Genomic DNA, 54,805 nt, shown 5'->3' with positions numbered 1-54,805 from the left:
ACAGTTACGGAGATCTGGCAAAGGAGTTGACTGTAATAAGCCGAAAAAAGCTTATCGTATACATTCATGGCAGATTTACCCCGAAATCCACCTTTTATGAGAACATTTTTGGTCTCGACATCATGCCCACAAGGATAGTCATCCACAACGGACACGAATACTGGACCGTTCTAGTCTACGAAGAAAAACTTGGAGAGGCTCTCAAAAAGTTGGAGGGGGTCGAAAACATAGATCTCGAAGTTCTTAGCATTGCCAATTTGGGAGATGCGAAGGAAGAGTTTGACGACATCATCGATCAGCTTTTATCTGAGCTATCCATGAAGCAGAAAAAGGTACTGTTTGAAGCTTACAGATCAGGATACTTCGAGTGGCCCAGAAAAGTAAATCTTAAAGAACTCTCCGAAAAATTCGGAATAGCAAAATCAACATGCCTCCACCATATCCGATCAGCAGAGCAGAAGATCTTGAAAAAGTTCCTTGAGGAGCTCTGGGAGAGGGAAAGGTATCTGGAAGACTGAAACATCATTAATCAATACGAAAGAATTATTTAGCCTCCCTGAGCAAAAAGAACATTAAAAATCAGAAGGCTGCAAAGATTTAAATTCAGTGATGTAACGGTGAGAACTACGTTGGGGTGTTGCGGATATGAGCAAAATCAGAAGGTTGCAGAAAAGGAAATCAAATCCAAACCTTGTCACTCTAATTGATGTTCTGCTCAGTGAATCGGCCAAAAATGACGCCGCAATCTGGAAAGACGTAGCAGGGAGACTGGCAAAGCCCAGAAGATTGCAGGCAGAGGTTAACGTGTCGAAGATTGAAAGGTATGCGAGGGAAAATGAGTATGTAATTGTTCCCGGAAAGGTGCTGGGAAGCGGCAGGATCACAAAACCCGTGAAAGTTGCTGCCCTGAGCTTTTCGGAAACAGCAAAGAGGAAGATTATCGAAGCAGGGGGAAGATGCATGGGCATAGAAGAGCTTCTAAGAGAGAATCCGAAAGGCAGTGGAGTGAAATTGATGGTGTGAGGTGGACAGTATGGCGGTAAACGTTAGCAGAGTGATAAAAACGTTGGGCGAAGATTTTACGATCATCGACGCTTCGGGACACATTTTGGGAAGGCTTTCAAGCAGGATTGCAAAGAGACTGTTGAAGGGTGAGAGAATCGTTGTGGTAAATGCAGAAAAGGTGGTCATTACAGGAGACAAGCATATGGTGTTCGAGAGGTACAAAGAGAAGTACGACAGGGGAAGCAAGGAAAAAGGCCCCTACTTTCCGAGGCATCCAGAAAAAATATTCAAGAGAACAGTAAGAGGAATGCTTCCCTGGAAGACGTCGAGGGGCAGAGATGCATATAGAAGACTTCGTGTATTTATGGGTGTCCCTGAGGAGCTTAAAGGTATGAACTTTGAAACAATCGATGATGCCATGCTTGAGAAAGTTTCAAAAACAGATAAGTATGTCACCCTTGCAGAGGTAAGCAGATATCTCGGATTCAGAGGTGTCTGAAAATGAAGATTGTTGTAACGAGTGGTAAAAGAAAGACCGCAACTGCCAGAGCGGTTATAAGGCCCGGGATCGGCAGAGTGAGGATAAACAAGGTTCCCGTTGAGATCCATCAGCCAGAAATGGCAAGAATGAAGATACTCGAACCACTCATCATTGCGAAAGAACTGGCCAGCAGGGTTGACATTGACGTCACCACCTGGGGAGGCGGGTTCATGGCCCAGGCTGAAGCTGCGAGAACTGCAATTGCAAGAGCCCTAACAGAGTTTAGCGGAGATGAGGAACTCAGGAAAGCGTATCTCGAGTACGACAGAAGTCTTCTCGTCAACGACGTCAGAAGAAAACTTCCAAAGATCCAGGGTGGCAGGGGAGCTAGAGCGAGAAGACAGACATCGTACAGGTGAGTGCAAAAATGGACGTGCCCAGAGGAGAGAGTGCCAGTGATTTTCCAATAAGATGCTTTTCGTGCGGAGCCATCATCGGGCACCTTTACGAGGAGTACAGGAAAAAGCTTGCCGAAGGCAAAAGTGCCAGGGAGGCGCTGGATGAACTTGGAATCGAAAGGTACTGCTGCAGGAGAATGTTCATAACCCACAAGTCTGTGATTAAGGAGTTGTCCCGCTTTCATGGGGCCGTGGGGTAGCCTGGTGATCCTGCGGCGTTCGGGACGCCGTGACCCGAGTTCAAATCTCGGCGGCCCCATACCCGCTTTGAGGGGTGGTAACTATTAAGGTAAAGTTTCCGTTCAAGTACACGAGATTTGAGAAAGCAAGAATTATAGGAGCACGAGCACTGCAGATAGCCATGGGAGCTCCTGTTTTAATCGAAACAGACAAAACCGAACCTCTCGATATTGCCCTTGAAGAGTTCAGCAGAGGCGTCATTCCCATAACCGTAAAAAGAAGGAGAAACGAGTTTGTGTGGCTCGAAAGATATGATCTTTTCTGAGGTGATAGCTTGATAATAGAGGATGTTCATTACAGGATTGTTTTCGACAGCAGAGGGAATGAAACCATTGAGTGTGAAATTATCGCAGGAGATGTGGTTGCAAAAGCAATGGCTCCAAGCGGAGCATCCACGGGAAGTGAGGAAGCCGTTGTTGTGAGTCCAAGTAAATTTGAGGAAATTGAGGAAGATGTGGCAAAAGGTCTGATTGGCCTGAGTGTTTTTGACCAGAATAGTGTTGACGAAGCCTTAAAGGAGATTGACGGTACCGAGAACTTTTCAAAAATTGGCGGTAACTTTGCAATCGCAGCAAGTCTCGCAACAGCCAAAGCCGCAGCAGAGCTTCTCGGTTTGCCCCTGTACGCCTATATAGGTGGTGCTTTTGCGAATGAGCTGCCCTACCCCCTTGGAAACGTGATTGGGGGTGGTAGGCATGCTGAGGGTTCGACAAGTATTCAGGAGTTTCTCGTAATTCCGGTAGGAGCCAAGAGCTTCTTTGAAGCACAAAGAACCAACGCTGCTGTGCACAAGGAGTTAAAAAAGGAGTTCAAGAGGAGAGGAATCTTTGCAGCCAAGGGAGATGAAGGTGCCTGGGCGGCACAGATCAGCGATGAGATGGCCTTTGAAATCCTCAACGAGGCTGTACAGAATGCCAGAGACCAGACCGGAGTGGAGATAAGAATTGGTATTGATGTGGCAGCAACCGAGCTGTGGGATGGAGAGAGATACGTTTATCCAGATAGAAAGCTCACTGCGGAGGAGCAGATAGCGTACATTGCAGAACTCGCCGACAGGTACAATCTGCTTTACATCGAGGATCCGCTTCATGAAAACGATTTTGAGGGTTTCGCAGAGTTGACGAATCAGGTAAAATGTATGGTCTGCGGGGACGACATTTTTGTAACCAGTCCAAAGAGGATCGCAAAAGGTCTTGAAATTGGCGCTGCCAACACCGTACTGATAAAGCCAAATCAGAATGGTACCATATCAGGGACTGCAATGGCCGTGAAGATGTCGAAGGATGGCGGTTGCAGCATAGTTGTGAGTCACAGAAGCGGAGAAACTGAGGATGAAAGTCTGGCGCACCTTGCCGTTGCTTTCAACGCAAAGTTAATAAAGACGGGTGTGGTTGGTGGAGAAAGAATCTCAAAACTTAATGAGCTCATCAGAATCGAAGAACTGATGGATAAGCCGAGAATGGTGAGAATATGATGGAAAAGGAGAAGGAATACGAATATCTTGTACCACCGGATGATTATCTCGCAGCAGGAGTGCACATTGGAACGCAGATAAAAACCGGCGACATGAAGAAGTTCATCTTCAAGGTAAGGCAGGACGGGCTTTACGTTCTGGATATCAGAAAGCTGGATGAGAGGATCCGGGTTGCAGCAAAATTCCTTTCCAGATATGATCCATCAAAGATTTTGCTTGTTGCAGCAAGGCAGTACGCTCAGAAACCGGTTCAGATGTTCTCGAAGGTTGTGGGCAGCGATTACATTGTCGGCAGGTTCATACCCGGAACCCTCACAAACCCCATGCTCAAGGATTACAGAGAGCCGGACGTTGTTTTCGTTAACGATCCGGCAATAGACAAGCAGGCTGTGAACGAGGCAACGGTCGTGGGCATCCCGGTCGTTGCACTGTGTGATTCAAACAACTCTTCTGCAGACATCGATCTCGTCATACCCACAAACAACAAAGGAAGGAGAGCGCTGGCAATAGTTTACTGGCTTCTCGCAAGAGAGATAGCGAAGATCAGGGGACAGGATTTCACCTATACAATAGAGGACTTCGAAGCTGAACTTTAATCTTTGTAACCATAATAATCATTAATTTTTCGAAACTTTTATAATATTAGGAGTTGCTCACGATTTATGAAAGTAGTTCTTATAGCAACCTTATGCCTTGGTTTAGCTTTAGTGATGTCCAGCAGTGCAGCATTTGAGCATCTCGGAAACGTGTACACTGCCAAAACGGACGATGGAGTTACGATTAAGCTTCTGAGATACCATCCACCTGGAGAGAACGTAAACGATGGGGCGCAACCTGTAGTTCTTTTTCCCGGACTGCTGTGTAACATGAACGAATACCTCACCAACACACCACCCGAACTCAGGGAGCTGTATGACGTCAGGCTACCATCCGACCTTGCTGAGTGGGCTGTTGGAGACGATAGAATACGGCAAGACCCGATGCTCTACCACAGTCTCGCATATTACCTCTGGAAGCAGGGATATGACGTGTGGCTCGTAAACTACAGGGGTACGGGCGATAGGGAGATGAAGAGTCAGGTTGGATCGGCAAAAACGAGTCTTGACACCTGGGCGTTGTACGATGCAAGAGCAGCCATAAGGAAAGTGTATGATGTCACCGGAAAACATCCAATCATTGGTGGACACAGCACGGGAGGGCTTGTGAGCTACGTGTATCTACAGGGAACGAGGTTCAAGTGGACCTACCACTGCCTCTTTGGCGAACCCTGGTGCAGAAAGGTTGTGTCAGACGACATCCTTGTCAGGGAAAGAAACGGAGAAATCGATGGATCGGAAACGGTCATTGGTGTCATAGCTCTCGATCCTGCAATGATACCACCTCTGCCAAGAGTTACAGATGCAGACCTCGCATGGCTGCTGCTCGACGCACCACTCTACATAGACCTTAGGGGAGTTGTTGAGGATATTGCGAAGAATAACAAGCTATGGCACAAAACCATGCTGACGGTGGACAGAGTTTTCAAGCTAATCTTCGAGATGAACGAGAAATGCGGAGAGTATAGCGAGATCATCAGAGACCTCACCTTTACAAACCCGAACGATCTCAATCCAGCCTTGGAGGACTTCATGGCAAGATACATCGTTGACAGCCTTTACACCCCAACTGTCGCCCAGTACAATGACTTCGGAACCCACAAAACTGTTAGAGAGTACTTTGAAAATGGGGGGAGGTGGTGGCTTGTTGAAGCACCAACTCCAAAACCGGGCAGGGATGGATATTACTACTACATCTACAACATGAAAAAGGTAAAGGTGCCCTTCATAACCCTGCTTTCGGAGTACGATGGTCTAGTCGAGGCAGATGAGGTAATCAGAAACCTCATGGAGGCCAAGACGCTGCACAAATACGACGAATACTACATAATAGAGGGAACAGGTCATGTGGACCTGCCCTTCGGGCTGAAAGTACCATCCGAGGTGTTTCCGAAGATTGGGGCGTGGCTCGAGAAAGTTAGGGCTTACGGAATAACACCCCACTGATCTTTAAAACTTTTTTAATTGCGGATCATACCATCGGGAATCGTCAGGGTGGAGAGGTAACTCCACGTCGAGGTCTGCACTGATAGCAAAAGGGTAAAAAGAAGGTGTCGTTGAATTCGATGAAGAGGCTGGAGCAGAGCTGAAATTGAATGTACCCGAAAATTCTGTCCAACTTTAACTGTTCTGATCCGGCTTGAATCGCAGGATTGCTGCAATTCCACCAAATGCTCTGTAAAGCATTTCTCCCTCTTCACTCTCAGTTGAAAGGAACTCAACCTTCGAACCCATGCTCTCAGCAAGCTCTGAAAGCTCAAGAACTATATCTTTTCTTTCAGCCTCCTCCATCTGGACGCTGTCTTCATCGCAGAAGGGTGGTTTTTCCTGCCCCTCCCTAACAGTTACAATTACCTCCTTCCCACATTTGGGGCATCTGTACGTAACTCTCTCGTATCGCAGACCCTCAGAGAGAAGCAGGGTTTCAACAGCCCCAAGTTCGATGTACCTCCTGACTTCTTCCTCACCATACGCCGCTAGTCCATCCCTTGCAACCTCCTTGAGAAATCTCTGCATGAGGTTTTTCTCCCTGATCATATCAACTTCCTGGAGCAGGTCCTTAGCTTTCTCCACAAGTTCATAAAGACCGCTTTCATCTGTGTAACCCACATCAAACAGGCCTAGAACCTTTTTCTGGAGTTCATGGTGGAGATACTCACCCTCGTAAAACTCTTCTTTTGTTGGAGATGGTCCCCCAATTATAATTCCAACCAGCCTGTCATTGTAGGGCAGAAGGGCCTCACTTGCCATCTCCCCGACCTTCTTGTAAAACTCGTGGATGGCGATTTCCCTGAGCCTTTCAAATCTGACGCTACTCTGGCCTCCCTGCCTGTGCTTTCCCGGTACCATCGATGTGTCCCAGTCAAGAACCTCAATTCGCTTTCCTTTGAGCAGTCCAACCGTTGCTTCTCTTCTATCAATTACAATGAGCCCGTACAGCTTCTTATCCACGAGCATTTCCTTGAGGGGATCAAGGTAAAATTTTGAGTCGCAGTGATATTTGTAGAGTGGTACAGGTTCAGGAGGCTCTATTATCTCCGTTATGTGTTTTTCCTTGCCGTTAATATTTACAACACCACTGATAATTACCATACCGTTTTCAGGGGGTTTTCTGAAGTGCTTTAGTCTGTTTAAAATTGCTTCTATACCGGCTATTACGTTCGTTCTTGTCTGTTTTGACTTTATGTTTGAAGCCTGACTCAGTTCACTTCTAAGCTGGTTGGAAATATCGGCTATATTTTTATCTGGAGGAATATACAGTGTAATGAGCTCGGTTCCTCTACCCTTATACCTGTCAAGTTCCTCAATCTTCCTCTTGAATTCATACATCATTTTCTGAGACATTCATACCCCCTCCTGCCTTTTCCTGTACTGCCAGGCCCTTATTGCCCTCAGCAGATCGATTTTTCTAAACTCAGGCCAGTAAACATCGCAGAAGTATGCCACGCTGTTTGCAGTCTGCCAGGGCAGGAAGTTCGATAACCTCTGCTCACCTCCAGTTCTGATTACGAGGTCAACCTGAGAATACTTTCCATCGCCATATAAATGTTCCTCAAAGACTTTCCTGTCTATACTTTCAGGCCGCAGTTTTCCGGCCTTTACCTTGTGCAGAATTTTTCTAACAGCATCAAGAATTTCCTGTCTTCCACCGTAAGCAATAGCAATGTTTAAAAAGTGTCTACCATGTCTTTTCGTTGCGTTCTCAACCTCTTCAATCGTTTTCAGCAGATTGTCGGGGAGAAGTTCTCTCCTGCCCACAACTCTTACCTTCATTTCTCTTTCATAAGTCCTTCTATCGTTAAGGATTCTCCTCAACTCCTTTTCCAACAGGACAAATATATTCTGCTTTTCCCTTTCACTTCTTCTAAAATTTTCAGTCGAGAAGGCGTAAAGAGTCAGCATCCTCACCCCGAGCTCCCAGCACCATTCGAGAACCTCTTCAGCTTTTTTGGAGCCGAAAAAATGTCCCTGATGCGGCTCCAACCCCATTTTTCTTGCAAATCTCCTGTTTCCATCCATTATTATGGCTATATGCTCGGGAATCGAGCCATTCTTTACCTTCCTCAGCAATCTGCTCTCATAAATTCTGTAAACAAGTCTATCAATCATACTCCTCAACTATTCTCCTCACGAGTTCAGCATACTCCGGTTTGAGATAGTATCTATTCTTCTCACCAAGTTCTGTTTTTAAAATCCCCAGTCTGGCAGAGATCAAACCAACCATCGCTGAGATTCCCCTTGAACTTATTGAGTAACCTCGCTCACTCAGAATCTGGTGGATTTCGGCAGTTGTGAACTTCTTTCCGTCGAGGAGTACTCTGAGCAATTCTTTTCTCAACCCATTTTTGTCCCTTTCCAGATACTTTCTGACCCTTGACTCAACCTCTCCGTTCATAATCAAACCTCAGATTTCTATCCGATCTACGACCATTCTGTTGAAAGTCGGATACCTCTCCACCAAACTCAGTTTCAACCCTTCAGATTTTAAAGCTTCTCTAATCTCTTCGTCCAGTTCAGGTGAAGTTTCAATGCAATCCTCAAATCTGACATATTTGATTCCTTTCCGGCTTAAAATGTACTCGGCCACATCCAGATTTCCGTCAATCCGGCAGCACACCACCGTACCATCTCCGGTTATCTCATAAAATTCGGGGTGATTCATGGCCATTCTGATCAGTCTCCTTCTGAACTGTGCCACATCCTTGAATCTTGCACTGCAGTAGTGAAACTTGCTGGCCTTTTCGTAGGCCTTTATGACCTCCGGTGTTTCAACGTAGTAGTCTTTGACCGCATAACCTCTACCCACTATCTCCCGCCAGTTCGTCTCACTTACCTCAAGCTGGTTAACGTTGAGGAAAGCATCCAGGTCGTTGGCAATCTCAACAATCCTCTCATCAAATCTTAAAGCAGGGATTTCGAACCCGGCATCCATTCCAAGCTTTTTTGCAGCTCTTATGGAGTCAGCATAAGCTTCAGGTTTCAGAAGCTCGGGTGGATGAAATCTGATTTCATCCAGCTTTCTGAGTTTCCTGAGTTTCTCCTCACCCGCAGGAAGTGACGTGTAAAGATGCACGTGCATATCCAATTCCTTGGCTATTTTAAGAAACTCGGCAACTCTCTCAATTTTCAGGAGTGGTTCACCACCCGTTATTGCCACTCCATCCGCTCCCATGAGCTCTGCCTCCTCAAGAAAGTCCTCGATGCTTCTTACTTTTCGCTCATTGGCATATATCACATCTCTGCCCGATCTCTCTTTCGAGATGGGGCAGTAAAAACATGAGTGCATGCATTTACCGGTCACAAAAAGCACGAGTTTGGATCCCCTTCTGCAGAGCCTGCACCCCTCGGGCAGATAGCTGTAGTAGCTTCCTGCCTCTATTCTCCTGAACTTTCTCATATTACTGCTTCTATTCTATCCTTCACCCATCCAATCCCTAGAGACTTGATAAAGTATCCCACTCTAGGGCCGTAGGTTTTATCCAGTATTACCTTGTAAATAGCGCTGAAGGCCTTTGAGGGTTTGATGCCAATCTCTTTTGCCACGTCGTAGACGAGAGTATGTATCTCCTCGGGTTTCATGTCCTCTTTTAGCCTTTCTGCATAATTTTTCAGAAACTCCCTCTCCTTATCGCTGAACTCCGATTTTATTTCATCTGGTATCTCAAACTTTATCCTCTCCGGAGCATACTTTTCAAGCCACTTTCTGGCATAAACAAGCCTTCTCTCAACATCCCTGATCACTTCCTCGTCAATACTGTAGCCTGTTCTCTTTAAAATTTCGAGAACCTTTCTGACATCCCATTTTGCTATCTGTCCCACAACCACCAGATGGCGGAACGGGACTTCTGAGTACCGAACATCGCTGACGAGACTGATTTCGACACTCCTGTCTCCTTCCCTGAATTTTTCTTCAAATTCCTCGATTAGGTCAAGCAGTCCGATGCCCGGATCGAACTCTATGTGTCTCTCGGGCTTCACCCTGATGGTAAAGTATCTGACAATCTCGGGTGGAATTATCTCTATCATCTCTCTCACGGGGATTACAATCCCCTTCGAGCTTTTCATCGCCCCAACGCCTTTCAGGTGAATCCATTCGTAAGGCACGGGATACGGAGGTTCGTAATTGAAGATTTCGCTGGATATCCTCTTTCCAGTGTCATAACTTCCTCCAGCAGCGGCATGATCCTTTCCAAATGGCTCGCAGGTAATTTTCAGAATCTGCCATCTTGCCGCCCAGTCAACCCTCCAGGTAAGCTTGCCTCCCCCTCTGTATGAAGCTTTGCCGGCGTAGCCGCAACTGCATGTGTAGTATATCCATCTGTCATCAAAACCCGTTACCCTTGCAGAGTTGATCCTTCCACATTTTTCACAGAGGGGCATGAATGGATACCAGTCAACTTCAAGCTCCCTCCCCGTTACCTCACTTATTATCCCTGCAATTTCATCTCTTTTTCCCAGAGCCTCCCTTATTTTATCCTCATAAAGACCATCTTCATACATCCTGTAAGCCCTTCTAACCTCTACCGGAATTCCAAGAACTTCAAGAGACTCAAGAAAAGGTTGCAGAAAATGCTCCGAATACGATTCGTGACATCCTTCAGGGTCAGGAATCTTGCATAGCGGCATTCCAACGTAACTTTCGTACTCTTCTGGCAAAAATGGATATTTTCTTCTCAAAGGATCAAAGTCGTCTGCTATGTAAACGATGTCTGCATCCCCACCAGCATCTATCAGGGCTCTTCTGATTGCATCTGCCGTTACCATTTCTCTTAAATTGCCAAGGTGTATGTGCCCTGATGGAGATATACCGGTCGCTATTCTATGCCTGCTTCCTTTTTTCAGAAGTTTCGCTGCAATTACATCTGCCCAGTGCATCGCTCTGCTTTTGCCAATGCTGTTTTTAAACTTGCCCTTGATTGCCTCACAAGATAACTTCACAGACCCCAACACTTCTGTTTGATTGCTGAAGCCAGACTAACCGTCCTAAAAGTATTCAGTTGTTTTTCTCAAATCCATTTCAAATTGTGAAACGTTTTGTGGAGTTTAAAACATTTCTGAACGTTCTGACAGCTCCAAATCTTAACGTTTTAACCTGCAAAGTATAATGCTCTTGAGGTTAACAGTGTTTTGAGGTGATGTGAATGAATGTGAAAGCGGGAATTGCTGCAGGAATTGTGAGCCTCCTGTTCGTAACCACCCTTGCATCTGCTATGGGCATGGGGGGTATGGGATACGGAGGATACGGCATGCCCATGATGGGATACGGGTCAGGGTATGGCGGATACGGAATGGGAATGGGTTATGGAATGGGAAATATGGGATACGGAATGCCGGCAAATAATGGCATGAACTATCCGGGTACGATGGACAATGTAACAATGTATGGGGGAATCATGAACTCGCAGTATGGGCCACAGAACGGGCCTGCCCAGAACGGATACATGCACAGCCAGGGAATCATGGATCAGATGGTCGGCATAATGAAAAAAATGTTCGGATACATGCAGTCAATGATGCTGAAATTCATGGGATGGAATCCATAATCTAAATTATTTTAATTAAAAAACAGCATATATGCAACCCATCCCGTAATGAGAAAGTAGGGTACAGAGTACTTGTGGAATCTTCTCCACCTTTTCTCGCTTTGAACCATCCTCAACGCAATGATGTTCGCAAAGGAGGCCGTTATTAGGCCGTTTCCTCCAATATTAACCCCATACACTATGGCAGGCCAGTTGTGGCTGAAATTCGAAACGAATATGGCCGCTGGAACATTGCTGATCAACTGAGAAGTGACTGCCGAGAATATGAAGATGTTGCCTGAGGATTTTATGTCTAAAGTGCCCACCAACTCAATCAATGGAGGAACTGAAGAAAGGACACGGAAATCAATCAGAACAACAATAAAAAGCAAAATCAGAAGCCAATCAGTATTTATTAAAACTCTACGATACAGCAAAGCGTAGAGTAGGACGACTAAAGGCAGCAGCATTTGACTCTGCCTCAATTCAAGGAAGGCTAGATAAGCTGCTAACATTACTGTGGATAAAACAAACAGGGTGGTATCCTTCTTTGGATCCTCTATATTTTTTGAAAAGTCCAGTTCTATGGCTGGAAAGGAAAGATATGTGAACAGCAGGAGAAGCACGAGCAAAACGATGAAGAGCGGAAGGGTTTGCAGTAAGAAAGTTATGAACGATACACCCCATTCATGCCATAGAAAGATATTTTGTGGATTGCCGATCGGAGTTAGGGCTGAACCTGCGTTGACGGCCATTGCTTCAAATACTACCAGCTTCAGAGCATCAATTTCCACCATTTTTCGAATTCCAAGCGTGATTGGTACAACCACAAAAAGCGTAACATCATTTGTCAGAAATGTTGATAAAAACACTGCCAGCAAAACCAGGATGATGGACAGACCTCTCTCGGTTTTACACCACCCCAACACTCTCCTCGAAAGAATATCAAAATAGCCGCTCTCCTTCAGCCCCGTGGCAATCAAAATCAGTCCAGCAAGAGCAACTATCGGTCTCCAGTCGATGATGGAAATGTAACTCGCCATCTTATCCGGATACACAATTGCCAGAATGACCAGAAGAAAAAGAAAGAAGGTTAGAATGGTATCCTTTTCAGCAATTTCAATGCCCCTCGCCACAACCCATCTGATTTTCCTCATCAAAACACCATGCCGGACAGTTATCGATCCCTGAATATTCAGACTTAATAAAATTTTTCGAACTTCGCCATTTCATCCCATGTGCAGCCAGGTAAACAGGCCAATCATTTTCAAGGCCATGTAAACCATCACAGCAATGAAGATGTGCTTCAGATACCCTGCTGGCAATCTGTGAGCAGTCTTCACCCCAATCTGAGCCGCAAGAACGCTTGTTACCGCCAGAGCAAGCCATGATTCGAGATTGAAGTAACCGATAAGCTGACCTGCTGGATAACTGCCAAACACTCCAGCCTTCAATCCGTTGACAATGTATCCCGCCAATCCTCCGAGCGACGTAAAGATCATAACGGCAGTTGAGGTTCCCACAGCCCTGTGCATCCCGAATCTGAGCAGTGCAACCATTACCGGAACCATCAGCACTCCACCTCCAATACCGATGATGCCTGTTACTATCCCCAGCACGATTCCACAGGCTGCCAGTACTGCTGCATTCTCATTTGGCCCCTCTTCCACCTTGGGCAGTCCTGCAACCAGCATCCTTACAGCTCCAGCAAGAATTGCCAGGCCAAAGACCGTCTTTAAGACCTGAACCGGCAGATGAGCTGCTATTGCAGATCCGGCAAATGCCCCAACGGCTCCGGTTATCCCCATCACAGCGGCAGCTCTCCACAGCACAGCTCCACGTTTGCTGTGACCATAAGCTCCGCTTATCGCTGTCGGGAACACAACAGCAAGATTCGTTCCGAATGCTGTCAGGATGGCAAGTCTTGCATCCATACCCATGCTCGTGTACACCCAGTACTGCACGGGAATCATTATGAAACATCCACCCACACCGAGCAAACCACTTGCAAACCCCACAGCTATTCCGGTTATTACGAGGACGGCCATGGAAACCGCAAAGATCGATACCTCAACCACGCCTACCATAGTTGTTATGGTTATTAAACAATATTTAGTTTTTTGGTTTAAAAAACAAACTAAAAGGGAAAAATTAAAAGCCGTTGCAGATTTTAGACAGACAAGGGTGAAGGCGTCCACCCCATAACCGCCGTACGGCTGATGACGCCTGTTCTCAATAGCGGTGGTAGGGTGGTAGCTTTGAATCTATCTCTGGAAAGGCTGAAGGGCTACGTGCTGTCCAGACAGAACGAGGATGGTGGTTTCGCGATGTGCAGGCCTCTGCCATCATCTCTCGCCGAAACCTTCTACGCAGTTCAGATTTTGAAGACTCTGAAGGAAGAGGTTCCGGGTAAAGAAGTGGTGGTCGAGTTTCTAATGTCCAATCTGAGAAAGGAAGTGTACTCCATTTTCTACATTTTCAGCTCTCTTGAGGCCCTTGACCATAAACTTCCAGAGGAGTACTGTGACTTCCTTCTCGAAAAGCTCGATGACGTCTTAATGAGGAGTCACAGCAGAGATCTGGGCAGTGAAAGAGGAATTACAGCCACCTACTCCTTTGAGTCCCCAAACATCCTGAGAGAGATTTACTGCATCTCCACATCCCTCGAAATGTGCGGGATGAGGGTACCTGAGAAGGTGAAAGATTTCATCGAAAGGTTCAGAAGAAACGGTGGATATGGAGTTAGGAAAGCGAATCTACGGGACACCTTCTACTGTACTTCAGTGGTTAAGCCGGATAACCGTACTGTGAGCTTTGCCAGAAAATTTCGATGTCCTGACGGTGGTTTCGCCAAGAAACCCAACAGCTTCCCGTCCTATATCGAGGAAACTTACTATGCCCTTTCCATCTTTAACAAAGCAGGATACGAATACAGGGATGAAGAGACTGCAAGATACCTGATCTCCCTCCAGAACCCGGATGGCGGGTTCAGAAGAAGCCCGTATCTCGGAATTTCAAGCCTTGAAAACACTTTTTATGCTGTCAAAAGTCTGGAAATGCTGGGTAGTATCGACACCGGTATCAGCAGCTCAGGGCAGGTCTTCTTACCTTAATTCTGGTATACATGTGGTCTCGTATCAGTCGGTAACAGGCAGCATATCATTAACCACTACCGGACAGGGTCGGTGCCTGGCAGAGTTTTGGGACAAGCTCGTTTGGATTTATAAATTGCAAAAATTCAAAGTTTCCCCCTGTAATACACCGTTGCAGGACAGGCGAGACACTTTCCGGTTCTGTACCTGCTGCAGCTACCGCAGTCCACACCACACGGAGCTGATGAGACCTTATCTGCCACCACCCTGATCTCCAGAAAGGGATCGTAGTGGATCCCCTGTACCGGGTAGACCTCATATCTTCTTATTCCCGGCTGTGCTCTCAGTGAACACTTTTCGAGTGTAACGCTCTCCAGAGAATGCAGATCCTCAGCCCAGATGAGAGCAAAAAGGTTGTAACCTCCCGTTGTCACGAAAAACTTGATGATACGGGGGCAGTTCTCAAACTTCTTCAGCAGCCTTTCCAGTGCTGCAGAGCTCTCCACTTCCATCGCCAGAATTGCAGTAAGGACCCCTAACTTTTCAGTGTTCAGAAGAGTTGTCAACCTAACCATATTTTTACTTTCAAGCCTGTGTATTCTCTTCTTTGCCCCCATTGCAGACATGCCGATTGCTTCCCCTATTTCAGATAGTGTCGGACGACCTGAACGCTGTAGAATCGAAATAATCTTCCTGTCCCTTTCATCCATGCAATTTTTTAAAATAAACTTCCACATAAAGTTTATTGTCTAAACTTCCAATCCAAAGATTTTAGTAGACCAGACATACGTACTCTGTGAATCCACCAGATGATAAGGAGCTTGAACTGACCGAACACATTGAAGAGTTGAGAAAAAGACTGTTGAGAATTTGCCTTGCATTTATAATTTCCATTTCTGTTGTTTTTTACATCTCCTACAATTTTATGATGAGTTTCTGGGAAACCCTTGTAGGTAAGAATCCAATTTACGTCTTTTCCCCACTCGAATGGGTTGTAATTAGACTCACGTTCTCAGCCATACTTTCTCTGGTATTTCTGTACCCTTACATAATGTATGAACTCTATCTGTTTGCAAAACCTGGACTTTACGAACACGAAAGGAAGTTCCTGAAAACGATACTTATACCGAGCTACTTTATATTTCTCTTCGGCCTTATTTTTGCCTACAGGTTTGTAGTGCCTTTCCTCTACGGTATTGCCCTTACAGGATCCATGGAACCATATCTTTCAGCAGGAAGGACAATCTCCAACGCAATAAAGCTGCTTCTGTCATTCGGAATCTTTTTTCAGATTCCACTTGTTATGGTGCTCGCAGAACACTTTAATATTGTAAGCTACAAGACTTTCCGAGACCTGAGAATTCCGATTTACATCGTTGTTTTGCTATTCATCACAAATCTGAGCATGGATTTTACCGGTCTGACACAGATGGCCATTCTCGTATTGTTCGTCGTCATGTACGAAACAGGACTGGCGTTTCTCAGGATCATTCAAAAGAAACGGTGATATTAAGTTCGTGTTACACGACAATATTTTTGACATCAATTAGTAGAAGTTGCAGTTTATCTTTCAAATGCAAGTTGAAAATACGAAATGCAAAAGAAATGATTAAATATATTAAAGATAACTACCATCATGGAAAGACCATGGTTTCGAAACTGGCCAAAACTGCTGACGAAAACCCTCGACTACCCGAAAGTTCCGCTTTTTGAATTTCTGGAGACCTCTGCAAGAAGATACGGAGAGAAACCATCAATCATCTACTATGGTAAAAAAATAAGCTACGGGGAACTTCTTGACAGTGTTGAGAGATTCGCCACGTATCTGGCTTCAACCGGTATCGAGAAAGGAGACAGGGTTGCGATATATGCCCAGAACTCTCCACAGTTTATAATAGCATTTTTCGGAATAATGAGGGCGAATGCGATAACAGTCCCACTGAACCCGATGCTGGTGGAAAGAGAGCTCGAGTACGTTCTGAAGGATTCCGGGAGCAAAATGGTCGTTACAACGTCCGAACTGGCATCGAGAATAGTTCCGGTGGCAAAGAAGCTTGGAATTGACGTGATAAGCGGCAATCTATCGGACTATATTCCCGAGCAACCTGAACTGCCCGTCCCGGATTTTGCAAAACTCAAACTTGACGTGGAGAACACCATAAGCTGGAACGAGGTTATGGCCGAAAGGAATCCGCCAGATGTCAGAGTCAGCAGTGACGATCTGGCGTTAATTCCTTACACTGCCGGCACGACGGGAATGCCTAAGGGATGCATGCACACACATTCCACTGCAGTTGCCAACATACTGAGTTCGGTGCACTGGTTCAACATGACACCTGCCTCGGTCATTCTCGCTACATTGCCGTTCTTCCACGTTACGGGCATGGTGCATTCGATGTTTGCTCCAATTTATGCGGGGGCCACCATGGTGCTGATAACCAGGTGGGACAGGGAAACGGCAATACAGGCCATTGAAAAGTACCGCTGCACCCACTGGGTTAACATTACAACGATGGTTGTTGATATGCTGAGTGATCCGGAAATCGGCAAAAGAGATCTCAGTTCACTGCTCGTTGTTGGCGGTGGTGGAGCACCAATGCCGAAGGCTGTTGCTGAAAAACTGTATCAGCTCACCGGCATAAGGTACATGGAGGGATACGGACTGACGGAAACGATTTCACAGACTCATCTAAACCCTCCCCACAATCCAAAACTGCAATGTCTTGGAATTCCGGATTTCGGTGTTGATGCGCTGGTAATTGACGTTGAAACTGGAAAACCTCTGCCTCCAAACGAGCAGGGAGAGATAGTTATTTCAGGACCGGAGGTGTTTAAAGGATACTGGAACAAGCCAGAGGAGACAGAAAAAGCTTTCATTGAGATCGAAGGCAGAAAGTACCTGAGAACAGGAGATCTTGGGTATATGGATGAGGACGGCTATTTCTTCATTGTTGACAGAATAAAGAGAATGATAAACAGATCAGGATTTAAGGTGTGGCCAACCGAGGTTGAGGCTGTTCTGTACAGACATCCGGCGGTAAAGGAGGTATGCGTGATCGGAGTTCCAGATGAGAGGGTTGTTGAGGAAGTCAAGGCTTTCATTGTTCTGAAACCTGAATATGAGGGGAAGGTCAGAGAAAGCGACATAATCGAGTGGGCCAAAAAGGAGATGGCTGCCTACAAGTATCCGAGAATAGTTGAATTCGTCAAGGAGTTGCCGAAGAGTGGAGCAGGCAAGATTTTGTGGAGATTGCTGCAGGAAAGGGAAAGAAAAAAAATGGGAGGTGGTTGAATGTACAGGATTACACCCTTGAAAATGGCGGAAATTAGCGTCCCAATTGGGGTCGTTCAGATGATGGGAGATATGCGTGCCCTTGTAACAGGGCCTGTTTTTGTTTGGGTAATTGATGGTGGGGATGAAAAAATAGTTGTGGATGCCGGGGTTGAGGAGGCCAAAAACGGTCTTGTTCATGGATTTCCGGGCAAAGGTGGCGGCGAAAAGAGTCTGAGGGAGGCGCTGGAAAGAGCCAATATGAAACCGGAGGATGTGGACAAGCTGATTATAACACATCTCCACTTTGATCATGTTGCCAACGCAAAGCTTTTCCACAATGCCAGGATCTACGTCCAGAAAAGAGAGTGGGAGTCAGCACTTAACCCGCCCATGCACTATCGCCAGACCTACGATGAGAACATGATTCTCCCCCTTGAGGAGATGGACCTCTGCCTGGTTTGTGGTGATGCTGAGGTGGCCGAGGGGATCAGAGTCGTTTTGCTGCCGGGTCACACAAAGGGTTTGCAGGGGGTGAGCGTGAGAACCGAAAAGGGAGATTATCTGATAGCCGGCGATCACTTCTACACGTACTTCAACTTCTTCCCGCCAAAACAGCAGGTCGAATTTACGGACGCTGCAGGTAACAAGGTTCAATTTCCACCGGCCACGACACCCTTTGTACCACCAGGACTGCATGTAGATCTTTCTGAATGGTATGAAAGCTGCTTCAAAGCGCTCAGCACGGTGAGAAAGCAGAATATACTTCCCGGACACGATCCCAGTCTGGACGGGAGATCTTTTCCATAATTTTTTATGGCGAAAAAGAAAAATAGCTGCGGATTACTTTTAGCATGGATCCCGTTGAATTGCTCAGGAAGTACATAACGGATGACAAGCTGATAAAGCACTGCATCGCAACCGCAGCGGTAATGAGGGAACTTGCAAGAGAACTCGGACAGGATGAAGAGCAATGGTGGACAATTGGTATACTGCACGACATCGACTATGAACAGACACAGGGAGACATGGAAAGGCACGGACTGGTGGGGGCAGAGATTCTGCTGAAAGAGGGTGTGGATAAGGAGATTGCTGAGGTTGTGAAGAGACACAACCACATTCTCTTTGGAGATTACGAAAAACCTGTTGAAATAGCCCTGCAGGCGGCAGACAGCGTTTCGGGGCTGATCATTGCATGCGCTCTCGTAAAGAGTGGGAAGATAACGGAGGTTACACCAAAAACCGTCAGGAAAAAGTTCAAAGAAAAGAGCTTTGCGGCTGGCTGTGACAGGAACAGAATAAGAATGATAGAAAAGCTAGACATACCGCTGGAAAAACTTTACGAAATTGCCATACGTGGACTGGTTTCTGTGAAAGAGGATCTTGGACTAAAATAAAAATTTAAGAAGTTATCTGCTCTGGAGCAAGTCTCGTAAGGATCTTCTGATCAGTTATGACTCCGATTGGCTCTCCCTTGTCTGTAACAAGAAGAATCCTGACCTTCTCATCCCTCATCAGCCTGATTGCCTCTCTGATCTTTGTGTCCTTCTCAACCATGACGAGCTTCGGCCTCATTACCTCCTCAACCTTCGCTTCAAGCTTGTTCTCGGCAACTGCCTTGGCGACATGATCGAGGGTGAAGATACCAACAAACTTGCCATCCTTTTTTACAGGGGTGCAGTAAATTCCGTTTTCAGCCAGAATTTTTGCTGCTGTGATTGCCTTTTCTTCAGCGTCAACGGCTATTATCGGAGAGGACATGTGCTCCCCAACAGTATCTTTGGGAAGGGCAACAATTTTCTCAATGTCTATCACAATTGTGTTTTCGGTGTCATCCCTTCCAACAACCTTTCCGTAGACCATCATCTCGTTCACAGGTGTTGGGCCTACTACAACGCTGTCTCCGGGGTTAATTTTCTTGATATCCCCGATAAGTCTGATTCTTGCCTGACACACGTTTGGATTTGAAATCGATGGCAGAGATATCTCCTCGGCAGAGATTTCCTCCATTTCGTTTCCATTTACAACCACATTAACCTTTACAGATTCTTCAGGCCTCGTGACTGACAGGAGTTCGTAGGCCTTTGATGTTGGTCTGTATCCTCCCTTTGGACCGGGAACACCCTCTACAAGCCCCAAAGCTCTCAAAGCCTGCATCTGGTTTCTTACCGTTCCAGGATTTCTGTTAATCAGCTCTGCAATCTCCTCACCTTTAACCGACCCGCCGGCCTTTTTCTTGTAGAGAGTTATCAACGCATACAGTATGTCCTTCTGGATCTGGGTCAGATCAAGCTCAACCATTTGCATCACCTCCAATTTTAAATTTAAATATTAGTTAATGGCCGTGAAGGATATTTATAATTTTCCAAGTCATGGCGTTCTGCTGGAAAAATTAAATGATTTTAGCGCATCTTTTTGACTTCATCCACGATTCTGGGCAGGATCTCCCCAGCCTTCCCGATGATTCTGACATCAAAAATCGAGTCGGCTACCGTCGGCTCAGCATTTATTATAATCATCTTTGCTCCCGAACTTTTCGCCATGTAGGGAAGTTCCGCTGCGGGGTAAACCACAAGGCTCGAACCTACGACGATAAAGGCATCACACTTTTTGGACTCCTCCATTGCCTCAAACAGCACCCTCTGGGGCAGAGGCTCGCCAAAAAGCACGACTCTTGGCTTTATATACCAGCTTCCACATTTCCTGCAGCGGGGTATCTCTCCCCTGTTAAAGTCCTCCGCAAAATCGTCCCAGTCGTATGTTTCGTGGCAATCAAGACAGTCAAGCTTTTCCATGCTCCCGTGAAGCTCAAGAACTCTTCTACTTCCGGATTTCTGATGCAACATGTCTATGTTCTGAGTGATTACCGCCTTCACAATTCCCATTCTTTCCAGCTCAGCTATTGCGTAGTGGGCAGGGTTCGGGTCGGCGAAAAGCTTGTCCTTCATTTCCATCGAAAACTCCCAGAATGCCTTTGGATTTCGCTTGAATCCCTGTATTGAAGCTACTTCTTCTGGATCGTACCTTCTCCACAGCCCATCTTCCCCTCTGAATGTCGGAATACCACTCTCAGCCGAAATACCCGCACCTGTGAAAACAACCACATGCTTTGATTTCGCTATGATTTCTGCTGCTTTTTTAATCTCCTCCATGTTTATTTATTACCTTGCTATCAGTTATATTTTTTGTCAGTAGATCAGTTCTCCAAGCATATCCTTCTCGACTGCCAGTTTCAGCTCTCTCGCAATCCTCCTGCCCATGTACATGTTCTCCCCGAAAAGTATGTAAGAATATGGAGATGAGGGTATTCCGACATTCGTCCCGGCCACAATTCTTGCTGAAATTTCGAACACATACATCTGCGCATTTTCATCGAAAATTGACTCTATGCAGAAAGCCCCAACCATCCCGGGATATGCTATTTCCTTTGAGACTTTAACGACGTTCTCGGCTGCTTCAAAGGCCTGAACAAGAAGACTCTCTCTCAAGACGACCGGGAAATTTCCAATCACGGTGTATGTGGGATCAATTTCCCCTTTTATCTGCTCCTTCGCCGGAACCTTTCCAAGAGCATCGGCTGTTGACTCATATCGCCTGTCAACGGCTATAAGTTCGATTCTTCCATAGACCGGTGAGTAGAAGAAGGAAAAGTATATGTTCGTTCCGAGAATGTACTCCTGAATCTCGGCTTTCATAACGTCCTCTCTAGTTATCAACCCGGTTTTCACCATTCTTTCGGATATTCTGTAAAATTCTTCAGCATCTGAAACGATGAAGTATCCCTTCCCCCCTTTTGCCCCTGGGAACTTCACTATGGCCAGACCTTCAATTTCCTCGGGAACCGAGTATTTTTTCGGCATTTTTACCCCGGCCCTAATCAGCCACTCCCTCTGTTTCTCTCTATCAGTCTCCCACACCATAAGCTCTCTGTTCCCAAAAATTGGAACGAGCAGCTCGTTGAACTTGCCTATATATGCATTGAATGACCCGTGAGGGATCAAAATTGTGTTCATTTCCCTCAGCTTGCCCTGTATTCTTTCCTCCAGCAGATCTCTGTAATCTTTTACAATGATAAACCTGTCAGCAACACCGAAGCTCTCATAAACTTTCCTCTCCCTTTCTCTGCAGATGCAAACCGTTCCAAAACCCTCATCCTTGGCACCTTTCAGAATATTCAAGGCCGAATGACTGCCGATCGTTCCGATATGAATGTTTTGAGTGTCGTAACTCTCAAGCACCCTCAGCAGTTCATCTCTCATATTTTCCAACCACCTGCTGAATATAAATAAAAATCGGAAAAGCCCGGAAAAAAGTTAAAAATCAAAAATTTCAATATTCTGGCAATGGCAAAATGGAGTGAATTCAGCGACAGTATTGAGAAAAGCAGAATCTATCACGAGAGGTACCACAAGGCAGTTTCAAATCCTGTGAGGAAAAACATACTTAAGCTGATTGCACATGGGAAATCTGAGGATGAGATTATGGAGGAACTAAAAATATCCAGAAAAGAGCTCGAATATCATATTCAAATTCTTGAATGGGGATTCTGCATAGAAAAAACCGATGAGGGGTGGAGGATAACAAAGGAGGGTGAGATAGTTGACTACCTCTGAGAGAATTCGAGTTGCGCTTGCTCAGCAGAGGATTCTGCCCGATAGAGAAGTTAACATAATGAAGGGGCTGAGTTTGATTAAGAGAGCTCTGCAGGTGAGGGCCGATCTGGTCATTTTGCCGGAGGTGTTCAACACCGGCTTCTACCCCCATAACTACAAAAACGTTGAACCGCTGGAAGAGGAGCTTGAGCTTCTACTAAAGCTCTCATCCACCCGGGACATAGTGATCATTGCCGGTGTGGCGGAGAAAGAAGGTGAGTACCTTTACAACTCTGCAGTTATAATTCACAAGGGAGAGATAATAGGAAAATACAGAAAGACCCACATGTTTCCCCTCACATCGGAGAAAAAGTACTTTAAACCGGGCAACAGGCTGGAGGTCTTTGAAACTCCACTTGGAAAGATAGGCTTGCTCATATGTTACGAGCTCCGATTTCCCGAACTATTCAGAAAGCTTGTAAAAATGGGGGCGGAGCTCATTGCTGTTCCTGCTGAGTTTCCCAAAGAAAGAATCGAACACTGGAAGGTTTTGCTTCAGGCAAGGGCGATAGACTATCAGATTTTTGTTGCCGGAGTAAACTGCGTTGAGGGAGACCTGAACTACGGTGGCCATTCAATGCTAATCGATCCACTGGGAACGATTTTGATAGAGGGGGGAGATTACCAGGAAGTTATGATGAGTGATATCAGACTCCCTGAGATTTATGAGGTAAGGAAAAAGTATCCATTTCTTAACGACCTCAGAACTGATATTCTATGAGAGTACTGATTCTGAGACCATCCGAGGTACTTGAAGAAACGATTAAAAAGCTCAGAGATGCAGGTTTTGATGCTTACGGCTGTCCTTTTGTAAAACTGACCTACACAAATTTTGATATCCCGGAGCACGACTTTGCAATCGTTACAAGCCAGAACGCTGCGAAGGTACTGGTAAGCAGAAAAGCCAATCTCAGGAAGGTTATTGCAATAGGTAAAAAGACTGCTGAGGTTCTGAAAGACTATGACGTAATGGTTCCATCAAAATTTGACTCTGAAACACTGTTCAGGGAGTACTCAGAAATACTGAGAGACAAGAGGGTAATCGCTTTAAGGAGCAATGCCGGAAGTGAAATACTCAATAAGCTTGATGAAATCTGTGATTTCTCCGATATTGTCGTCTATCGAATCGAGAAGCTGCACGGAGAAAAGCAGAGGAGAGAAATCGAGAGGGTGAGGGATGGATTTTACGATGCAATAGTGTTTTCAAGCAGTATGATAGCCAGAAGCTTTCTTGAACTGTGCGATGGGGAGTGTATAGAAAAACTGAAAGAGCTGATCGTCATCGCCATTGGCCCCCCCACAGCAAGAGTGCTTGAAGAATACGGTCTGAAACCTCTCCTGCCCGAAGAATATACATTTGACGGTGTTATCAGCCTGCTAAAAAGAATGACCAAGTAAATTCAGGTTTCCAATATTCACATTATTGAGATGTGCTCTGGCCGCATTGTAACACTTTTTAACCTGCTCCAAAGGTGTGATGGGTAAATCGCTCAATTTGTAATCGGGATGGAATACCAGAAGACTGTACGGGATGTTCTCATCCAGGTCCGCTATGAACCTTGCAATCTCAGCCACTTCATTTTCATCAATGTAGTAAGGTACTAACAGCGTTGTGGCCGAAACTATGTCGGGAAATCTCTCCGCAATCCTCTCGAAGTTTCTCCTGACCCGTTCGTTATCCCTGCCGGTTAAAAGAAGGTGCAGGTTCGGATTCCACGCCTTGAGATCAAACTTAACGGTTCCATTAGACCTGTAGCTGAGCTCTGCCGCTTTCATCGCCAGAATGGCGTTTCCAGCACCGTTCCACTCCCAGCAGATCATCAGGTCTTCCCGAGCTTCGAGAGCTTTTCTGCTGAACCTTATCGCAAAGGGTAGTTGCGGTTCGGGTGAACCGCCAAAGTGACAGATGCATTTTACTCTGTCATTCTCCACCACCCTCAAAAGTTCATCGATTTCAACCCTTTCCGCCTCTTCGATGAATTTGTGAGTCCAGTTCTGGCAGAACAGACAATCAAAATTACATCCGTAGTAAAAAACAGCCAGATTAGTACCTGACAACCTGCTTCCATTGCAGAACCATGCATTGCAGCAATTTGTGGGGAGAGGATCTTCATAATAGCTGATCTTTCCGTACTCTGGCTTCCCGCAAAGGGCAACACCCGAACACTCGTTGCTGCATAGCTTGCATTTCTCAACCCTCCTGCCTGAAACGGGAGGATGCAGCCTCCGGGCAAATTCTCTTGCCTCCTCCTTTTTTGAACAGGCGGGACAGAGTGGGAGAAACCTTGACGGGGTTTTTCTATCACAGAGCAAACATTTCATACAAAAAAGCTGTTTCTCCTCTCTTCACTTTTCTGGGCCGCTATGATCATTGAAAGCATGTTCTCGGCCACCATGCGAAGCTTTTTAAGATCGGTGCAGAAAATGCTGTATGTCGACATTGCCTCGGTACACGGCAGATCAAATTTTACAAGCGGACATCCATCGCAATCAAAATCTATGTAACGTTCGCAAAGTGGGGTCATCTGCAACGCAACCTCTTCTATTTCCCTTAAAGCTAAAACTATGTATTCCCATTTCTTTACAGCCGCTTCGCCCTCTGTCAGTCCCTCCTCAACGTCCCTGTTCGCATCTTCATACGTGTACAGCTCCACCTTTTTCATCCCGGCACTCTCTGCAATACGGTATTTAAATCTGACATCCGCTATCAGCATGTCACATTTAATCATTTATTTTTAAACAGCAACTTATATAAAGATTCTAAGGTAATAATCCACTATCTGAGTACTGAACCGGGGTAGCGGGTCTTATGATATCCAAGGACTTTCGGGAAAAGGGAAAGGTTATTCTCGTAATTGACGACTCAGAATGTGGCAGAACCGCTGTTGAGAAGCTCGTTTTTTTGGGAAAAGCTGGATTTAGGGCTGATGTTTTAATGATTTTCTGCTCAGATGCCGGAACTTTTCCTGTTCTCTCGCAAAGAAAAGAAATGAAGATATACACTGATCTAAGAATTAAAGCATCTAAATTCGTTGATTTTTACATAGACAGACTTGAGGAGGCTGGATTTAACGTAACACAGGTGAAAATAATTTTTGGAAGTGTTACTGAGGAGATTTTAAATCTCGAGAAGATTACGGAACCAGACATCATTATTTTTGGAATGGAGAGAGAAGGCTTCATAAAAAGGGTGCTTCGTGGAGATGCCCACAAAGATGTAATATTCCAGACGAAGACTCCTGTTCTGGTGTGCAAGTCGACGTACAGTGGATGGGAGAATAAGGAGGAGTTAAAATGTACAAAATGCGCTTTGGGCTGAGTTAAACTGTATTAGTAAGTTTTATTAACATTATCATACATTTTCTTAAGATGATGACAAGAAAAAAGAAGAGAATATCAGCGGCCGTGAACACTGAACTTTTCAGAAAACTCAAAGAAACATCAAAAAAAGAAGATAAGCCAGTTTCAGAGGTATTGAGAGAAGCGCTGGAGTTATACTTTGCACTCAGCTCATCTGGACTGACTTTGAAGGACGTTGAGGTTTACTGCAACTTTATAAGCGGAGGAGAGAATATCATCCTGGACACAGAAACGTGGATAATGATACTGGCAGAGCTGAACAAATGTGCATCTGAAAGCTTCTGGGAGGAGATAAGGCAGATAGGACGTGAATACGGTGCAGAGTTTAAAGTCAGAGGTGTTGTAGAGCTGAAAGACGTGCTAGAGCACCTGGCAGCAAAAAGACTGTACAATGTAAAGTCAGAGGGAAAGATTCACACACTCATTCTCGCTACCAGACCGGAGCAGAGGTTTTTGAAGGAATTTATACTCGGGATATGTGAGGAACTCGGAATCAGAGTGGATATAATCGAAGGAATAAGAAAACTGATAGTTACCGAACCTTAATACAGTTTATTAAAATTTGAGAAAACAACATATAATTTTGAATCATTAAGAAATTTTTAGTAAAAGTTATAAGTGTTTCAAAAAAGCCGTTGTTATGTACGTGGATGTTTGGTGGATTTGGCCAGTTGCATTATTTGTTTTTACATTTGTAATTGGCGTAATCTCGCCGCTATCCGGCGTTGGAGGGGGCGTTCTGTTTGTACCAATCGCCACAGCTTTTTTCCCCTTCGATATCGATTTCATCCGTGGAGTCGGTCTGGTAATGGCTCTGACCAGCTCACTGTCATCCACGCCACAGCTTATAAAAAGGGGACTGGCAAACCTCAGAATTGCAGCACCGATTGTTGCAGTCTCGTGTGTGATGTCGATAATCGGCAGCATAACAGGGCTCTGGATTTCCGGCGAATTTCCGGAAGGTAAGGACTACATCACAATACTCCTCGGAATCGTTCTTTTCATCATATTCGGAATAATGGCCACATCCAAGAGAGTCGAAATTCCAATCGTGGAGAAGCAGGACAAAATCTCGCAAAAACTTGGAATCTCAGGCAGTTTTTACGAACCCACTTTGGGGCAGGATGTGGAGTACAAAATCAAAAATATGCCAGTGGCAATTCCAATTTTTGCTGCTGTCGGCTTTATTGCGGGTATGTTTGGTCTGGGAGCAGGATGGGCGAACGTACCGGCTTTAAACCTTGTTATGGGTGCACCCATAAAGGTTGCCACCTCGACCAGTATGCTTGTCATAGCAATAAATGATGCAGCAGCCGTGTGGGTGTATCTTGCAAATGGGGCAATATTATCTGTCATTGCCGTTCCATCGGTTCTCGGAATTACGCTGGGGGCCAGAGTGGGTGCAAAACTGGCTGCAAGGGCCAGACCAAAAATCATCCGGTATCTTGTGATGTGCATAATGTTGCTCTCTGCCGTTGTTGACATCTGGAAGGGTTTGCAGGGTTTGGGTTACATAGGAGGTGGGTGAAAATGAAGATTGACCCTCTTAACAAAACCTTCGGGTCTGTGCTGGAACTTGTAACAACCATTGGACTGATCGTCATGCTGATACCGGGGCTGCTATCGGTAACGGGAGAGAATGTTTATGTTGACCCCCAGCACATGGTTCACAACTGGGACAAGCCATCTGAGGAGTTCTGGATGGATGCAAAGGGAATAACAGTCTATGGTTATGGATGGTTCCTGGATCACCCATTTCATTTCGATTGTCTGAGTCTAATTGGAGTTGCGATTCTGGCGTTTGCACCATTACTGGCTGTTATTGCATCCATAGCTTCTGCTCCAAAAATATACAAGGTGATACTGGCAATCATAGCTATTGAACTCCTGTTTGCAATATTCAGACCGCTGGTGCTGGGTGGCGGTGGTCATTAAATTTTTTGTTTAATTTCATGTTCCTCCAGCCATTCTGTAATGCACTCCAGTATGTTTCCTCTGGTTACAATTCCAATTACTCTATCCCGTACCAGCACAGGTATTCTGTCCAGATTGAAGGTGTCCATTTTTAAGATTGCGTCCCTTACGGTTTCGTAGGGGTGAACGCCGATAATCTCCTCCCTCATAACGTCTCTGACCTTTATCTTCATGTACTCATCTCTCCCCCTCGAAATTATATCTGAAATATCCTCAAGCGTGATGATGCCCTTGAATATCCCGTTTTCTATGACCGGATATCCCATAAAACCCGTTTTTTCGGTAAGCTCCAGCAGATCCAGCACGGTGTCTTCGGGGGTAAGAGCAACTACCTTCTCCGAGAACGGGACATCCTTAATCTTTATACGGTCAAGCACGCTTCTCAGAGCGATTGGGAAGTGTGCAGGGCTGTCAATTCTCGTTTCCACCTGTTCGATGTAGATGGTGCGATTTCCGGTTATGGCGTAAGAAACAAACACAGCCGCCATTGCGGGAAATATCATTACATAATTGTCTGTCATTTCACATATCATGATCATATTTGCAAGAGGGGCCTTTGAAATCCCGCCAAAGAGGGAGATCATGCCAACTGCGACAAAGGCGGGCACCACATTCAGAGTTATTATGGATGGAAAAAGGGTGTGCATGGCCATACCGACTGTACCACCTACCATTCCGCCAATCACCAGTCCCGGAGCAAAGACGCCTCCACTCCCCCCAGATCCTATTGTTAAAGATGTGGCAATAATTTTGACTATTGCAATTAGCAGCATTACCTCCAGGGGCAGCATGTTTAACATGGCCATTTGAAGAAACCCATATCCCATCCCCACAGCTCCTAGCCCGGCTCTCGGGTCGAAAAATCTCATGACAAGGAGAATTGTTATTCCTGCCAGAGCGGCACCTATAGCCGGTTTCAGGTGGTCCGGAATCGGAAGGCTTTTGAAAATATCGTGGGTCTTGTAAAACACGTAAACATACAGGATCCCAACAATCCCGCAGATCAGACCAAGAAGGACAAAGAAGGGAAGATGTATCGGATGAATGCTGATTTCAGGGAACCTGAATATGGGCTCATACCCGAAGTACTCGCAGAATATTGCGTAACCTATAGTAGATGCGATCAGACCGGGTATTATTGCCTCTTTCTCTATATCGCGGATATAGAGGATCTCTGCAGCCAGAAGCGCACCTCCCAGTGGAGCTTTAAAAATACTTCCTATCCCGGCACCGATTCCAACCGCCAGAGCGAGTCGCCTGTCTTCGTGACTGAGCCTGAGCAGGTCAGCGACAATTGAACCGAACCCTGCAGAGATCTGAGCTGTAGGTCCCTCTCTTCCAGCACTGCCTCCACTGCCTATGGTAATGGCGGAGGCTATGGTTTTAACGATAGGAATTCTTGCTCTTATTTTTCCGCCTTCTTTGTGAAATGCCCTTATTGCAGCATCTGTTCCATGCCCCTCTGCCTCGGGAGCGGTGGTATAGACTATTAATCCCGTCAGTAAACCTCCAAGTACCATCACAATAAGCAGGCTCATCGGGTTGTGCGGACCGATCCAGTCCAACCTGCCCCCTTCATATCCGGGAGTTGGAGGATAGTACCCGGCGAGGCGGCCCAAAAAAAACGTGCTGCATAAATTAAGCAGAGTGTAGAAAACAATGGCCCCAATACCGGCGATTACGCCCACAGTAACTCCGAGAATCGTCCACTTTTTGAGATACTGCAGGTTGGGGTCCTCTAATGCTTCCTTTATGGACTTTCTCAACCCAAGGTCAGGACTCATTACTGCCCTCCCTCACATTAATGTCTAATTGAGAGGATCCCCAGAGCCGCCAGCGTGAGAATTACTGAGATAACGAAAGCAAGAACGGGATACAGTCCTTTTTTGTAGAGAAGAACCTCTTTACTTCGAAACATTGCCAAGAAGATGCTCCATGCGCCGATTACTCCTCCCCAGCAGGCTATTGCCAGACCCGCCATTGACAGTCCTTCTCCCGTACTCAGATAGCCAAAAAACCAGTATCCATGGGGCTCTGCTTTGAACACGGAATCGGTCTTCCATATTTCATGCGGTGATCTCCCTTCAAGCAGACCCTGGATTAATTTTGAGGTGTCCAGCAGCTCTCCACCTTTCGTCAGATTGATTGCCACCCCAATCAGGGCTATCACAATTCCGACTATGGTTATAAGAGCTGCAATTTCCCCATAAACACGTCCTTCTACAGGGGGGTTTGGAATCTCGTTTCTTTGCATTATATCACCCCCATGAGGGTTAGACCGGTTAGCACGAGCTTTGAACCGGTGAAGAACAGGATCCCTATCAATATGTACCTGACGACAGATGGCCTCACTCTGACAGCGATTCTGGATCCTATCTCAGCTCCTGTAATCAGTCCGGCAACTGCCGGAACGGCAAATATCGGAACAATAGCATTTGCCATCAGGTACGGAAAAATTGCAGCCGTATCCCCAAGACTGATGATGACCGCACTGGTGGTCGTTGCAACCTTGAGCGGGGCCAACATCACGAGATTCAGAACTGGCGTTACCGCCCATCCAGCCCCCAGACCGAACATACCGGACACAAAACCCACTGCACAGAAAGCCAGAATTGCCAGAGGAGCCCGTGTAACCCTGTAGTCCACAACCGATCCTAAGGAATCCTCCCAGTAGGGATACTCCACTCCTAGTTTCCGGGTGAATGAGTCGATCTTCTTAGGCTCGGGATAGTCCGTCTTTTTGGTTATCAGATAAACAACGCCCACAGCCACCACTATAAGTCCGAGCAACAGCTTGATGAGAGCTATTCCATACTCTCCAAGTTCCCGGGTTATCTTCAGGCCAACAATTGCCCCGATAATCGCAAACACCGTATAGGTTACCCCAACAACGAGCACCAACCTTACGTTGGCTATACCTTTTTTCAGGAATCTTCGTGCCCCCATACGCGTTCCTGACATGGCCGCAAGCAATCCAGTTGCCCTGATCACATCGGGATGGATGTTGGTAAATCCCAGAAAGAGTGTTGTGAACAAAACACCTCCTCCCGTTCCGGCAATGATGGCGGTTGTACCCATCGCAACGCAGGCAAAGTATACTTCCAAAAAGAACTGCAGTGCTCCACCCCCATTCCCCTGAGGGCTCGCAAGTGCCACTTCAATACCGCCCGTAAGCAACAGTGCCACTAAAATAAATCTCCAGTATTTTACCAGCTTTGTAATTTGGATCTTCATAGAGGATACCTCCAAAGATGCTTCATACTGGCCATAATCTGGTTCTGAGGAACAATTTAATCACCTTTGATACCAGTATATTTAGTTTTCGAAAATATATAGCATGTTTTAAAATTTTAAAAAATTAAAAGAAATTTTGAGATTTTTTAGTAAATGTTCTCAAATCTTATTAAAAAAGTGAAGATTACTGCACACCCTCCAGATACAGCAGCATCTCCTCATCAGACATCTTGAGCCATCTGTCGTACCACTGCACCAGTGTACCCAGCTTCCCGACTTCGGTGCTGTAAAAGTTCAGCACTCCGAGGAGGTCACCTTCTTTTATCTCCCCATCAGCGATCGGAAGGAAAACCGCCTTTCTGATCTCGCCACCCTCTTCCACCCTCCAGGGCGGGCAGTCGCAGAAAACATCGACCACCGTGCCGTAGGCGTGCCTCATGATGTGAAGAGGGTAGATTATGGTGTTGGGCGGCACCTTAATCTTTTTAACTCTCACGGTTGCAGGTTCGCCATACTTCAGTTCCTTCCTCTCATCAGCAATGAGAACTTCCCACCTTGCAACGGGACTTCTCCTGTATCCAAAGGGCTCAATTGTGACATCTCTCTTTATTATCCCCTCACCACTCCTGTAAACCAGCCTGACCTTTTCCGGTTTTTTATCCTTTATAACGCTTTCAACGTTCTCCATCCCCACATAATAAACGTTTATGACACCTATCAGGTCTCCCTTCTCTATCCTGCCATCCTCAACTGCCAGAAATATTGCCTGCTGTATTCTTTTCACCTCCTCAACCTTCTTCGGTCTTCCCAGCTCCACTACATCCAGTACAGTACCGTAGGCGTTTCTCATGACACTTAGCGGTACAACAACCGTGCTGGGGGGCAACTCGACCTCCCTTATTTTAACCCTGACAATATCTCCCTTTCTAACAGCGATGTCCTCGTCAGCAACCAGAACTTCCCAGACGCCGATGTGACTGCGTATGTAACCAAGAGCTTCCACTTTAGCTTCTTCTCTGTGAATTGTCCCGTTATCCCTCCATGTTATGTTAAGCAGTGTTACCTCTCTTTTTATCTCAACCTTGGGTGGATTTATGTTGAGTAAACGGTTCAGCAGGCCGGTTTTAATATAGTATACCTTCAAAACACCGACGAGGTCACCTTTCTTTATTTCCCCGCTCTCAACCGGTATGAAGAGAACTCTACTTATGCATTTTTCATCTTCAACTTTTTCAGGTATCCCACACTCAACAACATCGTTAACTATTCCGAGCGCATGCCTCATTATGCTGAGCGGCCCAACCATCGTATTTGGAGGGAGGAAAACAGGTTTGATTTTTATAATGATGGGTTCTCCTTTTTCAACTTTGATATCCTCATCCGCTATGAGAAGCTCCCATTGGGTGATGGGTGCCATCCTGTATCCAAAAGGCTTCAATTCCATTTCCATTTCTTCCACCTTCCCGCCTATTTCGTCGGCCCAGTACGTTACCTTAACTTTCAATTTCACCACCTCTTCAATATTTTCAATGATTATCTGTTATTTATCTCTTTCGAATTTTTAATTGACCGTATATTTCCGTTTATTAAGTTTTTTGTTGGACAGTGAAAACTGCAATTTCCTAAAAATCACCAGGACTGTTTCGGTAAAATCGGTATTGAAAAACTTTCAGACAAACAGATTTACCGTAGCCCTCCCATCAAACAATATGGATACGCAGGAGCGTAATGGAGATAAGATTCGAATCCGGTTTAGGATGGGACATGATCGATAAATTTTAAAAATAGTTAAAAGTGAAAAAGTGAGTAACTGCAGTGTGAGGTGGAAAGTTTGAAAAGAGTTCTCATGCTGATTATCGCCATCGCTGCAACACTGAACTGCACTGCCTCTGCCAAACCAATTGAGCGTGTGGGAGACTTTCTTGGCATGATCAAATCATTTGATGTGGCAGAGATCGATGGTAGAACCTATGTGTTCCTTACAACTGGATCCAGCTTTAGAATTCTGGATGCCACGGAAGCTACGAATATGAAAGAGGTCTGGAGATATGAATGTTATAAAGCTGGCTCTCTCACGGTTTACGGAAACTACACATATGTAAACTGCGCGTATGGATTCATAATCTTTGATGTATCAGATCCGTCAAAGCCCGAGATCGTGAGCTGTAGTGAAATAGTGTTGCAAGGCTCATAACCGTGTTCAAAGATCGTGCGTATGTTGGAAGTGAGTTTCGAGGACTTTATGTTCTGGATGTCTCGAACCCGACAAATCCAGAGAAGCTCGGCGAGATACATCTTAATGAACTTGCCCGAAATCTTGTCGCCTACGAAAACTATGTGTACGTTGCCGGTAGCAAGCTCTGGATCGTGGATGTCTCAAATCCAGCTGAGCCAAGAGTTATTAACGAATTTCCACTCAAAAATATTGCAACAGTCTATATCTCAGATGGATATCTCTATGTGGGTGTATCCTGCCTCATAGGATCCGAATATGAGATAGTTAAGTCTGCAGAACTTACAGTGTATGATTTGTCCGATCCGGCAAATCCACGAGAGATAGGCAAATACACGGCTTCGGACTTCTGCTGTGGATCTCTTTATGTTGAGAAAGGTCATGTGTATGCGGTATGGAAAAAGGGTTTGAGTGTACTGGACGCATCAGACCCGGCCAGTATAAGAGAGATTTGGAGTTCTAACACTGGCGGTAAGAAGATAATGGGCACGAACGGTTATGTTTATGTTCTCTCAGGAAGTAACATTACCATTTTGGATGCTTCAGAGCCCGATAGGATAAAGAAGGCAGGAGTGTATTCTAACAAGTTTGAGGACATGTACATCTCAGGTAACTACGGGTACATGGTTGTGCTAAAAAACCTTGAGGTGTTGGACCTATCCAAACCTGCTGATCCCGTGAAAGTTGCAGAGTATACCTCAACAAGCAGACTCGTGGGGGTTTCAGCATCCGGGGAGTATGCGTATGTTATAGGGGAGAACATTGAGGTTTTGAAAGTTAACCTCAGCTCGCAGAACCAGTCAAGTACTCTGCAATCAAACTTTGTTGAGGAGATGTTAAAAACAGTCTTTAAAATATTTAATCTAATTAAAAATTTACTGGGGGATTAGCCGCTCGTCGAACTTGTATACATTCAAACCGAGTCAACCCTGTCCTTCTGGTAAAGCCGAGCCTGCACCTAAAACTTCGAGCCTGTCAGCAGCAGTTTGACCCACGAAGGTCACAAAACTTTTTAAGACATTAAAAACAATTATCTTTATGTTACATGATATTTCGAGAGATGTGTTTAGCGAGATCACCGACGAAAATGTTCGGGAAATCAGGAGAAGGTACAACAAGGTGCGGAGATGGGTGATTGCAGACTTTCTGAAGAGAAGTGCTAGAAGATATCCGAAAAAGGATGCGCTGGTTTTCAACCACCCGAAGGAAGGGGAGATCAGACTGAAATATCCGGAGCTTGATGACGAAGCTAACAGACTCGCAAACGCCCTTCTCGACCTGGACCTCAAAAAATACGACCGCGTGGCGATACTTGCCCACAATACTCTCCACCACGTTCTGACAATTTTCGGTGCAGCCAAGGCCGGTTCAATATACCTCGCTCTGAACTACCTGATGTACGGAAAGGATCTGGCATACTGCATCAACCACGCCGAAGCCAGAGTTCTTATAGTGGAGGATTCCCTTTACGAGAGAATAGAGCCGGTAATTGATGACCTCAAAACTGTGGAAACTTTCGTGTGGTCGGATCAGGGCACAGGAAATGATGCGCCGAACGATGAATGGCTCAGCTTTGACGACTGGTACGGCGGTTACGGTGCGACGGAGCCCGACACAGTTCTGAACATCGAAGATCCGGTTCAGATGACATTCACCAGCGGAACCGAGACTCGGCCGAAAGGCGTCGTCCACACAAACGAATCTCTGATAGCGCAGTACGTGGGTTGCATCATAGATGGGGAGTATTCTACCGATGATATCTGTCTGAACACCATGCCGATCTACCACTGTGCTCAGAGAGACGTTTTCATGATCCCGCTGTTCTACATCGGGGGGACAAATGTAATGATGAGTGATCCGAAACCGGAAACCATTCTGGAGTACGTGGACAGGTACAAACCAACAATGCTGTTTCTTGCACCAACGGTCTGGATTGGGCTGCTAAGACATCCGGATTTTGACAGGTACGACCTGAGCTCGTTAAGAAAGTGTTACTACGGGGCCTCCATATTCCCCGAAGGCCCGCTTAATGAACTGGTCAGCAAACTCCCCCGAGCCAGGTTTTACCAGTATTATGGTCAAACCGAGCTCGCACCGTACCACACTGTGGCGAAGCATGATGAGGTGCTTGCCTATCCAAAAACAGCAGGCAGAGCAGGGCTGAATCTGGAAACCCGGCTTGAAGATGAGAACCACAAAGAAATAAGAGATACGGGAAAACCTGGGGAAATCTGTGCCCGTGGCCCCCACGTAATGCTCATGTACTTCAAAGATCCGGAGAAGACCAAACAGGCGTTTGAATGTGGCTGGTTCCACAGCGGAGATATCGCTGTGATGTACAGGGAAGGATACTTTGAAATTGTCGACAGAAAGAAGGATATGATAAAAACTGGCGGCGAGAACGTCTCGAGCAGGGAGGTTGAAGAGGTCATATACAGGCATCCCGACGTGTGGGAGGTTGCTGTTATTGGCCTGCCCCATGAAAAATGGATTGAGGCTGTGACGGCAATAGTTGTTCCGAAACCCGGAAAAAACGTCAACCCTGAAGAGATAATAGAATTCTGCAAAAGAGAACTATCACCTTTCAAGGTTCCAAAGGCAGTAGTTGTTCTCAAGCCCGAAGAGCTTCCAAAAACACCATCTGGAAAGATAATGAAGAGAGAACTCCGAAAAATGCTTGCAGACTTTTACAGGAAATCGTGAACCATATTGGAATAGTGAGAGTTCATTAATCTGACCGCCAGACTCCATACTGCTGCTCTACCAAAAATTTTGGTCAGCGTCCAGTTCTTTCTCACTGAACCGAAGAAATTGGCTACGAAGTAGTGCATTCTCATGAAACTGAAATACCTTTTTTCGTAGCTTTCAAGTGAGCCGTTGATTATGCAATCCGAAAGTATTCTCGCTGAAATCACAGCTTTGGACATTCCCTCCCCTCCTCCACGGTCAACAAGGCCTGCAGCATCCCCCACAAGAGCCACTGGAGTTCTATGATATCTCACCAGCGGAAGATTTGGGTAGCATCCGATTGGAGAGGCAGTTAGCTTTGACGGTTTTCCGAACCCCATGGTGTCTAAAAATTTTTCCAAGAGTTTTTTCAGTCTTCCGTCGTATCTCGTAAATACCCCAACACCGACCTTACAACCACCATCAGCCATGGGAAATATCCAGAAGTATCCATCCAACCCTTTTTTCAGGAATATGGAGATATAGTCAAAATCCCTCTCATAGAAGGCCTGCATTCCGAAACCGTAGGCTTTTTTACCGCCAAACTCTCTGCACCACTGGGAAGGGTAGCCAGAAGCGTCAATAACAACGTCAAATTTTTCAGTTGCCTCTTTTATCGTCATTTTCCTCCCCGTAACTATTTCAGCCCCGCTGCTTTCAGCAATTTCGGCCATTTTCTGTTCCATCTCAGGTCTGTTTATTATCTGCACGACATTTTCCTCTATTTCAAAGCTGTCTGCAATTCGCAGGTTCTCATCCAGTAGATTGATAACAACCCTTTCGATACTCCTCCCTCTGACGTAGGGCTTCAGCCCGCTGAAATTTATCCATCCTTCGGCGCATTTCAGGGGGTAGCCTATTTCCTGATGCTCCTCAAAAATCGTGACGTCAAGCGAATCTGCCAGGTTTATTCCGCACTCCAAACCTGCTACGCTTCCGCCAATTACACATACCCTCATTTACACTCTGTTGCTTTTTTCAAATATTTTAATTTTTGTGTGCAATCGCAAGAGGTATCAGCAAGACGGTGATAAAAGCCAGATACAGCATCATCTCCCCAAAGCTCATGAATCCCGCCATAAAACCGGCAAGGGTGGAGCCCAGAAATATCCCCGCATTCAAAAAAGAGTTTGCGAGACCCAGTGCAAAACCTCTGTTTTCCAGATCCGAAGCTGCGGCAAAGACGGATGTGTTGAGGATCCCCATTCCAGCCCCGCAGACCGAAGCTGCAAGAAATACCCGAACAGGATTTGTTGTTGAGGCCAGAAAGAGGCCAAGACTGCTAACCACTATACCTGCAGTTGCTCCGGTCCTCCTACCCGCTCTGTCAGCCAGAATGCCGGCAGGAACTCGGGAAACGGAAGAGAAGAGAAAGAGGGCAGATACGATCACACCGGACTGAAACTCTGTTATGCCAATTTCGGCCCTGTAATACGGCAAAGCGAAGATTGCCAGAGCGGATGTCGTCGCTGTTCCAAGGAAAATCAGCAAATAAAATGGGATCATTCCGATGGGAAACCTCAGGCTGATCTTGGATGTCCTTCCTCCATTTTTTCTCACTGAAAGCAGAGCGAAGAAAAGGGACAGAAGGGCAAAAATCAGGGATAAAACAAACACCTTTTCAACACCCCACATTTCTGCAGTAAATCCACCGAGCATGGGTCCAACAAAGAATCCGAACATGAGGGAGGTCTGAATCCACCCTATAGACTCGCCTCTCCTGCCTTCCGCTGATACATCGGCAACGAGAGCGTTTATGGCTGGAATATACATTGCGACTCCCAAACCATGAATGAATCTGGCAGCTATGAGAATGAAGGTCGTGGATGAAAAAAGATACAGGACCGAAGCAAGAATGCTCATCAGAATTCCGGATAAAATAAAGATTCTCCTGCCGTGGATCTCGCTGAAGATGCCAAAAGGCGTCATGGCTATTGCCGGGGAGAGAGCAAATATGCCTGCAGCAATTGCAGAGACGATCTGGGAGGCACCAAGAGTTATGGCGTACGCTGGTATTACAGGAATTACGCAGCTAAGCGCAGCATACATGAAGAAACCTGAAAGTAGTAGCTTTCGCATTGCACACAGATACCGTTTGAACTATTTAAACCTTCAATTAACGATAGAAAGTTATAAATATTTAGTGTAAGAATAATAATGATGAAATCTGGTTTGATTCTTGGCGTGGATGTTGGCACCACATCCATAAAGGCTGCTGTCGTTGACACATCCAGCTTCGAGCCAGTAAAGTTCGAGTCTGTGAAGGCAGTTGTGGAATACCCGAAAAAACACTGGGCTGAGAAGAATCCGGAAACACTGTGGAACAGCATTGCCGAAGTTTGCAGAGCGGTCGCAGACTCCAGCGTGGATGCGGTTGTGTTCGATGCACATATGGCTGGTGTTGTCCCCGTCGATGAGAACGGTAACGCTCTAAGGAACATCATAACATGGCTTGATGAGAGAGCGGGGGGTTTGCCGGACGATGTCTGGAAAGGGCTGATTAAGATTCAGGGGTATTCTCTGAGGAAACTCATTAAATTCCTCAGGATAACAGGTGGTGCACCATCCAGAACAGGAAAGGATCCCATCTCCAAGATAATCTGGATAAGGGATAACGAACCCGATGTTTTCAATAAAACCCACAAAATGCTCGATGTGAGAGGATATCTCGTCGCCAGAGCAACCGGAAACTTTGTAACGAGTCCGGATGAGGCACACCTGACATGGCTTGCCGACACGAGGGGTAGAAGGGCCAGATGGTCAGAATCAATCCTGAAGGACTATAATCTTCCCCTTTCCCTTTTCCCCGAGATAAAAAACTCAACAGAAATTGCAGGATACCTTACTCCGCAGGCCGCCAGCGAACTTGGGCTGAACGAAGGTGTACCAGTAATAGTTGGCTCCGGTGATGTGTGTGCCACCGCTGTGGGATCGGGTGCTGTGAGGGACAACGAGTGCCACATTTACATCGGGACGAGCGACTGGGTTGCAGCGCATATATCCGACCGGAAAACCGACATCTTTCACTTCATAGGTAGTCTACTCAGTGCGATTCCGGAAAAATATCTTCTGATTGCAGAACAGGAGACTGCTGCCGGGGCAATAGAATGGGCGATGAAGCTTGTCGGGATAGAGGGGCAGTACGATCTGGTCGAAAAGCTGGTTAACGAGGCCGAAGGAGGAAAGCTGTTATTCATGCCGTGGTTTTACGGTGAGAGGGCACCGATTGACGATCCGTACGTGAGGGGGGGTCTGATTAACATCAGTCTCGATCACGGCAGGGGAGAGGTGCTGAGGGCTATGATGGAGGGGGTTGCGATGAACATAAAGTGGGTCTACGGCTACGTTGAAAAGATGACGGGGCACCAGAAAGAGGTGAGCATAGTTGGAGGCGGGGCGCTTTTTGATGCATGGTGTCAGATAATTGCCAGCGCAATAAAAAGGCCTGTAAAAAGGATAAAAAGCCCGGAACTGACCGGGTTGAGGGGAATTGCCACCATGGCAGCAGTTGGCCTTGGGATGGAAACTTTCGAGAGTGCCGCAGCAAAGTTCAGGGTTGACAGGGTGTTCAGACCCAATGAAAAGGAGGCGAAAACTTACGACAGGATGTTTGAACACTACAAGTCAGTATATGGAAAGCTGAAAAAGATATACAGGAGTCTGAACTCAGGGTCTGAAGATTGATTCATTGATGAAGTATCTGAAAGTGCTTTCCACAACTTCAGGTGGCATTGAATGTATCAACTCGTTGATGATCTCCATGTTTTCAAGCACGCTCTCATAGTCAATCTTCGAGATATCGAAATTCGAAACGTCCGGATATTCTTTCCTGGCCGCATCAACTGCATGTTTCATGTCCTCAATAAACTCCTCAACCACATCCGCATGACCTGGATTTATCGAAAAGTGCAGACTTTTCGGATATCCGAGCTGCTTTGATCCTGGCTGTGATTGAACGTACCATCCTTTCCCGGCCATTATGCTGCTCACATGAAACAGATTCAGATCGGGAGAAGTGAATGCAACCACAGCACCCTCCGGATCTCCAAGCAGCTCCAGACCTACTTCTGCGAGCCCTTCAATCAGTCTTCTCTTGGCATAAAGCATCCTTTTCGCCAGTTCAAGGTAACCATTCATACCGAGATAGTTTATAACGGCCCAGGTTGCAGCGAGAGTTCCCGCCGATCTTGTTGACAGCACCGCAGTGTTCACAAGGGGATAACCGGGCCATGATGCCATTACAAAAATCTGCCCTTCTCTTAACTTTGCTTCCCTGTATAACACCACGGAAGACCCCCGTGGGGCAAATCCATATTTGTGAAAGTCCGCAGAAATAGAACTCACACCCTCTATGCGGAAGTCAAAGTCGGGAACCCTTTCACCGAGCTTTTTAAAAAATGGCAGGGAGAAACCACCAAGGCATGCATCAACGTGCAACCAGATGTCCCTATCAACTGCAATATCCGAAAGTCCATTTATGTCATCCACGACTCCGAAAGGATAGTTGGGGGCTGAGCCAGCAATCAGGGCAGTTTTTCTTCCAGCAAGCTCGTTCACACTGTCCAGATCTGCTCTGAATCCGTCATCAACTGCCGCACGCCGCACCCTCATCCCGAGATACTCAGCAGACTTCCAGAAGGCAGGATGAGCAGTAGCGGGCAGGACAACCTCAGGAACTGCATCCTTCCCTTTCTCCTTCCTGAATTTTTCCCTTGCAGCCTTCAAGGCAAGCATAATGCTCTCAGTCCCACCATACGTGAAGCAGCCAACCACCCCGTCATCACCGCCCAGCAAGTTTGCTGCCGCTCCAACAACTTCGTTCTCCATTTTCAGCAAACTTGGAAAGGTGGTGAAATCGAGCATGGTTTTATCCATATACATGAGATACGCTCTCCTCACAACCTCAACAAGTTCTTTCAATCCGGCGTAGTAAACGTGACCCCACATTCTTTTACTGTGCGGATCGAAGTCGTTGCGGGCATAACTATCAAGGTCTTCAAGCACCTCTTCCGCCTTTCTGCCAGAGTGCGGAAATTTCATGATTCATATTTATCCGAACAAAATATTAGCTTTGCCATGATTCATCCACAACCTAAAGCTTTTATTGTGCTCTGAACTTTTCTCATTAATGTTCACCTCAATCGTTTACCCAGTGATCGCATTTACAGCTTACTGGGCTCTGGTAGAGATTCTGAGAAGAAGGGGAGTTCTGGAGAAATACAACATGACTGCATACGGACCGGTACTCCTCCTCAGAACCAAAAGGGGCCTCGGTCTGCTTGAGAGGATATCAAGGCCAAAGAAATTCTGGAGAACCATCGCAAACCTTGGTTTACCCGCAGTTTTCGCAGGAATGTGCTTCATGTTCGCCCTTATTCTTGTGGCTGATTACATAATGATTACATCGCCCCCCCAGCCATCGGAGCTGACAAGTCCAAGGGCTGCACTGCTATTACCGGGCGTCAACCCCTTTATCCCGGTGATATGGGGTACAATTGGGCTGATCATAACCCTCCTTGTCCATGAATTCAGCCATGCGATTCTCTGCAGAGTTGAGGGTGTCAAGGTTAAATCTCTGGGCATTATTCTTGCGCTGATCCCAATAGGCGGATTTGCCGAACCGGATGAAGAGGAACTGATGAGCAAGGAAAGGACCAGATCATCTTCAAGGATAAGAATATTTTCCGCTGGGGTCATCAGCAACTTTCTCGTAGCTTTAATCGCATTCACTCTCTTCTTTAACCTTTTAGGAGCTGTAAATCCAACCGTTGTTGCCGTAAATGATACCGGTGGAATTGAGGGTAGGGTTTTGGGTATAAATGGTGTTCCGGTTAAAACTCCCTCTGACGTGGAAATGGCCGTTGGTAACAACACAAAAACTGTTATAACACTTGAAAAAGACGGAAAGTTGAGAAATGTTACTGTTGACGGTATTATGGGTGTCAAGATTATCGGGTTATACAGGGAAGACAATAAAACGTATCCTGCTGAAGCCGCCGGCTTGAAAGCCGGCATGCTCATAGTCAGAATCGATGACAGTGTGATAAGGCACTACGCCGATTTCCAGAAGAAGATGGCGGAGACAGAACCGGGGCAGAAGATAGCAGTTTACATCTATGACAATGGATCGGTGAAGCGGTACAACGTCACCCTCGCAGGGAAAGGAGGTAAGGGTTTTCTCGGTGTTTACGTCCAGACTTTTGACAGCATTGATGGAATAAACATCTTCTATTCCGCTTCACTTCTTAATGAGCTAAAAAGTATCCCCAATCTCATGAAGAGTCTTGGTGGATGGCTTTACCTGATTTCGATGCCATTCAGATTTCAGGGATTTACGGGGGAGATTGAAATGCTTTTCGATGCTCCTCAATGGGTTTTCTGGACACTTAACACACTCTACTGGGTTGGATGGATCAACTTCTACGTCGGTCTTTTCAACTGCCTTCCTGCAGTTCCGCTTGATGGTGGCAGGGTGTTTCATGAGGTTTTTGCGAAAATCCTTTCGAGATGGTACGGAGAGAAGAGGGGAGAGCAATTGTCCATGCAGGTCGTTAAGTTCTTCGCATTCATTGTTTTCTTCTCCATACTGCTGTCGATCCTCATACCCAACATCGAGGGGCTAATATGAAATGCAGAAAATGTGGTAGAAGAGCCGTGGCTATTCTGAAAGCATACGGACTGTCTCTTTGCGAAAGGTGTTACCCTGAATTCTACTTAAACCTCGTGAAAAGAAGCATAAAGAGGTACGGCATTTTGAAGCCGAAAGAAAAAATCCTTGCTGCCGTTTCCGGAGGAAAGGATAGTTCTGCAATGGCCAATGTCCTCAAAAAACTTGGATACGAGTTTGAACTTCTCTACATCGATCTTGGGATTGATCACTACTCATCCGAGTCGGAGAGGGCTGTCATGGAGCTGGCGGAAAGCATTGACGTAAACGTCAATGTGGTCAGGCTGGAAGAGTACGGTTTTACAGTAAGCGATGTGAGGAAAAGGCTAAGAAGGAAAACATGCTCTGCATGTGGTACGGCGAAGAGGTACATAATGAACCGCTTTGCGAGGGAAAACGGCTTCGACATCATTACAACAGGTCACACGGTGGAGGATATCGTTTCCTTCTATCTCAAAAATGTGGCTGGTGGCATGAGACTCTGGGCTGAAAAGCTGCTGCCCAGAAACGAACCATTCGATGAGAAGATTGTGGCAAGGGCCAAACCTCTATTTGAGGTAAGCGAAAAGGAAAATATGCTTTATGTACTGATAGAGTCAATTCCGTTCACACCAATGGAGTGTCCCTATGCCCCGAATCCAGAATGGAAAGAGATCGTTTACGAAATTGAAAGGAGGAAGCCGGGTTTCTCCAAAAACTTTATCAGAGGACTGATCTCTGAAAAGGAAGAGTTTGATCACGTAAAGTACTGCAGGTTGTGTGGAGAGATTACCAACAGAGACATATGCTCTTTCTGCAAGTTGAGAATGAGCTTCTGACTACTTTCTGCAGATTTCAACGAAGTTTCTGTAAATTTCGACCCCATACTGCGAGTGATATACTTCTGGATGCCACTGAACGCCATAGACAGGCTTTTTCTCATGCCTCATGGCTTCAATTTTGCAGATGTCTGACTCCGCAAGAATTTTGAAGTTTTTGGGCAGCTTCTTGACCTCATCCATGTGGCTCGCCCAGACCGTCAGCTCCCGGGGTACTTTCGCAAAGAGCTCATCATCCTCCAGAACGCGAATCTTCACCTCAGAATATCCACCCATGCTTCCTTTTCCAACCTCTCCGCCAAACACCTTTGCCATAAGCTGGTGGCCAAGGCATATTCCGATGATCGGAATGTCAAGCTCCCTGAGGTAAAGTTCGCAGTTTCCAGTTCTTTCCAGTGAGGGGCCACCACCGATAACGAGTCCGTCAACTTCCTTTAAATCTTCGACAGGTGTGGTGTTTTCAATCAGTTTTGTTTCAACTCCAAGATCCCTGAGCGTTCTGTGAATCAGATGGTTGTACTGTCCGTAGTTGTACACAACGTAAATTTTCATGGTCAAAAGTTTATGGGAGGAAAATTAACTTTGCGCCCACTGACACTGACCCTCAAAACAACCGCATGTCATCCCGAATTTTTTGGCATCATAGCAGTCCTTCCAATCGCATGTTGTGACGATGTCCTCCCCGGAACCCATGCAGACCTGTCCGGAGCAACCACCAACAGTGCAGTCAGCATCGCTTTTGCATTCTGCATAGGTCGACCATCCGCAGAATTCATTCTCAAGGTTTTTCAGAACTTTTCTCTCTCCTGTGAAGTCCACAAATACAACTCTCGCATCTTTTTCAACATTTTTTATCTCCACCACGGCCATGCAGTTGCATTTGCAAATCTTCCCGTCCTCATCTATTTCTACAATTCTGTAAGTTTTTCCATCCTTCTCAACTGTAATTTTATCGCTGCAGCAGTTTCTCATGATATATGCCTTTAAATCACCATCCACAACCTCAAAGCCAGAATACTGCTGCATCTTACTTCCCTCGCAGCCCAGTACCTGGTACTCCACTCCTGGAGCTTCCCAGGTCCTTACCGCTATGAAAACAGCAGCCACACAGAGAGCAACCAAACCGGCCAGAAACATTTTCCTCATGTGCGTAATCTCCAATGAAAATTAAAAAAACTAATTTTTTCAAACTAAATTATAAATTGAATTTAAAACTGCCTCCATGCTTGCTTCAACACTCACAGGTTCCCCACAAACCCTGACAACCGTCTCAGGATCCTTAAGCAGGTTTCCGGTTACAACACACACCACAGTTTCATCGGGTGATATGTCACCTCTTTCAGCAAGTTTTCTCAATCCGGCGACACTTGCGGCAGAAGCGGGTTCGACACCTATACCTTCTCTGGCAGCCAGGAATTTCTGTGCAGCAATTATTTCATCATCACTGACGATCTCAACCAGCCCTTTGGTGTCATAGACGGCCTTCAGGGCTTTTCTTGCGTTTACAGGGTTTCCTATCCTTATCGCAGTAGCGATGGTTTCCGGGTTTTTCACGGGAGTCACATCATCCTTCCCTTCAACAAATGCCCTGTATATCGGTGCCGCGCCTTCAGCCTGAATTCCAGTCATCTTGGGCATCGATTCGGTCAAACCAATCTCCACAAGCTCTCTGAAGCCTTTGTAGATTGCGGATATATTCCCGGCATTTCCCACAGGAAGACAGACTCTGTCCGGTACACCAATTTCATCGGCAACCTCATAGGCAATTGTCTTCTGACCTTCCGGCCTGAATGGATTGACAGAGTTCAGAAGATACAGCCCCTCCTTTTCGCAAACCTCCCTGACTATTCTCAGAGCGTCATCGAAATTTCCCTTAATGGCGATGACCTTCGCACCATGCATCAGAGCCTGAGCGACCTTCCCAAGAGCAACCTTCCCGGCAGGGAGCAGAACATAGGCCCTCATCCCTGCTTTAGCCGCATACATGGCCATTGAGGCTGAAGTATTACCCGTTGATGCGCAGGCAACAGCCCTCTTACCTAGCTCCATTGCCTTCGTTACACCCACAGTCATACCCCTGTCCTTGAATGAACCCGAAGGATTCAGACCCTCATGCTTAATATAAATTCTCCTAATTCCCGTTTCCTTTTCAAGTCTCTCTGCCCTGTACAGTGGTGTGCCACCTTCTCCGAGTGAGACAGGATCCATTTTCACCGGCAGTAGGGATTTGTATTTCCAAACGGTGATGTTATTACCATCAAGTTTGAAATCAACTTCAATCTCGTCAAGATTCATCCTGACCTCAAGCAGTCCACCACATTCACATGTGTAGTGATCGTCGCCCCATTCCTTACCACACTCAATGCATTTCAGAGAGTACATGAAAAAAGTGAAATCATGCACTTTATAAATCTTCAAAAAAATCATCTGTATGCTCGAGGGCGTTAAGGTCATTGAGGTTGCGGCCTTTTATCCCGGGCCCTTCTGCTGCCGTTTGCTTTCATTGCTGGGGGCAGAGGTTGTAAAGATTGAACCACCGGGAGGAGAGCCCGGAAGAATGCTTGATGCTGTGTTTGCTGCCATGAATCACGGAAAGAAGACATTGTTTGTTGATCTAAAATCGGACGAGGGGCGTGAACGGTTTTTAGAGCTTGTAAGGGACGCTGATGTGATTGTCGAGGGATTTCGACCCGGTGTTGCAAAAAGGCTGGGTATTGATTACGAAAGTGTAATGAAGGTCAATCCTTCAGTGATCTACTGCTCCATATCCGCCTTCGGTCAGAAGAACAAACTTGCCCGGCTTCCCGCTCACGATCTGAACTGCCTTGGTCTGGGTGGCATTCTTGAAATAGCCGGGATACGGGAACTGAGAGACCCAAATGTCCAGTTGGCGGATTTTTCATCGGCCGTGTATGCAACAATCGCAATTCTGGCAGCCTTATTTGAAAGGGTGAGAACCGGAAAGGGCAGATACATAGACATCAGCATGTTTCACTCAGCTCTTTTCTCGGTTCCGATCCACAGCTCCTCAATACTCAATGGAATGGGCATCCTTCCGGCCTTTTCAAGCAACCCCGTATATGGGATATACAGGACCAGAGACGGATACATAACCATAGGTATAATTGCCGAGGAGCACTTCTGGAGGAGACTTTGCGACATACTGAGATTAGACTTCAGTTTTTCACTGATCGAAAGCTTTTCTAGGTACGATGAAGTAAAAAATGCCATTCAGGATAGGCTACTAACAATGAGCACTGAAGAGGCGATTGAGATTTTTGAGAAGGCGGATATCCCCGCTTTTGAAGTAAGAAGTCTTGGTGAGGTGGAGAAAATCGAGGAAAGAATAGGGGAAAATATTGTCGAAGAGATAGAATGGAACGGGAGAAAAATCAGGCTGATCAGGCCGCCATTCAGGTGATAAAATGGACGTTGTGGTAGGGGGAGGGAGATACGGAGTCGAGGCTGCGAGATATTTGAGGGAGAGAAACAGAGATTTTATCGTAATAGACGTAAGTGAAGATTGCACCGCTGTGAAAGAACTATCCCTCAAAGTCGTCCCCAGTCTCGATGAAGTTGATTATGGAGGAGAATTCTTTCTCAAAGGAGATGTGAGTATTCTGCCCGATCTGGTCAGAAATTTGAGGATAGAATACATATTTCCAACAGCTCCAATTCATGTTGCCGCAGAGGCTGTAAGACGTAAATACGGATTTGAGCCCTGGTACGAAGTGGTTGACTGCATAGCTGCTGGTTTGCCCACAAGGGTTGTCATCTCATCCGGAAGGGGCAGCTTAGTTGTTAGCTACAATCGGGACCACGAGTGCCTTGAGAAATGTCCGGCCCCCGACATCTGTCCCGTAACAAAAATCAGAAAACCCTGCCCCATGCACGAGCTTGTCAGGTATGCGTGGCCTGATGCGTTCGTACTCGTAAGCCATCAGCTAAAACCCGGACTGGGTGGGATAGAGGGCAGAGATTTTATCAACGTGTTGAGGGAAGCAGAAAAAAGAAGGAATATTGTGATAGCTACTGCCTGCAGATGCCACGGAGTTATAACAGCCCTAAAGCGCTAGATCCTCCTGAACTTTTCTGCTGTCTCTCTGTAGTGTTTCGGAAATCTCGGTGTATACATGAGGAACGGAGAGGGTGGATAGCTGATATTCGCCCCTTTGCCAGCGTTTTTAAGACCTTCCAGAATCCTGCCAGTCCAACCGTATGGCATGGCAAATATCATTTCAGTTTCATTTACCGCAGCGAATACTCTGTCTCCAGCACCCGGAACGGCAATTGAGACTTCCCCACTTAGTAATGCGGGAAACAGAGCCTCGGCACAGGACGCAGTTTTTGCAGTAAGCGACGCCTTCACACTTCCACCAAAAAATGTTTTTGCCTGAATCAGCCTCCCAATTTGGGCGGGAGTTCCAAAAATCAGGATGACTTCCGGCTTCTCCTTCATCCCTGTCATGTCCCCAAATACAAACGTTTTGTACTTGCCCGGAGGAAGAGTTCTCTCTACAACCTCGCATTCTGGCTCCCTTATCCACTGAGCTCCAAGCAGTATTTCCTTGAGTCCTCCATCATATGATGCTACACCATAAAGAATTTCAGACGGTGGACACGCAAAGTCCTCAGCCTCCAGAACCACGGTTCTGCCGATATAACGTGCAAAGGCTATTGCCTGGCATACGGCCATTTTTATTCCATACTTGGAGGGTTTGAATACCTTTTCAGGCTCATATTTTTCCTCATAGAACACGACACCGACGGGTGGTATTCTCAGCTTCAAAATTTCTACAATCTCCCTTCCGATATCGTTCCACTCCATGAAATTTTTAATTATTTAAGTTAAAAAAATGACTGAAATCTGCTAGCAAAAGTATTATATAGAGGTGGGATGGCATGTCAGTATGAGACGGCTGCTAGCATGCGTGTTTATCACTCTGCTGGTGCTGGGATGCACACAAACAGGGGTGATGAGTGCGGAGGATATAGCGAAAAAGCTAGAGGAAAAATATGAGAACATCCAGGATTTCAAGGGTACAATGGTCATTTCAGCCGAAGGGAAAGCAGGCAAATTTGAGATGACGTATGAATACGTGTTCAAAAAACCGAACAAGGCGAGAATGTACAGCAAGGAGATGGGGTTGCTGACCATAACCAATGGATCCAAAACGTGGATCTACGACATGAAAAACAACGAGGTCACGGTGCTGGACACTGGCATTCAGCAGGCGGAACCTGATTACGGAAAATACATCAAAAACATGCTCGACCGATATAATGTGGAATTTCTCGGTATTTCGAAAGTTTCCGGCAGGGATTGCTATAAACTCAGGCTTACTCCCAAAAACGGAACAGCTACTCCGACTGTTCTTTACGTTGATAAAGAACACTGGTATCCACTGAGAATCGAAATGGAATTTATGGGCATTAAATCCGTTATCGAATACAGAGATGTTGAGTTTAACACCGGTGTGAACGACAGTCTTTTTGAGTTCACTCCACCCAAAGGAGCCAGGATAAAAACAGGTGAGGACTTTGGCATCAGCTATTTCGATACTGTTGGTGAGGCGCAGAAACACGTTAACTTCACCATCCTCGTTCCGAGCTACACAGCAAGCTTTGAGCTGAAGAAGGTCAGTGTCATTGGAAACAGCACCGTGACTCTGATGTATGGTGATGGGGGACTTGTCCTAACTGAAACCACCCGAAAAATGCCGATTTCCGGAAATTACGAGGAGATAGACATTAACGGAAATAAGGGATACTACACTGAAATTGCCGGTTCCGGTTTGCTCGTGTTTGAAAAAGATGGTTTGACAATAACAATTTCCGGTACAATTACAAAAGAGGAACTCACAAAGGTTGCAGAATCTTTAAAATAATTTTTTATCCTCTTCAGCTTCGTCCTGTCCATCTCTGGCAAATAAATAAAATTAAAAACTGCCCCTCCACTTAAATGCATGCGAGTTCACACCGCAGACATAAAACCCGAGATGGAGGGTAAAAAAGTCACGCTCTATGGATGGGTTCACGAAGTTCGCGATCTCGGCGGGCTGGTTTTTCTGCTGCTGAGAGATAGAGAAGGATTTGCCCAGATCACACTGCCAAAGAAGTTCGTGAGCAAAGAAATCTTCAAACTTGCCAAGAAAATCAGAAGGGAGAGCGTAATCGCTGTGACGGGAGAGGTAAAAAGAGAGGACAAGGCTCCCGGTGGATTTGAGATCATCCCAGAATCAATAGAGGTGCTGAACAGATCCGATGCTCCACTGCCACTGGAGGTGACGGAGAAAGTTCCGGCAGAGCTTGACACACGCCTTGACCACCGCTTTATGGATCTGAGAAGGCCGAGAGTTCAGGCCATTTTCAGGATAAGGCACCAGATGATGCAGAGTGTCAGAGAGTTTTTATCAGAAGAGGGTTTTATAGAAGTGCACACCCCGAAAATTGTCTCAACTGCTACTGAAGGCGGTACGGAGCTATTTCCACTGAGTTATTTTGAAAAGGAGGCGTTCTTGAACCAGAGCCCCCAGCTTTACAAGCAGGTTCTGATGGGGGCCGGCTTCGAGAAGGTGTTCGAGATAGGCCCTATCTTCAGGGCCGAAGAGCACAACACCACGAGGCATTTGAATGAGGCCATCTCGATTGACATTGAGATGAGTTTCACAGACCACAACGGTGTGATGGATGTTCTTGAAAGACTTGTCCACAGAATCTACGTCGATGTTGCGGAAAAATGTGAGAGATATCTTAACTGGCTTGAAGTTTCCATTGAAATTCCGGAACTTCCCTTTGAGAAAATAACCTACGACGAGGCAAGAGAACTTGCAGAGAGAAAAGGTGAGAGCATTCCATGGGGTGAAGACTTGAGCACAAACGCATTGAAGCTTGTTGGGGAAGAACTGGGTGGTCTTTATTTCATCGTGGACTGGCCGACTGAATCAAAACCCTTCTATGCCATGCCATATGAGGACAGGCCGGAGATAACCAAGAGCTTCGACCTCATGCACGGATGGCTTGAGCTTTCGAGCGGGGCTCAGAGAATTCACCTCTATGACATGCTCGTTGAGAGCATAAGGGCGAAGGGTATGGAGCCAGAAAGCTTCGGATTCTACCTTGAAGCTTTCCGCTATGGCATGCCTCCACATGCGGGATGGGGGCTGGGAGCGGAGAGACTGCTGATGTCAATGCTCGGACTGAAGAACGTCAGAGAGGCCGTTCTCTTCCCGAGGGACAGGCATCGACTCGTTCCCTGAGTTTTTACATCTGCTTAACAATTTTCCCCTCTTTGATTACCATCTTTATGTTGTTCTGATTCACAAGTATTTCGGGATTTTCCGTGGGGTCCCCATCGACAACTATGATATCCGCAACCTTTCCAGTCTCCAGAGAACCCGTTATCCTGTCCAAACCAGCGGATACTGCAGCGTTAATGGTTGCGGCCTTCAGAGCGTCCATTGGTTTAACACCCAAATTGACAAGAAGTTTAATTTCAAGACTGTTAAGTCCGTAAAGCTGTACATCCTTCGCACCTATGAAGAAATCCGTACCTGCTGCCAGTCTGACACCTTCTCTGTAAGCTTTTTTGACAGACTCAATGTGCCTTTCATGAACCTCCTGAAGCTTTTCGAGCATCCAGTCGGGAAGGTTGATGGAGGGGCCGAACTTCAGCGTTACATCGACAATCGAGAGTGTTGGAATAAGGGTGACATCTCTCTCGAGAGAGACGTTTACTGCATCCTGATTCAGATCCATCCCGTGAGCAAGAGTCCTCACCCCTTCTTCCACAGCGTTGATGTAGCCTTCAGATGATTCGGCATGGGCGTGCACGAATCTACCGGCTCTTCTCGCCTCTTCAACAACAGCAGCAATCTCTCTTCTTGTCATCTGTGGGTACTCAGGCTTGTCCTTCTGCGAGGCAACACCCCCGGTTACGAAAATCTTGAGAAAGTCCGCACCCTCCCTCAGGGCATAGCGGGCGCCCTTTCTGAACTCGTCCTCTCCATCGCAAAGCAGAGACTGAAAGGGAATTTTTACTGGCGAGGTTCTCGGATCGGCCATCTCCGGAGGAAGGAAATGAATGTCTCCATGGCCAAAGGTCTGGGAGAGGGGATATCCCGAGGCCAGAATTCTCGGCCCTCTTACGACCCCTTCTTCAACCGCATCCCTCAGATGCAGCGCAACAATACTACCAGCATCCACCACCGTGGTGTATCCGGCATCAAGCATGGCTTCGAGATCCTTTATGGCCCTCGCAACAAAAACGCCAAAAGGTGTCAGCAAACTTTCCCGCACATAGTCACCGCTCCTGAACCCCGTTATGTGCATGTGCGCATCGATGAGTCCCGGCATAATCGTTAAACCGCCTGTATCGATGACTGAGGAGCTGTCCGGCACATCTACCTCACTAACTGAGCCAGCATCAACGATTTTTCCAGAGTCAATAATTATCCTCCCTCTGCCTATTACCCTATCCCCTGCAGGATCAATTACTTTTCCACCATCAAGAACTAGCATGGGAACTACATATCCAAAACCAATTTAAAGATTGCTGCTGGAATTTTTCATCCTGAAGACAAACTCGCTGCTGATGAGTGGCATCTGCGATAATCCCATTAAAAGCCGATGTGAGGACAGAATTGACTGATTTCTTCAAAACCTCCCAACATCTATTTTTCGAAATACATTTCAATTATTTATGCCTGCGGTCATCGATGTGGCAAAATGCGACGGATGCGGGTTGTGTTTGGCCGAGTGCAAGGGGAATGCCATACACCTCAACGGCAGCGTTGCTTTCGTTGATGAGGATGCCTGCATGGAGTGTGGAGCATGTGTAAGGGCGTGTCCGAACAGGGCTATCACGGTGGAGTGGTAGACTGCAGAGAGTGAAAATTATTAAAAATTTCATTTCCCTTCAATTTTATGGACGGGTTCGAGAATGTGCTGAATGTGGTCGGTTCTGCACCGTGGTACAGGCTCACAGGAATGGTTCCAAAACTGCAGGGAGACAGAATTATTGTGGAAATGAGAATCGAAAAAAACAAGCATGTTCAGGCTCTGGGAATGGCTCATGGAGGGGCGATAGCAAGCGTGCTTGACTCGGCAATCGGACTGAATGTCAACAGAGAGGTCGTTAAGATTGGCAAAACAGCCGTAACTGCACAGTTGAACATCCACTACATCCGGCCTGTTACCGAAGGCAAGGTGGTTGGAGTTGGCATGCCGATGAATATCGGAGGCAAGGTAGCTGTTGGTTACGGGGAAGTGAGAAACGAAAATGGAGACCTCATAGCAACCGGAACTGCAACATTCTACATCACTGACAGGAAGTTCAACGAGTGATCTCCTCAGCGGTTTTTTCCAGATATCTCTTTATTTCCCTGACAGCTTCTGCGAGAATCTCCGAGTTGTCATATTCCCCGACTATCCTATTCAGTTCCTCCCTGCTCCACTCCCTCATCTTTTCCGCCATCTCTATCATTTTTGAAAAAGCCCTCACGATGTTATCAACAATAGTTATGTCCGCCATTCTTGCAGTTCTCGATAATGGATTAAGATCAATTGCTATAACCCTCTTTCCGTGTTTCTTCAGAATTTCACACCTGTCTCCATCTTCAAGGGGAACGAGAACGACATCGGCAATTAAAATCCCTCTGCTGTCCACAATCCTCCTCGCAGATTCAAGGCCATCGAGAACTGCATCGCAGGCGGCAAGAACCTCAACTCCATACCTTTCAAGGTAACTCTTAATCTTCTCCACTCTCTCAGGACTGTAGTGGAAGACATTTACCTCGACCTTCGCCCCAACAGCGTCTGCAAGCCTTTTAATCTCCTCCGGAACGAGAACTGCAGTGTTGCCGTTCACGGAAATTACGGGATGTTTTGCCAGCAGCATCGAAGCTACAGCAGCCTTCTCAGCCTTCAGCGCAAATTCTCTGGTCTTCTCCCCCAGGATGTAATCGAAAGCCTCGCCTCTGCCGTGAGCGATCAATCCCTGCATCGCAGTAACTCCAAGCTTCACACCCTCCACCAGCCGCTCCCTCGTCATCAGCGAGACGTATCTTGGATGGCTTTTTGGAATCTCGGTCATCCCCTCACCCCGAGAAATTCTGCAAGCTCCTCAAGAGAGTTGAAAACATAGTCTGCGTACTGGATAAAAGACTTTACCATTTCCCTGTTTCTCTCCGTAATGATCAGAGCAGTCCTCACACCGGCAGCCCTTCCCGACAGCAGATCAAAGAGAAAATCGCCGACCATCAACGCATTTGACGGTTCAACGTCGAACATGTCCAGTGCAAGCCTTAGGGGTGCTGGAGAGGGTTTGGGATGGGCGTCTTCTCTTCCGATGATGAAGTCAAAGCTGAACCCGAGCCTCTCAGCAACAATTTCCGCACTCCTCCTGCTGTTCCTCGTAATGATGCCCTTGATCACCCTGCTGTCAAGCCCCTCTATAAGTTTTCTGGCGTAGTAGGCTGGAACGGCATCAAGGGCGCTCTTGATCTCGTATTCCTCCAGAATTCTGAACATCTCACGTCTTCTTTCTAAATCCGTTTCCTCCATGATGGACTCGAGGATAAACCTTTTCTTAATGCCAAGCTTCTCCCTTATTTCGTCAAAGGGTATGTTCAGCTCTATTAGGGTGCCATCCATATCAAAGGCTATCAGCTCAAATTTCGAGGAGTCTTCTGTATCGCTCTGCCGCCTTTCCCGGATCATCTGCTGCATAGATACCCCTACCAACTATTATTGCATCGGCATATTTAACAGCTTCAGTGCTTCCCCCCTGCGCACCGAGTCCGGGACACAGGATTTCCATTTCATCTCCAGCAGCCTTCCTGATCAACATTAACCTCTTCAACCTCGTTGACGGTGCAATCAATCCATGACATCCTGCCCTCTTCGCCTTTTCAACGATTTTCAGGGCGACAGGTGACATAAACTCCTCCCCACCAGGACTGCTCAGTTCGGTGACCGCATAAACCTTTCCGCCGTATCCCTCAGCAACATCCACAACCTCTTTCAACATATCCTCCCCGCAAAAGCCATGGGCTATTACCGAAGAAGAGCCTGCTTCAAAGGCGATCTCTGCAATCAGAGAGGCTGTGTAGGGTATGTCCGCAATCTTAAAATCCGCAATTACCGGTTTGACTTTTGCAAGTTCCGCAATTATCCCGAGCCCTGCTGAGAGGACAAGAGGATAGTTAACCTTTATCCTGTCAACGTAATCTGATGTGCTTTTTGCAACCTCAAGGGCTCTGGCTGAGTCAAGCACATCAAGGGCAAGTACAAGCTCTTTCATCGAATAGGGTAGATCAAAAAAGATATATTATTTTTCCAGCTGGCATGTCTGGGGAAAAAATTCAAAATAGTCTTCTCCCCCCATTTGCCATCATTTCAGCGTAATCCCTTGAAACGTCATTGCCCGTGGAGTCAAATATCTTGAAGTTCTCGATCAGAACCTGGAGGGTCTGGCTGGCTATTGCACTCACCCTCTCCAT

At 46.3% G+C, this 54,805-nt stretch carries 62 protein-coding genes, 1 tRNA gene and 1 riboswitch (1 of these 64 cut by a window edge); of the genes, 35 read left to right on the top strand and 28 right to left on the bottom strand.

What is annotated here, in order from left to right; genetic code table 11:
* The 10 genes from JFQ59_RS10140 to JFQ59_RS10095 form a co-directional block, all read left to right on the top strand.
* Positions 1 to 518 carry the 3' portion of a helix-turn-helix domain-containing protein gene (locus tag JFQ59_RS10140; protein ID WP_202320317.1) on the top strand. It extends 190 nt beyond the left edge of the window, so the window shows 518 of its 708 coding nt (coding positions 191-708); the start codon falls outside the window, past its left edge; its stop codon occupies positions 516 to 518.
* A 127-nt stretch (positions 519 to 645) separates the two neighbouring features.
* Positions 646 to 1,023 (top strand): 50S ribosomal protein L18e, encoded by a 378-nt coding sequence (locus tag JFQ59_RS10135; RefSeq protein ID WP_202320316.1) that lies wholly within the window; start codon positions 646 to 648, stop codon positions 1,021 to 1,023.
* Between the two features lie 10 nt (positions 1,024 to 1,033).
* Complete coding sequence (gene rplM / locus JFQ59_RS10130; RefSeq protein ID WP_202320315.1) at positions 1,034 to 1,504, top strand: 50S ribosomal protein L13; 471 nt, start codon at positions 1,034 to 1,036, stop codon at positions 1,502 to 1,504.
* Between the two features lie 2 nt (positions 1,505 to 1,506).
* A complete protein-coding gene (locus tag JFQ59_RS10125) occupies positions 1,507 to 1,905 on the top strand; it encodes a 30S ribosomal protein S9 (protein WP_202320314.1) in 399 nt (132 codons plus the stop codon).
* Between the two features lie 8 nt (positions 1,906 to 1,913).
* Complete coding sequence (locus JFQ59_RS10120; RefSeq protein ID WP_202320313.1) at positions 1,914 to 2,144, top strand: DNA-directed RNA polymerase subunit N; 231 nt, start codon at positions 1,914 to 1,916, stop codon at positions 2,142 to 2,144.
* A tRNA-Pro gene (locus JFQ59_RS10115) sits at positions 2,130 to 2,203 on the top strand. The genes JFQ59_RS10120 and JFQ59_RS10115 overlap by 15 nt, the downstream gene beginning before the upstream one ends.
* 24 nt (positions 2,204 to 2,227) lie before the next feature.
* On the top strand, positions 2,228 to 2,449 hold the full coding sequence (locus JFQ59_RS12480; protein ID WP_202320344.1) for a DNA-directed RNA polymerase subunit K: 222 nt from the start codon (positions 2,228 to 2,230) through the stop codon (positions 2,447 to 2,449).
* 9 nt (positions 2,450 to 2,458) lie between these two features.
* Entirely contained in the window at positions 2,459 to 3,658 is a 1,200-nt protein-coding gene (eno, locus tag JFQ59_RS10105) for a phosphopyruvate hydratase (RefSeq protein ID WP_202320312.1), read from the top strand.
* Entirely contained in the window at positions 3,655 to 4,254 is a 600-nt protein-coding gene (rpsB, locus tag JFQ59_RS10100) for a 30S ribosomal protein S2 (protein WP_202320311.1), read from the top strand. The genes eno and rpsB overlap by 4 nt, the downstream gene beginning before the upstream one ends.
* Before the next feature lie 66 nt (positions 4,255 to 4,320).
* The gene (locus JFQ59_RS10095) at positions 4,321 to 5,700 is read left to right on the top strand and encodes an alpha/beta fold hydrolase (RefSeq protein ID WP_202320310.1); all 1,380 of its coding nucleotides are present in this window, start codon (positions 4,321 to 4,323) and stop codon (positions 5,698 to 5,700) included.
* 174 nt (positions 5,701 to 5,874) lie between these two features.
* On the opposite strand, the gene prf1 is transcribed toward JFQ59_RS10095, so the two are convergent.
* Genes prf1 through lysS form a run of 5 tightly spaced genes read right to left on the bottom strand, consistent with a single transcriptional unit; the run spans position 5,875 to position 10,629 of the window.
* A complete protein-coding gene (prf1, locus tag JFQ59_RS10090; RefSeq protein ID WP_202320309.1) occupies positions 5,875 to 7,098 on the bottom strand; it encodes a peptide chain release factor aRF-1 in 1,224 nt (407 codons plus the stop codon).
* Complete coding sequence (uppS, locus tag JFQ59_RS10085) at positions 7,099 to 7,863, bottom strand: polyprenyl diphosphate synthase (RefSeq protein WP_202320343.1); 765 nt, start codon at positions 7,861 to 7,863, stop codon at positions 7,099 to 7,101.
* Positions 7,856 to 8,149 carry a DUF2551 domain-containing protein gene (locus JFQ59_RS10080; protein WP_202320308.1) on the bottom strand — a complete coding sequence of 98 codons (294 nt, stop codon included), beginning with the start codon at positions 8,147 to 8,149 and terminating at the stop codon, positions 7,856 to 7,858. Before JFQ59_RS10080 ends, uppS begins: the two co-directional genes overlap by 8 nt.
* A gap of 9 nt (positions 8,150 to 8,158) precedes the next feature.
* Positions 8,159 to 9,151 (bottom strand): radical SAM protein, encoded by a 993-nt coding sequence (locus tag JFQ59_RS10075; RefSeq protein WP_202320307.1) that lies wholly within the window; start codon positions 9,149 to 9,151, stop codon positions 8,159 to 8,161.
* A complete protein-coding gene (lysS, locus tag JFQ59_RS10070; protein WP_202320306.1) occupies positions 9,148 to 10,629 on the bottom strand; it encodes a lysine--tRNA ligase in 1,482 nt (493 codons plus the stop codon). Before lysS ends, JFQ59_RS10075 begins: the two co-directional genes overlap by 4 nt.
* A gap of 266 nt (positions 10,630 to 10,895) precedes the next feature.
* On the opposite strand from lysS, the gene JFQ59_RS10065 reads away from it, so the two are divergent.
* Entirely contained in the window at positions 10,896 to 11,297 is a 402-nt protein-coding gene (locus JFQ59_RS10065; RefSeq protein ID WP_202320305.1) for a hypothetical protein, read from the top strand.
* Positions 11,298 to 11,308: 11 nt separating this feature from the next.
* Here JFQ59_RS10065 and JFQ59_RS10060 read toward each other — a convergent pair whose 3' ends face one another.
* Both JFQ59_RS10060 and JFQ59_RS10055 read right to left on the bottom strand, forming a co-directional pair.
* On the bottom strand, positions 11,309 to 12,433 hold the full coding sequence (locus JFQ59_RS10060) for an SLC13 family permease (protein WP_202320304.1): 1,125 nt from the start codon (positions 12,431 to 12,433) through the stop codon (positions 11,309 to 11,311).
* 72 nt (positions 12,434 to 12,505) lie between these two features.
* Positions 12,506 to 13,363: a sulfite exporter TauE/SafE family protein gene (locus tag JFQ59_RS10055; protein ID WP_202320303.1), complete on the bottom strand. Its 858-nt coding sequence runs from the start codon at positions 13,361 to 13,363 to the stop codon at positions 12,506 to 12,508.
* An 87-nt stretch (positions 13,364 to 13,450) separates the two neighbouring features.
* Positions 13,451 to 13,512: riboswitch (Fluoride riboswitch) on the top strand.
* Between the two features lie 22 nt (positions 13,513 to 13,534).
* Between JFQ59_RS10055 and JFQ59_RS10050 the strand changes: the two genes are divergently transcribed.
* Positions 13,535 to 14,389 carry a prenyltransferase/squalene oxidase repeat-containing protein gene (locus tag JFQ59_RS10050; protein WP_230972456.1) on the top strand — a complete coding sequence of 285 codons (855 nt, stop codon included), beginning with the start codon at positions 13,535 to 13,537 and terminating at the stop codon, positions 14,387 to 14,389.
* A gap of 125 nt (positions 14,390 to 14,514) precedes the next feature.
* Here JFQ59_RS10050 and JFQ59_RS10045 read toward each other — a convergent pair whose 3' ends face one another.
* A complete protein-coding gene (locus tag JFQ59_RS10045) occupies positions 14,515 to 15,078 on the bottom strand; it encodes an Lrp/AsnC family transcriptional regulator (RefSeq protein WP_202320301.1) in 564 nt (187 codons plus the stop codon).
* A gap of 86 nt (positions 15,079 to 15,164) precedes the next feature.
* Between JFQ59_RS10045 and tatC the strand changes: the two genes are divergently transcribed.
* From tatC to JFQ59_RS10025, 4 genes are all read left to right on the top strand, one after another.
* The gene (gene tatC, locus JFQ59_RS10040; protein WP_202320300.1) at positions 15,165 to 15,875 is read left to right on the top strand and encodes a twin-arginine translocase subunit TatC; all 711 of its coding nucleotides are present in this window, start codon (positions 15,165 to 15,167) and stop codon (positions 15,873 to 15,875) included.
* A gap of 129 nt (positions 15,876 to 16,004) precedes the next feature.
* Positions 16,005 to 17,660 carry a long-chain fatty acid--CoA ligase gene (locus JFQ59_RS10035; RefSeq protein ID WP_202320299.1) on the top strand — a complete coding sequence of 552 codons (1,656 nt, stop codon included), beginning with the start codon at positions 16,005 to 16,007 and terminating at the stop codon, positions 17,658 to 17,660.
* Positions 17,661 to 18,449, top strand: a complete 789-nt coding sequence (locus tag JFQ59_RS10030; protein ID WP_202320298.1) for an N-acyl homoserine lactonase family protein — start codon at positions 17,661 to 17,663, stop codon at positions 18,447 to 18,449. It begins immediately after the preceding gene.
* Between the two features lie 44 nt (positions 18,450 to 18,493).
* Positions 18,494 to 19,036: an HDIG domain-containing metalloprotein gene (locus JFQ59_RS10025; RefSeq protein ID WP_202320297.1), complete on the top strand. Its 543-nt coding sequence runs from the start codon at positions 18,494 to 18,496 to the stop codon at positions 19,034 to 19,036.
* A gap of 4 nt (positions 19,037 to 19,040) precedes the next feature.
* On the opposite strand, the gene JFQ59_RS10020 is transcribed toward JFQ59_RS10025, so the two are convergent.
* From JFQ59_RS10020 to JFQ59_RS10010, 3 genes are all read right to left on the bottom strand, one after another.
* Positions 19,041 to 19,940, bottom strand: a complete 900-nt coding sequence (locus JFQ59_RS10020; RefSeq protein ID WP_202320296.1) for a CBS domain-containing protein — start codon at positions 19,938 to 19,940, stop codon at positions 19,041 to 19,043.
* A 101-nt stretch (positions 19,941 to 20,041) separates the two neighbouring features.
* On the bottom strand, positions 20,042 to 20,791 hold the full coding sequence (gene cobB / locus JFQ59_RS10015) for an NAD-dependent protein deacetylase (protein ID WP_202320295.1): 750 nt from the start codon (positions 20,789 to 20,791) through the stop codon (positions 20,042 to 20,044).
* Positions 20,792 to 20,827: 36 nt separating this feature from the next.
* The gene (locus JFQ59_RS10010) at positions 20,828 to 21,898 is read right to left on the bottom strand and encodes a formate--phosphoribosylaminoimidazolecarboxamide ligase (RefSeq protein WP_202320294.1); all 1,071 of its coding nucleotides are present in this window, start codon (positions 21,896 to 21,898) and stop codon (positions 20,828 to 20,830) included.
* Between the two features lie 84 nt (positions 21,899 to 21,982).
* Here JFQ59_RS10010 and JFQ59_RS10005 point away from each other — a divergent pair, with 84 nt between their 5' ends.
* The 3 genes from JFQ59_RS10005 to JFQ59_RS09995 are packed head-to-tail and all read left to right on the top strand — an operon-like array spanning position 21,983 to position 23,689.
* Entirely contained in the window at positions 21,983 to 22,252 is a 270-nt protein-coding gene (locus tag JFQ59_RS10005) for a winged helix-turn-helix domain-containing protein (protein ID WP_202320293.1), read from the top strand.
* A complete protein-coding gene (locus JFQ59_RS10000) occupies positions 22,239 to 23,012 on the top strand; it encodes a carbon-nitrogen family hydrolase (protein WP_202320292.1) in 774 nt (257 codons plus the stop codon). The genes JFQ59_RS10005 and JFQ59_RS10000 overlap by 14 nt, the downstream gene beginning before the upstream one ends.
* A complete protein-coding gene (locus tag JFQ59_RS09995) occupies positions 23,009 to 23,689 on the top strand; it encodes a uroporphyrinogen-III synthase (protein ID WP_202320291.1) in 681 nt (226 codons plus the stop codon). Before JFQ59_RS10000 ends, JFQ59_RS09995 begins: the two co-directional genes overlap by 4 nt.
* Here JFQ59_RS09995 and JFQ59_RS09990 read toward each other — a convergent pair.
* Together JFQ59_RS09990 and JFQ59_RS09985 are read right to left on the bottom strand one after the other, a co-directional pair.
* Positions 23,669 to 24,613: a radical SAM protein gene (locus JFQ59_RS09990; protein WP_202320290.1), complete on the bottom strand. Its 945-nt coding sequence runs from the start codon at positions 24,611 to 24,613 to the stop codon at positions 23,669 to 23,671. The genes JFQ59_RS09995 and JFQ59_RS09990 overlap by 21 nt on opposite strands.
* Entirely contained in the window at positions 24,610 to 25,020 is a 411-nt protein-coding gene (locus JFQ59_RS09985; protein WP_202320289.1) for a hypothetical protein, read from the bottom strand. Before JFQ59_RS09985 ends, JFQ59_RS09990 begins: the two co-directional genes overlap by 4 nt.
* 80 nt (positions 25,021 to 25,100) lie before the next feature.
* Between JFQ59_RS09985 and JFQ59_RS09980 the strand changes: the two genes are divergently transcribed.
* The 4 genes from JFQ59_RS09980 (at position 25,101) to JFQ59_RS09965 (ending at position 27,586) form a co-directional block, all read left to right on the top strand.
* The gene (locus tag JFQ59_RS09980; RefSeq protein WP_202320288.1) at positions 25,101 to 25,610 is read left to right on the top strand and encodes a universal stress protein; all 510 of its coding nucleotides are present in this window, start codon (positions 25,101 to 25,103) and stop codon (positions 25,608 to 25,610) included.
* Between the two features lie 50 nt (positions 25,611 to 25,660).
* On the top strand, positions 25,661 to 26,197 hold the full coding sequence (locus JFQ59_RS09975; protein ID WP_202320287.1) for a ribbon-helix-helix domain-containing protein: 537 nt from the start codon (positions 25,661 to 25,663) through the stop codon (positions 26,195 to 26,197).
* Positions 26,198 to 26,291: 94 nt separating this feature from the next.
* The gene (locus JFQ59_RS09970) at positions 26,292 to 27,179 is read left to right on the top strand and encodes a sulfite exporter TauE/SafE family protein (RefSeq protein ID WP_202320286.1); all 888 of its coding nucleotides are present in this window, start codon (positions 26,292 to 26,294) and stop codon (positions 27,177 to 27,179) included.
* A 2-nt stretch (positions 27,180 to 27,181) separates the two neighbouring features.
* On the top strand, positions 27,182 to 27,586 hold the full coding sequence (locus tag JFQ59_RS09965; RefSeq protein ID WP_202320285.1) for a hypothetical protein: 405 nt from the start codon (positions 27,182 to 27,184) through the stop codon (positions 27,584 to 27,586).
* On the opposite strand, the gene JFQ59_RS09960 is transcribed toward JFQ59_RS09965, so the two are convergent.
* The 4 genes from JFQ59_RS09960 to JFQ59_RS09945 all read right to left on the bottom strand — a co-directional run bounded on the left by JFQ59_RS09960 (position 27,583) and on the right by JFQ59_RS09945 (position 32,369).
* Positions 27,583 to 29,409, bottom strand: coding sequence for a chloride channel protein (locus JFQ59_RS09960; protein ID WP_202320284.1), 1,827 nt, complete (start codon positions 29,407 to 29,409; stop codon positions 27,583 to 27,585). The genes JFQ59_RS09965 and JFQ59_RS09960 overlap by 4 nt on opposite strands.
* Before the next feature lie 17 nt (positions 29,410 to 29,426).
* Positions 29,427 to 29,879, bottom strand: a complete 453-nt coding sequence (locus tag JFQ59_RS09955) for a DUF1634 domain-containing protein (protein WP_202320283.1) — start codon at positions 29,877 to 29,879, stop codon at positions 29,427 to 29,429.
* Positions 29,879 to 30,859, bottom strand: coding sequence for a sulfite exporter TauE/SafE family protein (locus tag JFQ59_RS09950; RefSeq protein WP_202320282.1), 981 nt, complete (start codon positions 30,857 to 30,859; stop codon positions 29,879 to 29,881). Before JFQ59_RS09950 ends, JFQ59_RS09955 begins: the two co-directional genes overlap by 1 nt.
* A 184-nt stretch (positions 30,860 to 31,043) precedes the next feature.
* Entirely contained in the window at positions 31,044 to 32,369 is a 1,326-nt protein-coding gene (locus tag JFQ59_RS09945; RefSeq protein WP_330999873.1) for a DUF22 domain-containing protein, read from the bottom strand.
* A gap of 321 nt (positions 32,370 to 32,690) precedes the next feature.
* Between JFQ59_RS09945 and JFQ59_RS09940 the strand changes: the two genes are divergently transcribed.
* From JFQ59_RS09940 to JFQ59_RS09930, 3 genes are all read left to right on the top strand, one after another.
* Positions 32,691 to 33,053, top strand: coding sequence for an LVIVD repeat-containing protein (locus tag JFQ59_RS09940; protein WP_202320280.1), 363 nt, complete (start codon positions 32,691 to 32,693; stop codon positions 33,051 to 33,053).
* Positions 33,054 to 33,055: 2 nt separating this feature from the next.
* Positions 33,056 to 33,982 carry an LVIVD repeat-containing protein gene (locus tag JFQ59_RS09935; protein WP_202320279.1) on the top strand — a complete coding sequence of 309 codons (927 nt, stop codon included), beginning with the start codon at positions 33,056 to 33,058 and terminating at the stop codon, positions 33,980 to 33,982.
* Positions 33,983 to 34,130: 148 nt separating this feature from the next.
* Positions 34,131 to 35,795 carry a fatty acyl-CoA synthetase gene (locus JFQ59_RS09930; protein WP_202320278.1) on the top strand — a complete coding sequence of 555 codons (1,665 nt, stop codon included), beginning with the start codon at positions 34,131 to 34,133 and terminating at the stop codon, positions 35,793 to 35,795.
* On the opposite strand, the gene JFQ59_RS09925 is transcribed toward JFQ59_RS09930, so the two are convergent.
* Both JFQ59_RS09925 and JFQ59_RS09920 read right to left on the bottom strand, forming a co-directional pair.
* A complete protein-coding gene (locus JFQ59_RS09925) occupies positions 35,780 to 36,778 on the bottom strand; it encodes an NAD(P)/FAD-dependent oxidoreductase (protein ID WP_202320277.1) in 999 nt (332 codons plus the stop codon). The genes JFQ59_RS09930 and JFQ59_RS09925 overlap by 16 nt on opposite strands.
* Positions 36,779 to 36,806: 28 nt before the next feature.
* The gene (locus JFQ59_RS09920; protein ID WP_202320276.1) at positions 36,807 to 37,898 is read right to left on the bottom strand and encodes an MFS transporter; all 1,092 of its coding nucleotides are present in this window, start codon (positions 37,896 to 37,898) and stop codon (positions 36,807 to 36,809) included.
* A gap of 78 nt (positions 37,899 to 37,976) precedes the next feature.
* Here JFQ59_RS09920 and JFQ59_RS09915 point away from each other — a divergent pair, with 78 nt between their 5' ends.
* A complete protein-coding gene (locus JFQ59_RS09915) occupies positions 37,977 to 39,503 on the top strand; it encodes a xylulokinase (RefSeq protein ID WP_230972455.1) in 1,527 nt (508 codons plus the stop codon).
* On the opposite strand, the gene JFQ59_RS09910 is transcribed toward JFQ59_RS09915, so the two are convergent.
* Positions 39,486 to 40,859, bottom strand: a complete 1,374-nt coding sequence (locus JFQ59_RS09910) for a pyridoxal phosphate-dependent decarboxylase family protein (RefSeq protein WP_202320274.1) — start codon at positions 40,857 to 40,859, stop codon at positions 39,486 to 39,488. The genes JFQ59_RS09915 and JFQ59_RS09910 overlap by 18 nt on opposite strands.
* Before the next feature lie 88 nt (positions 40,860 to 40,947).
* On the opposite strand from JFQ59_RS09910, the gene JFQ59_RS09905 reads away from it, so the two are divergent.
* Both JFQ59_RS09905 and JFQ59_RS09900 read left to right on the top strand, forming a co-directional pair.
* Positions 40,948 to 42,447 (top strand): site-2 protease family protein, encoded by a 1,500-nt coding sequence (locus tag JFQ59_RS09905; RefSeq protein WP_202320273.1) that lies wholly within the window; start codon positions 40,948 to 40,950, stop codon positions 42,445 to 42,447.
* Entirely contained in the window at positions 42,444 to 43,304 is an 861-nt protein-coding gene (locus tag JFQ59_RS09900; RefSeq protein ID WP_202320272.1) for an ATP-binding protein, read from the top strand. Before JFQ59_RS09905 ends, JFQ59_RS09900 begins: the two co-directional genes overlap by 4 nt.
* Here the strand turns inward: JFQ59_RS09900 and JFQ59_RS09895 are convergent, their stop codons facing one another.
* Genes JFQ59_RS09895 through thrC form a run of 3 tightly spaced genes read right to left on the bottom strand, consistent with a single transcriptional unit; the run spans position 43,305 to position 45,686 of the window.
* Positions 43,305 to 43,856 carry a GMP synthase subunit A gene (locus tag JFQ59_RS09895; protein ID WP_202320271.1) on the bottom strand — a complete coding sequence of 184 codons (552 nt, stop codon included), beginning with the start codon at positions 43,854 to 43,856 and terminating at the stop codon, positions 43,305 to 43,307.
* Between the two features lie 24 nt (positions 43,857 to 43,880).
* Positions 43,881 to 44,450, bottom strand: a complete 570-nt coding sequence (locus JFQ59_RS09890) for an eight-cysteine-cluster domain-containing protein (protein WP_202320270.1) — start codon at positions 44,448 to 44,450, stop codon at positions 43,881 to 43,883.
* Positions 44,451 to 44,489: 39 nt separating this feature from the next.
* Positions 44,490 to 45,686 (bottom strand): threonine synthase, encoded by a 1,197-nt coding sequence (gene thrC, locus JFQ59_RS09885; protein ID WP_202320269.1) that lies wholly within the window; start codon positions 45,684 to 45,686, stop codon positions 44,490 to 44,492.
* A gap of 49 nt (positions 45,687 to 45,735) precedes the next feature.
* Between thrC and JFQ59_RS09880 the strand changes: the two genes are divergently transcribed.
* A complete protein-coding gene (locus JFQ59_RS09880; RefSeq protein WP_202320268.1) occupies positions 45,736 to 46,725 on the top strand; it encodes a CaiB/BaiF CoA transferase family protein in 990 nt (329 codons plus the stop codon).
* A gap of 4 nt (positions 46,726 to 46,729) precedes the next feature.
* Entirely contained in the window at positions 46,730 to 47,380 is a 651-nt protein-coding gene (locus tag JFQ59_RS09875; RefSeq protein WP_202320267.1) for a hypothetical protein, read from the top strand.
* On the opposite strand, the gene JFQ59_RS09870 is transcribed toward JFQ59_RS09875, so the two are convergent.
* Complete coding sequence (locus tag JFQ59_RS09870) at positions 47,377 to 48,132, bottom strand: DUF169 domain-containing protein (protein WP_202320266.1); 756 nt, start codon at positions 48,130 to 48,132, stop codon at positions 47,377 to 47,379. The two genes, JFQ59_RS09875 and JFQ59_RS09870, sit on opposite strands and share 4 nt — an antisense overlap.
* 82 nt (positions 48,133 to 48,214) lie before the next feature.
* On the opposite strand from JFQ59_RS09870, the gene JFQ59_RS09865 reads away from it, so the two are divergent.
* Both JFQ59_RS09865 and aspS read left to right on the top strand, forming a co-directional pair.
* Positions 48,215 to 49,192 carry a DUF4367 domain-containing protein gene (locus tag JFQ59_RS09865; protein WP_202320265.1) on the top strand — a complete coding sequence of 326 codons (978 nt, stop codon included), beginning with the start codon at positions 48,215 to 48,217 and terminating at the stop codon, positions 49,190 to 49,192.
* Positions 49,193 to 49,270: 78 nt separating this feature from the next.
* Positions 49,271 to 50,563, top strand: a complete 1,293-nt coding sequence (gene aspS, locus JFQ59_RS09860) for an aspartate--tRNA(Asn) ligase (protein WP_202320264.1) — start codon at positions 49,271 to 49,273, stop codon at positions 50,561 to 50,563.
* A gap of 4 nt (positions 50,564 to 50,567) precedes the next feature.
* On the opposite strand, the gene JFQ59_RS09855 is transcribed toward aspS, so the two are convergent.
* Positions 50,568 to 51,824, bottom strand: a complete 1,257-nt coding sequence (locus JFQ59_RS09855; protein WP_202320263.1) for a metal-dependent hydrolase family protein — start codon at positions 51,822 to 51,824, stop codon at positions 50,568 to 50,570.
* 181 nt (positions 51,825 to 52,005) lie between these two features.
* Between JFQ59_RS09855 and JFQ59_RS09850 the strand changes: the two genes are divergently transcribed.
* Together JFQ59_RS09850 and JFQ59_RS09845 are read left to right on the top strand one after the other, a co-directional pair.
* Positions 52,006 to 52,182, top strand: coding sequence for an indolepyruvate ferredoxin oxidoreductase subunit alpha (locus JFQ59_RS09850; RefSeq protein WP_202320262.1), 177 nt, complete (start codon positions 52,006 to 52,008; stop codon positions 52,180 to 52,182).
* Between the two features lie 47 nt (positions 52,183 to 52,229).
* Positions 52,230 to 52,649: a PaaI family thioesterase gene (locus JFQ59_RS09845; protein ID WP_202320261.1), complete on the top strand. Its 420-nt coding sequence runs from the start codon at positions 52,230 to 52,232 to the stop codon at positions 52,647 to 52,649.
* Here the strand turns inward: JFQ59_RS09845 and JFQ59_RS09840 are convergent.
* The 3 genes from JFQ59_RS09840 to pyrF are packed head-to-tail and all read right to left on the bottom strand — an operon-like array spanning position 52,639 to position 54,606.
* A complete protein-coding gene (locus tag JFQ59_RS09840) occupies positions 52,639 to 53,397 on the bottom strand; it encodes a 4-phosphopantoate--beta-alanine ligase (RefSeq protein WP_202320260.1) in 759 nt (252 codons plus the stop codon). The two genes, JFQ59_RS09845 and JFQ59_RS09840, sit on opposite strands and share 11 nt — an antisense overlap.
* Positions 53,394 to 54,032, bottom strand: a complete 639-nt coding sequence (locus JFQ59_RS09835) for an HAD family hydrolase (RefSeq protein WP_202320259.1) — start codon at positions 54,030 to 54,032, stop codon at positions 53,394 to 53,396. Before JFQ59_RS09835 ends, JFQ59_RS09840 begins: the two co-directional genes overlap by 4 nt.
* Positions 53,974 to 54,606, bottom strand: a complete 633-nt coding sequence (pyrF, locus tag JFQ59_RS09830) for an orotidine-5'-phosphate decarboxylase (RefSeq protein WP_202320258.1) — start codon at positions 54,604 to 54,606, stop codon at positions 53,974 to 53,976. The genes JFQ59_RS09835 and pyrF overlap by 59 nt, the downstream gene beginning before the upstream one ends.
* Positions 54,607 to 54,805: the final 199 nt, after the last annotated feature.

Origin of the sequence: Archaeoglobus neptunius, assembly GCF_016757965.1 — an archaeon.
GTDB classification, from domain to species: Archaea; Halobacteriota; Archaeoglobi; order Archaeoglobales; family Archaeoglobaceae; genus Archaeoglobus; species Archaeoglobus neptunius.
The sequence above is the reverse complement of the archived record's forward strand: the minus strand, read 5'-3'. Positions and strand labels throughout refer to the sequence as shown.

Bases quoted from the DNA above. Each gene is read 5' to 3' on its own strand.
- JFQ59_RS10135 (WP_202320316.1), top strand. From the start codon at position 646: ATGAGCAAAATCAGAAGGTTGCAGAAAAGGAAATCAAATCCAAACCTT.
- rplM (WP_202320315.1), top strand. From the start codon at position 1,034: ATGGCGGTAAACGTTAGCAGAGTGATAAAAACGTTGGGCGAAGATTTT.
- JFQ59_RS10125 (WP_202320314.1), top strand. From the start codon at position 1,507: ATGAAGATTGTTGTAACGAGTGGTAAAAGAAAGACCGCAACTGCCAGA.
- JFQ59_RS10120 (WP_202320313.1), top strand. From the start codon at position 1,914: ATGGACGTGCCCAGAGGAGAGAGTGCCAGTGATTTTCCAATAAGATGC.
- rpsB (WP_202320311.1), top strand. From the start codon at position 3,655: ATGATGGAAAAGGAGAAGGAATACGAATATCTTGTACCACCGGATGAT.
- JFQ59_RS10095 (WP_202320310.1), top strand. From the start codon at position 4,321: ATGAAAGTAGTTCTTATAGCAACCTTATGCCTTGGTTTAGCTTTAGTG.
- prf1 (WP_202320309.1), bottom strand. From the start codon at position 7,098: ATGTCTCAGAAAATGATGTATGAATTCAAGAGGAAGATTGAGGAACTT.
- uppS (WP_202320343.1), bottom strand. From the start codon at position 7,863: ATGATTGATAGACTTGTTTACAGAATTTATGAGAGCAGATTGCTGAGG.
- JFQ59_RS10080 (WP_202320308.1), bottom strand. From the start codon at position 8,149: ATGAACGGAGAGGTTGAGTCAAGGGTCAGAAAGTATCTGGAAAGGGAC.
- JFQ59_RS10075 (WP_202320307.1), bottom strand. From the start codon at position 9,151: ATGAGAAAGTTCAGGAGAATAGAGGCAGGAAGCTACTACAGCTATCTG.
- lysS (WP_202320306.1), bottom strand. From the start codon at position 10,629: ATGCACTGGGCAGATGTAATTGCAGCGAAACTTCTGAAAAAAGGAAGC.
- JFQ59_RS10065 (WP_202320305.1), top strand. From the start codon at position 10,896: ATGAATGTGAAAGCGGGAATTGCTGCAGGAATTGTGAGCCTCCTGTTC.
- JFQ59_RS10060 (WP_202320304.1), bottom strand. From the start codon at position 12,433: ATGAGGAAAATCAGATGGGTTGTGGCGAGGGGCATTGAAATTGCTGAA.
- JFQ59_RS10055 (WP_202320303.1), bottom strand. From the start codon at position 13,363: ATGGTAGGCGTGGTTGAGGTATCGATCTTTGCGGTTTCCATGGCCGTC.
- JFQ59_RS10045 (WP_202320301.1), bottom strand. From the start codon at position 15,078: ATGGATGAAAGGGACAGGAAGATTATTTCGATTCTACAGCGTTCAGGT.
- JFQ59_RS10035 (WP_202320299.1), top strand. From the start codon at position 16,005: ATGGAAAGACCATGGTTTCGAAACTGGCCAAAACTGCTGACGAAAACC.
- JFQ59_RS10030 (WP_202320298.1), top strand. From the start codon at position 17,661: ATGTACAGGATTACACCCTTGAAAATGGCGGAAATTAGCGTCCCAATT.
- JFQ59_RS10025 (WP_202320297.1), top strand. From the start codon at position 18,494: ATGGATCCCGTTGAATTGCTCAGGAAGTACATAACGGATGACAAGCTG.
- JFQ59_RS10020 (WP_202320296.1), bottom strand. From the start codon at position 19,940: ATGGTTGAGCTTGATCTGACCCAGATCCAGAAGGACATACTGTATGCG.
- cobB (WP_202320295.1), bottom strand. From the start codon at position 20,791: ATGGAGGAGATTAAAAAAGCAGCAGAAATCATAGCGAAATCAAAGCAT.
- JFQ59_RS10010 (WP_202320294.1), bottom strand. From the start codon at position 21,898: ATGAGAGATGAACTGCTGAGGGTGCTTGAGAGTTACGACACTCAAAAC.
- JFQ59_RS10005 (WP_202320293.1), top strand. From the start codon at position 21,983: ATGGCAAAATGGAGTGAATTCAGCGACAGTATTGAGAAAAGCAGAATC.
- JFQ59_RS09995 (WP_202320291.1), top strand. From the start codon at position 23,009: ATGAGAGTACTGATTCTGAGACCATCCGAGGTACTTGAAGAAACGATT.
- JFQ59_RS09990 (WP_202320290.1), bottom strand. From the start codon at position 24,613: ATGAAATGTTTGCTCTGTGATAGAAAAACCCCGTCAAGGTTTCTCCCA.
- JFQ59_RS09985 (WP_202320289.1), bottom strand. From the start codon at position 25,020: ATGATTAAATGTGACATGCTGATAGCGGATGTCAGATTTAAATACCGT.
- JFQ59_RS09980 (WP_202320288.1), top strand. From the start codon at position 25,101: ATGATATCCAAGGACTTTCGGGAAAAGGGAAAGGTTATTCTCGTAATT.
- JFQ59_RS09975 (WP_202320287.1), top strand. From the start codon at position 25,661: ATGATGACAAGAAAAAAGAAGAGAATATCAGCGGCCGTGAACACTGAA.
- JFQ59_RS09970 (WP_202320286.1), top strand. From the start codon at position 26,292: ATGTACGTGGATGTTTGGTGGATTTGGCCAGTTGCATTATTTGTTTTT.
- JFQ59_RS09965 (WP_202320285.1), top strand. From the start codon at position 27,182: ATGAAGATTGACCCTCTTAACAAAACCTTCGGGTCTGTGCTGGAACTT.
- JFQ59_RS09960 (WP_202320284.1), bottom strand. From the start codon at position 29,409: ATGAGTCCTGACCTTGGGTTGAGAAAGTCCATAAAGGAAGCATTAGAG.
- JFQ59_RS09955 (WP_202320283.1), bottom strand. From the start codon at position 29,879: ATGCAAAGAAACGAGATTCCAAACCCCCCTGTAGAAGGACGTGTTTAT.
- JFQ59_RS09950 (WP_202320282.1), bottom strand. From the start codon at position 30,859: ATGAAGATCCAAATTACAAAGCTGGTAAAATACTGGAGATTTATTTTA.
- JFQ59_RS09930 (WP_202320278.1), top strand. From the start codon at position 34,131: ATGTTACATGATATTTCGAGAGATGTGTTTAGCGAGATCACCGACGAA.
- JFQ59_RS09925 (WP_202320277.1), bottom strand. From the start codon at position 36,778: ATGAGGGTATGTGTAATTGGCGGAAGCGTAGCAGGTTTGGAGTGCGGA.
- JFQ59_RS09920 (WP_202320276.1), bottom strand. From the start codon at position 37,898: ATGCGAAAGCTACTACTTTCAGGTTTCTTCATGTATGCTGCGCTTAGC.
- JFQ59_RS09915 (WP_230972455.1), top strand. From the start codon at position 37,977: ATGATGAAATCTGGTTTGATTCTTGGCGTGGATGTTGGCACCACATCC.
- JFQ59_RS09910 (WP_202320274.1), bottom strand. From the start codon at position 40,859: ATGAAATTTCCGCACTCTGGCAGAAAGGCGGAAGAGGTGCTTGAAGAC.
- JFQ59_RS09905 (WP_202320273.1), top strand. From the start codon at position 40,948: ATGTTCACCTCAATCGTTTACCCAGTGATCGCATTTACAGCTTACTGG.
- JFQ59_RS09900 (WP_202320272.1), top strand. From the start codon at position 42,444: ATGAAATGCAGAAAATGTGGTAGAAGAGCCGTGGCTATTCTGAAAGCA.
- JFQ59_RS09895 (WP_202320271.1), bottom strand. From the start codon at position 43,856: ATGAAAATTTACGTTGTGTACAACTACGGACAGTACAACCATCTGATT.
- JFQ59_RS09890 (WP_202320270.1), bottom strand. From the start codon at position 44,450: ATGAGGAAAATGTTTCTGGCCGGTTTGGTTGCTCTCTGTGTGGCTGCT.
- thrC (WP_202320269.1), bottom strand. From the start codon at position 45,686: ATGTACTCTCTGAAATGCATTGAGTGTGGTAAGGAATGGGGCGACGAT.
- JFQ59_RS09880 (WP_202320268.1), top strand. From the start codon at position 45,736: ATGCTCGAGGGCGTTAAGGTCATTGAGGTTGCGGCCTTTTATCCCGGG.
- JFQ59_RS09875 (WP_202320267.1), top strand. From the start codon at position 46,730: ATGGACGTTGTGGTAGGGGGAGGGAGATACGGAGTCGAGGCTGCGAGA.
- JFQ59_RS09870 (WP_202320266.1), bottom strand. From the start codon at position 48,132: ATGGAGTGGAACGATATCGGAAGGGAGATTGTAGAAATTTTGAAGCTG.
- JFQ59_RS09865 (WP_202320265.1), top strand. From the start codon at position 48,215: ATGAGACGGCTGCTAGCATGCGTGTTTATCACTCTGCTGGTGCTGGGA.
- aspS (WP_202320264.1), top strand. From the start codon at position 49,271: ATGCGAGTTCACACCGCAGACATAAAACCCGAGATGGAGGGTAAAAAA.
- JFQ59_RS09855 (WP_202320263.1), bottom strand. From the start codon at position 51,824: ATGCTAGTTCTTGATGGTGGAAAAGTAATTGATCCTGCAGGGGATAGG.
- JFQ59_RS09850 (WP_202320262.1), top strand. From the start codon at position 52,006: ATGCCTGCGGTCATCGATGTGGCAAAATGCGACGGATGCGGGTTGTGT.
- JFQ59_RS09845 (WP_202320261.1), top strand. From the start codon at position 52,230: ATGGACGGGTTCGAGAATGTGCTGAATGTGGTCGGTTCTGCACCGTGG.
- JFQ59_RS09840 (WP_202320260.1), bottom strand. From the start codon at position 53,397: ATGACCGAGATTCCAAAAAGCCATCCAAGATACGTCTCGCTGATGACG.
- JFQ59_RS09835 (WP_202320259.1), bottom strand. From the start codon at position 54,032: ATGCAGCAGATGATCCGGGAAAGGCGGCAGAGCGATACAGAAGACTCC.
- pyrF (WP_202320258.1), bottom strand. From the start codon at position 54,606: ATGAAAGAGCTTGTACTTGCCCTTGATGTGCTTGACTCAGCCAGAGCC.